Annotated in this window: 48 protein-coding genes, 1 tRNA gene and 2 pseudogenes (1 of these 51 only partly in view); 26 read left to right on the top strand and 25 right to left on the bottom strand. The window is 61.5% G+C overall.

Annotated elements, in window-relative coordinates:
* The 5 genes from RCH06_RS13070 to RCH06_RS13050 all read right to left on the bottom strand — a co-directional run.
* Positions 1-69: the 5' portion of an adenosine deaminase gene (locus tag RCH06_RS13070; protein ID WP_327081901.1), read on the bottom strand. 972 nt of this gene lie to the left of the window's left edge; 69 of the gene's 1,041 nt are visible here — the first part of the coding sequence; its start codon is at positions 67-69; its stop codon lies off the left edge, out of view.
* A 97-nt stretch (positions 70-166) separates the two neighbouring features.
* Complete coding sequence (locus RCH06_RS13065; protein ID WP_327081900.1) at positions 167-1,318, bottom strand: BMP family ABC transporter substrate-binding protein; 1,152 nt, start codon at positions 1,316-1,318, stop codon at positions 167-169.
* Between the two features lie 82 nt (positions 1,319-1,400).
* Positions 1,401-2,321: an ABC transporter permease gene (locus RCH06_RS13060; protein WP_327081899.1), complete on the bottom strand. Its 921-nt coding sequence runs from the start codon at positions 2,319-2,321 to the stop codon at positions 1,401-1,403.
* Positions 2,321-3,421 (bottom strand): ABC transporter permease, encoded by a 1,101-nt coding sequence (locus tag RCH06_RS13055; protein ID WP_327081898.1) that lies wholly within the window; start codon positions 3,419-3,421, stop codon positions 2,321-2,323. Before RCH06_RS13055 ends, RCH06_RS13060 begins: the two co-directional genes overlap by 1 nt.
* Positions 3,408-4,982: an ABC transporter ATP-binding protein gene (locus RCH06_RS13050; RefSeq protein WP_327081897.1), complete on the bottom strand. Its 1,575-nt coding sequence runs from the start codon at positions 4,980-4,982 to the stop codon at positions 3,408-3,410. The genes RCH06_RS13055 and RCH06_RS13050 overlap by 14 nt, the downstream gene beginning before the upstream one ends.
* A gap of 341 nt (positions 4,983-5,323) precedes the next feature.
* On the opposite strand from RCH06_RS13050, the gene xdhA reads away from it, so the two are divergent.
* The 4 genes from xdhA (at position 5,324) to RCH06_RS13030 (ending at position 10,715) form a co-directional block, all read left to right on the top strand.
* Positions 5,324-6,814 carry a xanthine dehydrogenase small subunit gene (gene xdhA / locus RCH06_RS13045; protein ID WP_327081896.1) on the top strand — a complete coding sequence of 497 codons (1,491 nt, stop codon included), beginning with the start codon at positions 5,324-5,326 and terminating at the stop codon, positions 6,812-6,814.
* A complete protein-coding gene (gene xdhB / locus RCH06_RS13040; protein WP_327081895.1) occupies positions 6,811-9,276 on the top strand; it encodes a xanthine dehydrogenase molybdopterin binding subunit in 2,466 nt (821 codons plus the stop codon). The genes xdhA and xdhB overlap by 4 nt, the downstream gene beginning before the upstream one ends.
* On the top strand, positions 9,252-9,887 hold the full coding sequence (locus RCH06_RS13035) for a class I SAM-dependent methyltransferase (protein WP_327081894.1): 636 nt from the start codon (positions 9,252-9,254) through the stop codon (positions 9,885-9,887). The genes xdhB and RCH06_RS13035 overlap by 25 nt, the downstream gene beginning before the upstream one ends.
* 114 nt (positions 9,888-10,001) lie before the next feature.
* Positions 10,002-10,715, top strand: a complete 714-nt coding sequence (locus RCH06_RS13030) for a glutathione S-transferase N-terminal domain-containing protein (protein WP_327081893.1) — start codon at positions 10,002-10,004, stop codon at positions 10,713-10,715.
* A gap of 50 nt (positions 10,716-10,765) precedes the next feature.
* On the opposite strand, the gene RCH06_RS13025 is transcribed toward RCH06_RS13030, so the two are convergent.
* The 5 genes and pseudogenes from RCH06_RS13025 to RCH06_RS13005 form a co-directional block, all read right to left on the bottom strand.
* Complete coding sequence (locus RCH06_RS13025; RefSeq protein ID WP_327081892.1) at positions 10,766-12,085, bottom strand: serine hydrolase domain-containing protein; 1,320 nt, start codon at positions 12,083-12,085, stop codon at positions 10,766-10,768.
* Positions 12,086-12,214: 129 nt separating this feature from the next.
* Positions 12,215-12,982 carry a 7-alpha-hydroxysteroid dehydrogenase gene (gene hdhA / locus RCH06_RS13020; RefSeq protein WP_327081891.1) on the bottom strand — a complete coding sequence of 256 codons (768 nt, stop codon included), beginning with the start codon at positions 12,980-12,982 and terminating at the stop codon, positions 12,215-12,217.
* Positions 12,983-13,061: 79 nt separating this feature from the next.
* Positions 13,062-13,639 (bottom strand): annotated as a pseudogene (locus RCH06_RS13015) (HdeD family acid-resistance protein).
* A gap of 2 nt (positions 13,640-13,641) precedes the next feature.
* On the bottom strand, positions 13,642-14,154 hold the full coding sequence (locus RCH06_RS13010; RefSeq protein WP_327081890.1) for a hypothetical protein: 513 nt from the start codon (positions 14,152-14,154) through the stop codon (positions 13,642-13,644).
* Between the two features lie 99 nt (positions 14,155-14,253).
* Entirely contained in the window at positions 14,254-15,564 is a 1,311-nt protein-coding gene (locus tag RCH06_RS13005; protein WP_327081889.1) for an NAD(P)/FAD-dependent oxidoreductase, read from the bottom strand.
* Positions 15,565-15,737: 173 nt separating this feature from the next.
* On the opposite strand from RCH06_RS13005, the gene RCH06_RS13000 reads away from it, so the two are divergent.
* The 11 genes from RCH06_RS13000 (at position 15,738) to RCH06_RS12950 (ending at position 26,357) form a co-directional block, all read left to right on the top strand.
* On the top strand, positions 15,738-16,319 hold the full coding sequence (locus RCH06_RS13000; RefSeq protein WP_327081888.1) for a TetR/AcrR family transcriptional regulator: 582 nt from the start codon (positions 15,738-15,740) through the stop codon (positions 16,317-16,319).
* The gene (locus tag RCH06_RS12995) at positions 16,316-17,965 is read left to right on the top strand and encodes an MFS transporter (protein WP_327081887.1); all 1,650 of its coding nucleotides are present in this window, start codon (positions 16,316-16,318) and stop codon (positions 17,963-17,965) included. Before RCH06_RS13000 ends, RCH06_RS12995 begins: the two co-directional genes overlap by 4 nt.
* Positions 17,966-18,029: 64 nt before the next feature.
* The gene (locus tag RCH06_RS12990) at positions 18,030-19,277 is read left to right on the top strand and encodes an HlyD family secretion protein (RefSeq protein WP_327081886.1); all 1,248 of its coding nucleotides are present in this window, start codon (positions 18,030-18,032) and stop codon (positions 19,275-19,277) included.
* Entirely contained in the window at positions 19,274-20,698 is a 1,425-nt protein-coding gene (locus RCH06_RS12985; protein ID WP_327081885.1) for an efflux transporter outer membrane subunit, read from the top strand. The genes RCH06_RS12990 and RCH06_RS12985 overlap by 4 nt, the downstream gene beginning before the upstream one ends.
* Positions 20,699-21,081: 383 nt before the next feature.
* Positions 21,082-21,480, top strand: a complete 399-nt coding sequence (locus tag RCH06_RS12980; RefSeq protein ID WP_327081884.1) for a group III truncated hemoglobin — start codon at positions 21,082-21,084, stop codon at positions 21,478-21,480.
* Positions 21,481-21,690: 210 nt separating this feature from the next.
* Positions 21,691-23,343: a cbb3-type cytochrome c oxidase subunit I gene (locus RCH06_RS12975; RefSeq protein WP_327081883.1), complete on the top strand. Its 1,653-nt coding sequence runs from the start codon at positions 21,691-21,693 to the stop codon at positions 23,341-23,343.
* Positions 23,333-23,935 (top strand): cbb3-type cytochrome c oxidase subunit II, encoded by a 603-nt coding sequence (locus RCH06_RS12970; protein ID WP_327081882.1) that lies wholly within the window; start codon positions 23,333-23,335, stop codon positions 23,933-23,935. Before RCH06_RS12975 ends, RCH06_RS12970 begins: the two co-directional genes overlap by 11 nt.
* Positions 23,936-23,957: 22 nt before the next feature.
* Complete coding sequence (locus tag RCH06_RS12965) at positions 23,958-24,566, top strand: c-type cytochrome (protein WP_327081881.1); 609 nt, start codon at positions 23,958-23,960, stop codon at positions 24,564-24,566.
* Between the two features lie 20 nt (positions 24,567-24,586).
* Complete coding sequence (locus RCH06_RS12960) at positions 24,587-25,048, top strand: RrF2 family transcriptional regulator (RefSeq protein WP_327081880.1); 462 nt, start codon at positions 24,587-24,589, stop codon at positions 25,046-25,048.
* Entirely contained in the window at positions 25,048-25,701 is a 654-nt protein-coding gene (locus RCH06_RS12955) for an SCO family protein (protein ID WP_327081879.1), read from the top strand. The genes RCH06_RS12960 and RCH06_RS12955 overlap by 1 nt, the downstream gene beginning before the upstream one ends.
* A gap of 2 nt (positions 25,702-25,703) precedes the next feature.
* Positions 25,704-26,357, top strand: a complete 654-nt coding sequence (locus tag RCH06_RS12950; protein ID WP_327081878.1) for a hypothetical protein — start codon at positions 25,704-25,706, stop codon at positions 26,355-26,357.
* Positions 26,358-26,412: 55 nt separating this feature from the next.
* Here RCH06_RS12950 and RCH06_RS12945 read toward each other — a convergent pair whose 3' ends face one another.
* Entirely contained in the window at positions 26,413-27,759 is a 1,347-nt protein-coding gene (locus RCH06_RS12945) for a glycerate kinase type-2 family protein (protein WP_327081877.1), read from the bottom strand.
* A gap of 86 nt (positions 27,760-27,845) precedes the next feature.
* Between RCH06_RS12945 and RCH06_RS12940 the strand changes: the two genes are divergently transcribed.
* Complete coding sequence (locus RCH06_RS12940; RefSeq protein ID WP_327081876.1) at positions 27,846-28,178, top strand: SMR family transporter; 333 nt, start codon at positions 27,846-27,848, stop codon at positions 28,176-28,178.
* 17 nt (positions 28,179-28,195) lie between these two features.
* Here the strand turns inward: RCH06_RS12940 and RCH06_RS12935 are convergent, their stop codons facing one another.
* Both RCH06_RS12935 and RCH06_RS12930 read right to left on the bottom strand, forming a co-directional pair.
* Positions 28,196-29,197 (bottom strand): tripartite tricarboxylate transporter substrate binding protein, encoded by a 1,002-nt coding sequence (locus RCH06_RS12935; protein ID WP_327081875.1) that lies wholly within the window; start codon positions 29,195-29,197, stop codon positions 28,196-28,198.
* Between the two features lie 28 nt (positions 29,198-29,225).
* Entirely contained in the window at positions 29,226-30,317 is a 1,092-nt protein-coding gene (locus RCH06_RS12930; protein ID WP_327081874.1) for a tartrate dehydrogenase, read from the bottom strand.
* Between the two features lie 112 nt (positions 30,318-30,429).
* Here RCH06_RS12930 and RCH06_RS12925 point away from each other — a divergent pair, with 112 nt between their 5' ends.
* Positions 30,430-31,365, top strand: coding sequence for a LysR family transcriptional regulator (locus RCH06_RS12925; RefSeq protein WP_327081873.1), 936 nt, complete (start codon positions 30,430-30,432; stop codon positions 31,363-31,365).
* A gap of 157 nt (positions 31,366-31,522) precedes the next feature.
* On the opposite strand, the gene xdhC is transcribed toward RCH06_RS12925, so the two are convergent.
* Positions 31,523-32,359: a xanthine dehydrogenase accessory protein XdhC gene (gene xdhC / locus RCH06_RS12920; RefSeq protein ID WP_327081922.1), complete on the bottom strand. Its 837-nt coding sequence runs from the start codon at positions 32,357-32,359 to the stop codon at positions 31,523-31,525.
* 149 nt (positions 32,360-32,508) lie between these two features.
* Between xdhC and RCH06_RS12915 the strand changes: the two genes are divergently transcribed.
* Positions 32,509-33,027, top strand: a complete 519-nt coding sequence (locus RCH06_RS12915) for a hypothetical protein (protein WP_327081872.1) — start codon at positions 32,509-32,511, stop codon at positions 33,025-33,027.
* 262 nt (positions 33,028-33,289) lie between these two features.
* Here RCH06_RS12915 and RCH06_RS12910 read toward each other — a convergent pair whose 3' ends face one another.
* Positions 33,290-34,303 (bottom strand): tripartite tricarboxylate transporter substrate binding protein, encoded by a 1,014-nt coding sequence (locus RCH06_RS12910; RefSeq protein WP_327081871.1) that lies wholly within the window; start codon positions 34,301-34,303, stop codon positions 33,290-33,292.
* Between the two features lie 262 nt (positions 34,304-34,565).
* Here RCH06_RS12910 and RCH06_RS12905 point away from each other — a divergent pair, with 262 nt between their 5' ends.
* Positions 34,566-36,869, top strand: a complete 2,304-nt coding sequence (locus tag RCH06_RS12905) for an NADP-dependent malic enzyme (protein WP_327081870.1) — start codon at positions 34,566-34,568, stop codon at positions 36,867-36,869.
* A 306-nt stretch (positions 36,870-37,175) separates the two neighbouring features.
* On the opposite strand, the gene RCH06_RS12900 is transcribed toward RCH06_RS12905, so the two are convergent.
* Positions 37,176-37,658: a cyanophycin metabolism-associated DUF1854 family protein gene (locus tag RCH06_RS12900; RefSeq protein WP_327081869.1), complete on the bottom strand. Its 483-nt coding sequence runs from the start codon at positions 37,656-37,658 to the stop codon at positions 37,176-37,178.
* Positions 37,659-37,672: 14 nt separating this feature from the next.
* Entirely contained in the window at positions 37,673-40,051 is a 2,379-nt protein-coding gene (locus RCH06_RS12895) for a cyanophycin metabolism-associated ABC transporter (RefSeq protein ID WP_327081868.1), read from the bottom strand.
* 284 nt (positions 40,052-40,335) lie between these two features.
* On the opposite strand from RCH06_RS12895, the gene RCH06_RS12890 reads away from it, so the two are divergent.
* The 3 genes from RCH06_RS12890 (at position 40,336) to RCH06_RS12880 (ending at position 45,926) form a co-directional block, all read left to right on the top strand.
* Positions 40,336-42,579: a cyanophycin synthetase gene (locus RCH06_RS12890; protein WP_327081867.1), complete on the top strand. Its 2,244-nt coding sequence runs from the start codon at positions 40,336-40,338 to the stop codon at positions 42,577-42,579.
* Positions 42,579-45,167: a cyanophycin synthetase gene (cphA, locus tag RCH06_RS12885; protein WP_327081866.1), complete on the top strand. Its 2,589-nt coding sequence runs from the start codon at positions 42,579-42,581 to the stop codon at positions 45,165-45,167. Before RCH06_RS12890 ends, cphA begins: the two co-directional genes overlap by 1 nt.
* 312 nt (positions 45,168-45,479) lie before the next feature.
* Positions 45,480-45,926, top strand: a complete 447-nt coding sequence (locus tag RCH06_RS12880) for a hypothetical protein (protein ID WP_327081865.1) — start codon at positions 45,480-45,482, stop codon at positions 45,924-45,926.
* Here the strand turns inward: RCH06_RS12880 and RCH06_RS12875 are convergent, their stop codons facing one another.
* The 3 genes from RCH06_RS12875 to RCH06_RS12865 form a co-directional block, all read right to left on the bottom strand.
* Complete coding sequence (locus RCH06_RS12875) at positions 45,927-48,521, bottom strand: CHASE domain-containing protein (RefSeq protein WP_327081864.1); 2,595 nt, start codon at positions 48,519-48,521, stop codon at positions 45,927-45,929.
* A gap of 393 nt (positions 48,522-48,914) precedes the next feature.
* A complete protein-coding gene (locus RCH06_RS12870; protein ID WP_327081863.1) occupies positions 48,915-50,006 on the bottom strand; it encodes an AI-2E family transporter in 1,092 nt (363 codons plus the stop codon).
* Positions 50,007-50,286: 280 nt separating this feature from the next.
* Positions 50,287-50,667: a hypothetical protein gene (locus RCH06_RS12865; protein ID WP_327081862.1), complete on the bottom strand. Its 381-nt coding sequence runs from the start codon at positions 50,665-50,667 to the stop codon at positions 50,287-50,289.
* A gap of 311 nt (positions 50,668-50,978) precedes the next feature.
* On the opposite strand from RCH06_RS12865, the gene RCH06_RS12860 reads away from it, so the two are divergent.
* Complete coding sequence (locus RCH06_RS12860) at positions 50,979-51,302, top strand: EF-hand domain-containing protein (protein WP_327081861.1); 324 nt, start codon at positions 50,979-50,981, stop codon at positions 51,300-51,302.
* A 622-nt stretch (positions 51,303-51,924) separates the two neighbouring features.
* Here the strand turns inward: RCH06_RS12860 and RCH06_RS12855 are convergent.
* The 4 genes from RCH06_RS12855 to RCH06_RS12840 all read right to left on the bottom strand — a co-directional run bounded on the left by RCH06_RS12855 (position 51,925) and on the right by RCH06_RS12840 (position 53,613).
* A complete protein-coding gene (locus RCH06_RS12855) occupies positions 51,925-52,086 on the bottom strand; it encodes a hypothetical protein (protein WP_327081860.1) in 162 nt (53 codons plus the stop codon).
* A gap of 427 nt (positions 52,087-52,513) precedes the next feature.
* The gene (gene infA / locus RCH06_RS12850) at positions 52,514-52,771 is read right to left on the bottom strand and encodes a translation initiation factor IF-1 (protein ID WP_026780839.1); all 258 of its coding nucleotides are present in this window, start codon (positions 52,769-52,771) and stop codon (positions 52,514-52,516) included.
* A 63-nt stretch (positions 52,772-52,834) separates the two neighbouring features.
* Positions 52,835-53,074: a hypothetical protein gene (locus RCH06_RS12845; protein WP_327081859.1), complete on the bottom strand. Its 240-nt coding sequence runs from the start codon at positions 53,072-53,074 to the stop codon at positions 52,835-52,837.
* A gap of 326 nt (positions 53,075-53,400) precedes the next feature.
* The gene (locus RCH06_RS12840; RefSeq protein WP_327081858.1) at positions 53,401-53,613 is read right to left on the bottom strand and encodes a hypothetical protein; all 213 of its coding nucleotides are present in this window, start codon (positions 53,611-53,613) and stop codon (positions 53,401-53,403) included.
* A gap of 238 nt (positions 53,614-53,851) precedes the next feature.
* Between RCH06_RS12840 and RCH06_RS12835 the strand changes: the two genes are divergently transcribed.
* From RCH06_RS12835 to RCH06_RS12825, 3 genes are all read left to right on the top strand, one after another.
* A tRNA-Ser gene (locus RCH06_RS12835) sits at positions 53,852-53,941 on the top strand.
* A gap of 96 nt (positions 53,942-54,037) precedes the next feature.
* The gene (locus RCH06_RS12830; protein WP_327081857.1) at positions 54,038-56,041 is read left to right on the top strand and encodes a DUF6538 domain-containing protein; all 2,004 of its coding nucleotides are present in this window, start codon (positions 54,038-54,040) and stop codon (positions 56,039-56,041) included.
* A gap of 247 nt (positions 56,042-56,288) precedes the next feature.
* Positions 56,289-56,720 (top strand): type I restriction-modification system subunit M N-terminal domain-containing protein, encoded by a 432-nt coding sequence (locus tag RCH06_RS12825; RefSeq protein WP_327081856.1) that lies wholly within the window; start codon positions 56,289-56,291, stop codon positions 56,718-56,720.
* Positions 56,721-56,726: 6 nt separating this feature from the next.
* Here RCH06_RS12825 and RCH06_RS12820 read toward each other — a convergent pair.
* Positions 56,727-57,050 (bottom strand): annotated as a pseudogene (locus RCH06_RS12820) (IS3 family transposase); the annotation flags it as partial.
* Positions 57,051-57,141: the final 91 nt, after the last annotated feature.

The following is a 57,141-nucleotide window of genomic DNA, read 5'->3' as shown; positions in this document are numbered from 1 at the left end:
TTCAGCCTTGGGCATTTGCCTGAGCAGCGCGGGCAAGCGGTCGGCGGCAACGGGTTTGACGAAGTTCATTCCAGGTTCCAGAAAAAAGAAAAGCTGCCCGAAGGCAGCTCAAAACTGTCAGTGCGGATGGCTCCAGCCCAGGGCGCGGAGCATTCGCACATTATCCTCAGTTGCCCGGAACCTTGCCTTCGACGCCCTTGACGTAGGTCTTCAGGCCGCCCAGAAATTTGTCGTCAGCTACTGTGCCGCTGGCTATCAGTTCCTTGCCGGTGTTGTCCATGATCGGGCCTTTCCAGATGGCAAAGCTGCCGTCCTTCAGGCCGGCCTTGACTTCGTCCAGGCGCTTTTTGGTCGCTTCAGGCACATCGGCGGCAATCGACACGATGTCGATGGCGCCTTCCTTCACGCCCCACCAGTCGTTGGCGTTGCCCTTCCAGCTGCCGTTCAGCGCATCGCCCACTGTCTTGGTGTAGTAAGGGCCAAGGTTGATCACGGCAGACGCCAGGTGCGCCTTGGGGCCGTAGACGGTCATGTCCGAATCCCAGCCAAAGGCGCGCTTGCCCATTTTTTCGGCGGTCTGCAGCACGGCTGACGAATCGGTGTTCTGGAACAGCACGTCGGCGCCGCCGTTGATGAGCGCGGTGGCGGCTTCGGTTTCCTTGGGCGGATTGAACCAGTCGTTGACCCACACCACGCGGGTCTTGATATTGGGGTTGACCGACTGCGCGCCCAGCGTGAAGCCGTTGATGTTGCGAATCACCTCGGGAATCGGCACCGAGCCGACCACGCCCAGTGTGCCGTTCTTGCTCATCTGACCCGCCACTATGCCGGCCAAATAAGCGCCTTCATAGGTGCGGCTGTCGTAGGTGCGCAGGTTGTCGGCGGTCTTGTAGCCGGTGGCATGCTCAAACTTGACGTCCGGAAAGTCCTTGGCGACCTTGACCATGCTTTCCATGTAGCCAAAAGTAGTGCCGAAGATCATCTTGTTGCCCTGCGCCACCAGGTCGCGAATGACGCGCTCGGCATCAGCCGACTCGGGCACTTTCTCAACAAAGGTGGTGGCCACGCGGTCGCCGTACTCTTTTTCCATCGCCTTGCGACCGTTGTCATGCGAGAACGTGTAGCCGCCGTCGCCAATCGGGCCGATGTAGACAAAGGCTACTTTCAGCGGCTCGGCCTTGGCGGGCGCAGCAGCTGCAGGGGCGGCGGCCGGGGCCGGCGCTGCTTCCTCTTTTTTGCCGCAGCCCATCAGGGCCGCTGCGGCCACGGCCGACACGGCCGCCAGCTTGAGCAGGGAGCGTTTTTTCAGGTCTGGCATGTCATCTCGCTTTCATTGGGGTTTAAAGGTTCAAAATCAGGTTCACTGGACTAAAAAGCCCCGCCATTATCAGCGCGCCGTGTCATGCACCGGGGTAAAAAGGCTTGCCGATGGATGTGGGCATGTTCACGCGTATCCACAGCGGATTGCGCGAAATCAGCACCAGCACCACGATGGTGGACAGGTAAGGCAGCATGGTCAGGAACTGGGGAGGCACATCGACCCCCAGGCTTTGCAGGTGAAACTGCAGCATGGTCACGCCGCCAAACAAATAAGCACCCAGCAGCACCCGGGCCGGTCGCCAGGTGGCAAAGGTGGTCAGCGCCAGTGCAATCCAGCCCTTGCCGGCCACCATGCCCTCGACCCACAGCGGCGTGTAGACGATGGACAGGTAGGCACCGGCCAGGCCGCACAGCGCGCCGCCGGCCATCACGGCGGCCAGCCGGATGCGCCGCACCGGGTAACCCAGCGCATGCGCCGACTCCGGGCTTTCGCCGACCGAGCGCAGCACCAGACCGGCGCGCGTGCGGTACAAAAACCAGATCAGCGCGCCCGTCAGCGCCATGGTGATGTAGACCATCGGGTGCTGGCGAAACAGCGCCGGGCCAATAAACGGCAAATCAGCCAGGTACGGAATCGGGTAGTGCATTTGTTCAGGCAGCTTTTCCTGCACATAGCCCACGCCGACAAAGGCTGAAAAGCCCGCACCAAAGATCGACAGCGCCAGCCCGGTGGCGTACTGGTTGGTGTTGAGCCAGATAACCAGAAAACCAAACAGCGCGGCCAGCACGGCACCAGCGGCCATGCCAGCGGCAAAGCCCACCCAGGTGTTGCCGGTGTGCACCACGGCGGCAAAGCCGGCAATGGCGGCGCACAGCATCATGCCCTCAGCGCCCAGGTTGACGATGCCCGATTTTTCGTTGATCAACAGGCCCAGCGCGGCAATGGCCAGCACCGTGCCGGCGCTCAAGGTGGACGCAATCAGCAGTGCAGTGGAGTCCATCAGTGCGCTCCTTTCAGGGTGGAAGTTGCCAGCGCCGCAGTGCGCGATGTGAAGGCCTTGATGCGGTAGGCAATCAAGGTGTCGCAGGCCAGCAGGTTAAACAGCAGCAGGCCCTGAAACACGCCGGTCAGCGACTTGGGCAGGCCCATGCGCGACTGCGCCAGCTCGCCGCCGATGTAGAACATGCTCATGAGCAGCGCCGAAAACACCACGCCCACCGGGTGCAACCGGCCCACAAACGCCACGATGATGGCGGCAAAGCCGTAGCCCGCCGGCACATAGGGCGTGAGCTGGCCAATCGGCCCGGCCACTTCCAGCGCGCCAGCCAGCCCGGCCGCGCCGCCTGAAATCAACAGCGCCACCCAGAGCGCGCGGCGCGAGGAAAAGCCGGCGTAACGCGCGGCTGCCGGTGCCTGGCCGCTCACCTCCTGCGCAAAACCGGCGTAGGTGCGGTACAGGTACAGCCACATCGCGCCTACGCCCAGCAGGCCCAAGACGATGCCGATGTTGACGCGCGAGCCGGCCATCAGGCGTGGAATCTGCGTCACCGCCTCGAACGTCTTGGTTTGCGGAAAGTTGTAGCCGTTGGGGTCTTTCCACGGGCCAAACACCATGTAGTTCAGCACCATGTCGGCCACGTAGACCAGCATCAGGCTGACCAGGATTTCATTGGCGTTGAAGCGGTCGCGCAGCAAGGCCGTGAGGCCAGCCCAGGCCATGCCGCCCAGCACGCCGGCTGCCAGCACCGCCGGAATGATCCACGGCCCGGTGGTCTTGTCGGCCAGCAGCGCCACGCCGCCAGCCGCGAGCGCGCCCATCACATACTGGCCCTCGGCACCAATGTTCCAGACGTTGGAGCGAAAGCACACTGCCAGCCCCAGCGCAATGATGAGCAGCGGCGTGGCCTTGACCAGCAGCTCGCCCAGCGCATAAGGCGACTTGATGGGCTCCCAGAAAAACACCTGCAGGCCCTTGACCGGGTCTTTGCCCAACGCAATAAAGAGGCCCACGCCAATCGCCACCGTGATCAGCAGCGCCAGCACCGGCGAGGCATAACTCCAGAACGACGACGGCTGGGGCCGGATTTCAAGCTTGAGCATGGCTCGCCTTTGCTGTTGGCGCTGCCGCCGATGACCACAGGCCACTCATCCAGAGGCCGACTTTTTCTACCGTCGCTTCGGCGCGCGGCAGCGAGGGCGAGAGCTGGCCCTTGGCAATCACATACAGGCGGTCGCAAATTTCAAACAGCTCGTCCAGCTCTTCGCTGACCACCAGCACGGCGCAACCGGCACCGGCCAGCTTGAGCAGCTCGCCGCGTATCTGGCTGGACGCGCCGACATCGACGCCCCAGGTCGGCTGCGAGACGATCAGCAGCTGGGGTGCCGCATCCATCTCGCGGCCCATGATGAACTTTTGCAAATTGCCGCCCGACAGCGACTTGGCCGCCGCCTGTGGCCCGCCGCACTTGACGTTGTAGCGCTCAATGATGCGCTGCGCCTGCGCCTGCAGCTTGGTGCCGCTGATCCAGCCGCCTGCACCCACCGCCTCGCGGCGCGTCAGCAGCAGGTTGCGCGCCAGTGCCAGCGTGGGCACCGCGCCGCGCCCGAGCCGCTCTTCGGGCACAAAATGCAGCCCCAGGCGGCGGCGCTGCGCCGGGCCAAGCTTGCCCACGCCCCGGCCCTTGACGCAAATCGAGCCACTGGCCGCGCGCGTGTCTTCGCCCGACAGCGCGTACAGCAACTCTTTTTGTCCGTTACCCGACACGCCGGCAATGCCGACCACCTCGCCGGCGCGCACCTGCAGCGCCAGCTGGTGCAGATCAACGCCGAACTGCTCCTGGCACGCCAGGTCAAGCTGCTTGACGTCAAGCACCACCTCTCCGGTCTTGACTTCGCGGTGCTCCAGCGCCGGCGGCTCCGCACCAATCATCAACCGGCTCAGCGAAGCATTTGATTCCTGGCGCGGATCGCATTCCCCTGTCACCCGCCCGCCGCGCAGCACCGTGCACGCCGTGCACAACGCGCGGATTTCGTGCAGCTTGTGGCTGATGTACAAAATGCTGCAGCCCTCGGCGGCCAGCTGGCGCAACGTGACGAACAGGGTTTCAACTGCCTGCGGTGTCAGCACCGAGGTCGGCTCGTCCAGGATCAGTATTTTTGGGTTCGTCAGCAGCGCCCGCACAATTTCCACGCGCTGGCGCTCGCCCACGCTTAATGTATGCACCGGCCGCAGCGGGTCCAGCGGCAGCCCGTAGGCCTGCGCCGTCTGTACGATGCGCTGCGAGACCTGCGCCAGGCTCATGTTTTTGCTCAACCCCAGCCAGACGTTTTCAGCGACGGTCAGCGTGTCAAACAGGCTGAAATGCTGGAACACCATGCTGATGCCCAGCGCCCGCGCCTCTTGCGGGTTGCGCACCACCACCGGCTGGCCGTCAATGGCCATGCTGCCAGCGTCGGGCTTGACGGAGCCGTAGATGATTTTCATCAGGGTGGACTTGCCAGCGCCGTTTTCGCCCAGCACGGCGTGAATCTGGCCGGGCAGCACGCTGAGCGCAATGTCACTGTTGGCGACCACGCCGGGGTAGCTTTTGCTGATGCCGGCCAGCTGCAGCCGGGGCGGCACGCTGGCGGCGCTTTCGGTCAAGGTTGATTGAGCTGTCATGGGTTGTCTGGGTGATCTGGGTAAGCTGGATAAGCTGGGTTAACCGGATAGGCGTAAATTTCTTGTTCTTGAGCTTTTTAGGCGCTTTGCGCAGACAGCACGGGCGCAGGCAGCTATGTTTTTCAGAGCATATCAGCCGCCGGAAATTTCTCGAGCCTGCGCGGCATTATGGTGGCTTGGCATTCATCGCCCAAGCCGGTCAGCCCGCACTGCAGCCAGCGTGATGCCATCCCGAACAGTGACGAATTTCAGCGCGCCGCATGGCCGATACCTGTCCATCCAGCCGGGTAATATGAACCCGCACAGGCAGCGCACGGCCCCTTTGATTTAACCTGATTCTCATGAACCTCACGCCCTCACCCGTTCAGCATTCTGTCAAAACCATCCGCTTTGTCCGAAGGGGCGAAGTGGTCAATCTCGGCAATGTACCACCCGATCGCACGCTGCTGGACTTGCTGCGCGAAGACCTGGGGCTGACGGGCACCAAAGAGGGTTGCGGCGAAGGCGACTGCGGCGCTTGCACCGTCGTGCTGGGCCAGGTTGAAGACGGCGCGCTGCGCTTTCGCGCCATCAACAGCTGCATCCGACTGGCGCATTCGATTGACGGCATGGCGCTGTGGACGGTGGAAGATCTGGCCGCGCCCGACGGCCGCCTGCACCCGGCGCAAGAAGCCATGCTGCAGTGCCACGCATCGCAATGCGGCTTTTGCACGCCGGGCTTTGTGATGAGCCTGTTTGGGATGTACGAAAACCATGCCCGCCAAGGCGAGCGCATCACGCGGGCGCTTGCGCAAGAAGAACTTTCGGGCAACCTGTGCCGCTGCACCGGCTACCGGCCCATTCTGGACGCCGCGCAGCACATGACGAGTCTGCCGCCCGCCTTTGTCGATACCACCGATTTGCTATCAAAACTAGAGCTGATTGCGCACGCCAGCCGTGCGCCAGAGGCCGATTTAGCTTATAAACTGCCAAAAACGCTGGCCGAATTGCTTAAACTTCGCTCTGCGCAACCGAAAGCGCAACTGGTGGCCGGCTGCACCGATGTCGGGCTGTGGGTCACCAAGCAGCACCGGCAGTTTGAGCAAATCATTGACCTGACACAGGTGGCCGAATTGCGCCAGATGGAGGATCAGGCGCAGCACCTGCTGATTGGCGCAGCCGTCACGCTGGCCGATGCGTTTGCCGCCCTGGTGCAGCGCTGGCCGCAGCTGCACAACTTTGCCAGCCGTTTTGCCGGCCTGCCGGTGCGCAACTCGGGCACGCTCGGCGGCAACGTCGCCAACGGCTCGCCGATTGGCGACTCCATGCCGCTGCTGATTGCGCTCGGTGCGTCTGTCGTGCTGATGAGCGCGCGCGGCCAACGTGCGTTGCCGCTGGAAAAGCTCTACACCGGTTACCGGCAAAACGTGATGGCGGCAGATGAGGTGCTGGCCTTCATCAAGGTGCCCCAACCTGAAGCCGGCGAAACGCTGAAGGTGTACAAAATCTCCAAGCGCTACGACGACGATATTTCCGCTGTCTGCCTGGCGATCAAGCTGCTCATCGAAGGCGGCGTCGTGCAGCAGGCGTCGATTGGCGCGGGTGGCGTGGCGGCAACACCGGCTAGAGCCGTGCAGACCGAAGCGGCGCTCACCGGCCAGCCGTGGACGCTGGACACCGTGCAGCACGCCATCGCCGTGCTGCGCGCCGAATTTACGCCGCTGTCGGACATGCGGGCCTCCAGCGCTTACCGCACCGAAGTGCTGGGCAATCTGTTGCAACGCTACTGGCTTGAAAGCCAGGGCATGCAGCAAATCAACCTGGAATCGTTCGTTCTGGAAGCAAAGGCATGAGCATGGACAAGGACATTTCCCCCAGCCGCGATGAAGTCGCCGACCCCGCCGTCATCGCGGCCAACGCGCATGCTGCCGACCAGCCCGACGCGCAACCGGCTACGGTTAGCCCGCCGCCGGTGCCGCAGGCGGCAGGCAGCTCGCGCTTTCATGAAAGCGCGCGCGCCCAGGTTCAGGGCACGGCCACGTACATCGACGACATGCCCGAGCTCAAGGGAACGCTGCACGCCGCGCCTATCTTGTCCACGGTCGCGCATGGCCAGCTGCTGGGTGTCGATACGGCGGCTGCGATGGCCCTGCCCGGCGTGCGCGGCGTGATCCTGTCGCAAGACATTCCCGGCGACCGCTTGCTGGGCAATTTTTCGCACGACGAACCGGTGTTTGCGCAGGACACCGTGCAGCACATCGGTCAGGTGATTGGCGTGGTGGTGGCCGATACGGTGATGCAGGCACGGCGCGCAGCGCGGCAGGTGCAGTGCCACATCGAGCCGCTGCCCGCCGTGCTGAATGTGCGTGACGCGCTGGCGGCGCAAAGCTATGTGTTGCCGCCCGTGTTCGTCCAGCGCGGCGATGCGGACGCCGCGCTGAAATCGGCACAGCACACGCTGCATGGCACGCTCGAAGTCGGCGGCCAGGAGCATTTCTACCTCGAAGGCCAGATTGCTTACGTGCTGCCGCAAGAGCAAAACCAGTGGTTGGTCTATTCGAGCACGCAACACCCCGGCGAAGTGCAGCACTGGGTCGCGCATGCACTGGGCACCGACCAGCATGCGGTGCGCGTTGAATGCCGGCGCATGGGCGGCGGCTTTGGCGGCAAGGAAACGCAGGCCGGTCATCTGGCGGTCTGGGCTGCCGTGGCGGCGCGCAAACTGGGCAAACCCGTCAAGCTGCGCCTAGACCGCGACGACGATTTTCTGGTCACCGGCAAGCGCCATCCGTTTGCCTACGACTACACCGTCGGCTTCGACGACACGGGCCGCATCACCGGCCTGAAGCTCACGATGGCCGTCAACTGCGGCTTCAGCGCCGACCTGTCCGGCCCGGTGGCCGACCGCGCCGTGTTTCATGTTGACAACGCCTACTTTTTGCAGGACGTGGCCATCGCGTCTTACCGCTGCAAGACCCATACCCAAAGCAACACGGCGTTTCGCGGCTTCGGCGGGCCGCAGGGAATGATCGTGACCGAAGCCATCATGGGCGACATCGCGCGCCAGCTGGGCCTGGACGCGCTGGATGTGCGCCGGCGCAACCTCTACGGCATCACGGAGCGCAATGTCACGCACTACCAGATGACGGTCGAAGACAACATCCTCGAACCCTTGCTATTAAAACTGGAGCAAACTTCGGGATACCGCTTGCGCAAGCAGGCGATTTCGGCATGGAACGCCGCCAGCCCCGTGATTCAGCGCGGCATCGCCCTCACGCCGGTCAAATTCGGCATTTCCTTCACGGCGACACTGTTCAATCAGGCCGGCGCGCTGGTGCACGTCTACACCGACGGCTCGTGCCAGGTCAACCACGGCGGCACCGAAATGGGCCAGGGTTTGAACACCAAGGTGGCGCAGATCGTGGCCGACGAACTCGGCATTGCCTTCGAGCACGTGCTAGCCACGGCCAGCGACACCAGCAAGATTCCGAACGCCTCGGCCACGGCGGCTTCAGCCGGCACCGACCTGAACGCCAGAGCCGCCCAGTACGCGGCCCGTAATGTGCGCGACAACCTGGCACAGTTTGTCGCCGGGCTGGACAACTGCGGCGCGGGCGCGGTGCGTTTCCAGGGCGGCGAAGTGACAACGCCGGCCAATCGCCGCCCGTTCACCGAAGTGGTCAAACTGGCCTATGCCAACCGCATCCAGCTCTGGAGCGACGGGTTTTACCGAACGCCCAAAATCCACTACGACAAGACCACGCTCACGGGCCGTCCGTTTTTCTACTTTGCCTATGGCGCGGCCTGCACCGAAGTAGCCATCGACACGTTGACCGGCGAGAGCCGGGTGCTGAAGGTGGACATCCTGCACGACGTGGGCAACCCCATCAACCCGGCGATTGACATCGGCCAGATCGAAGGCGGTTTCGTGCAAGGCATGGGCTGGCTGACCACCGAGCAACTGGTCTGGAACGAAAAAGGCCAGCTCAGCACCCACGCCCCCAGCACCTACAAGATTCCAACCACCGGCGACATTCCCGCGCATTTCAAAATCGACTTGTGGCTAGAGCCCAACCGCGAAGACAACATCTTCGGCAGCAAAGCCGTCGGCGAACCGCCGCTGATGCTGGCGATCAGCGTGTTCGAGGCGATGCGGGATGCGGTGGCGGCAGCGCGGCCGTGTAGGCGGGTGCAGCTGGATGCGCCCGCGACTGCGGAGAATGTGCTGCGGGCGCTTGGAAAGTTGGCAAGCGTCTCGCAGCAGCCGCCCCCAAAAAAATCTGACCCGAGATGCGCCAAACTCCCGACGCCCTGACCCAGATTGCCGCCCAAACGCTGGCGCATTATGAACAAAATGCCGAAGCGTATTGGCAGGGCACGCGCGGTCATGATGTGCGCCAGAACATTGCCGCACTGCTCAACGCCATTGAGGTTGCGCCCCCGTTTGAACTGCTCGACTTCGGCTGCGGCCCCGGACGCGACCTGAAGACATTCGTGGAACTCGGTCACCACGCAACCGGCCTGGAAGGTGCCGCGCAACCGGCCGCCATGGCGCGGGCTTACAGCGGCTGCGAGGTGCTGCAACAGAACTTCCTGGAACTCGATTTGCCTGAAGCGCGTTTCGACGGCGTCTTCGCCAACGCGGTGCTGTTCCACGTTCCCAGCGACGCTTTGCCACGCGTTCTCGGGCAATTGCATGCGAGCCTCAAACCCGGCGGCACGCTGTTCAGTTCCAACCCGAGAGGCGAAGGACAGGAAGGCTGGAACGGCGAGCGCTACGGTGCTTTTCATGACTGGCCGACCTGGCAGCGCTACATGACATCTGCCGGATTCGTCGAACTGGCGCACTACTACCGCCCGGCCGGGCTGCCCCTGGCGCAGCAGCCCTGGCTGGCCAGCGTGTGGCGCAAACCCAAATCGCCTTGATTCCCTGACACCGACCCCAGCAATCAAGCCGGGCTACATTGAAGGCCCTGTTACCTCAACCGCGACATGCAGGCAACCTGCCTTGCAGCGGCTTGTCCCTTTTAAAGGAGTTTCATGACGATCACTTCCGCCCTGTCCGACTTTCCCATCACCCAAAAATGGCCCGCCCGGCACCCTGACCGGCTGCAGCTGTATTCGCTGCCCACGCCCAATGGCGTGAAGGCGTCGATCATGCTGGAAGAAACCGGCCTGCCGTATGAAGTTCATCTGGTCAATTTCCAGACCAACGACCAGACTTCGCCTGAATTTCTGTCGCTCAATCCGAACAACAAAATCCCCGCCATCCTTGACCCGAACGGGCCGGACGGCAAGCCGCTGGCGCTGTTTGAGTCGGGCGCGATCCTGATTTATCTGGCCGAAAAGACCGGGCAATTTATGCCGCAGGGCGCCGCCGGGCGTTACGAAACCCTGCAGTGGCTGATGTTCCAGATGGGCGGGATTGGCCCGATGTTTGGGCAGCTCGGATTTTTCAACAAGTTTGCCGGCAAGGACTACGAAGACAAGCGCCCGCGCGACCGCTATGTCGCCGAATCAAAACGCCTGCTCGGCGTGCTGAACCAACGGCTCGAAAACCGCAACTGGATCATGGGCGACGCCTACACCATCGCCGACATCGCCACGTTTCCGTGGATACGCAACCTGATCGGCTTCTACGAGGCGGGTGAGCTGGTGGGGATGGAAGACTTTCCGCATGTCACGCGGGTGCTGGAGGCGTTTGTGGCGCGGCCTGCTGTGACCAGAGGGTTGGAGATACCGAAACGCCCTTGATCGCGGCGAGCGGACGTGCGGCTTGATGGCCAGCACGCCCGTTCAGCGCACTATCGGCGGCGGTCGTTCGCCATCAGGTGGTCAGCCACCGCCCGGTAGGCCGGCAGCGAGGTCGGGTCGCTGGCGGCGTTGGCGGCCACGGGGTTGGAGGCAAAACGCACAATCACCATGTCGGCTTTCGGATCAATCCAGATCGTCTGGCCATACACGCCGCGCGCGGCATACGCGCCGTGGTCATCATTGCTGATCCACCACATCGAGCCGTAGCTCCAGCCTGGCAAGAGTTTGTAGCCCGCTTTGGCAAACGTCTCGGGCTTTCCGCCTTTGCGAATGTTGGCAATGGCTGCGCGCGGCACGATTTGCTGACCGCCCGACATGCCGTTGTTCAGCATCAGTTGACCCAGCCTGGCCGTATCGCGCAGCGTGGCGTTGAAGCCGCCGCCGGCAAAAGGCGTGCCGATGGAATCGACCGTGTAGAAAGCCTCTCGCTCGGTGCCGATGCGGCTCCAGATGCGCTCGGACAGCTGCTGCGCCACCGATTTTCCGGTGGTGCGGGCAATCAGCCAACCCAGCGTGTCGGCGTTCACCGTCTTGTAGCCAAACGCTTCGCCGTGCGTGCCTTTTTTCTTGACTGTCTGCAAAAACTCGAAATAGCTGCGCGGGCCGGTGTAGCCTGCGGGTTTGGGCAGCGGGCTGCCGGCCTCGGCATAAACCCAGACCTCGGCTTTGGGGTTAGCGTAGTCTTCGGAATAGTCGAGCGCCGTGGTCATGTCCATGACCTGGCGCACGGTGGCGTCGCCAAACGCACTGTCTTTCAATTCCGGGATGAGGCTGCCGACCTGCGCTTTTTCGTCCAGCTTGCCTTCGGCGACCAGCACCTCGCCCAGCAAACCGGTCAACGACTTGGTGACCGACATGGCGCCGTGCAGCGTGTCGGGGCCGAGGCAACCCGCGTAACGCTCATACACCACGCGGCCGTGGTGCAGCACGATCACGCCGTCGGTGTAATTGACATCAAACGCGTCATTCCAGCTCATTTTCTTGTCAGAACCCAGCGGCGTAAAGCTGACTTGGTCAAGCGAGGCATTGAGCGCGGCGGGCAATTTGCTCGCGCCCTTGGTACCGTTGTTCACACCGACGCTCGGCATCAACTCGCGAAAGTTGCAGACCGTCCAGCGCAGCTTGGGAAAGACAAAATAATCCGGGTCGGTGAAGCGGATGGTCTTGCTGGCCGGCGGCGGAAAGCCCTGCATCCAGCCCATGCCTTGGGGGTTGGATGCCTGGGCGGACAGCGGTGCGGGTGCCTGGGCCATGGCAGCAGTTCCTGCAGTGAGTACGACGGCCAATGCCGGTGCGAACAGTTTTTTCATCGTTTTTTCCTTGGGTTTGGGTCGATTGCCGCCGCGTTCAGGCAGCGTCTTGCTGATTTTTGGGCTGGTGCTGCGCAGCATTCCCGGCGCTTGGCTGGCCAGGAAACGCATTGATAGCAACGTGGGGTTTCAGTCGAGTTCTTGCACACCTCCGCCCGACACCGTGAGGATCTGCCCGCTGACCCAGCTGGCGGCGGGTGAACACAAGAACAGCGCCGCATTGGCCATGTCCTGCGCCTCACCCAGACGGTGGATAGGCGTGTGCATCAGCATGGTTTTCAAAACATCGTCGTTCAGCACCGATTCAAGCGCGTCAGTGCGCGTCGCGCCGGGGGCAATGCCATTGACACGGATGCCCTTGGGGCCGAGGTCAAACGCAATATTGCGAATCAGGTGGTTGGTGGCGGCCTTTGACGCCCCATAGGCCGCCATGCGCTTGTTTTTGTTGTCGCCGGCCATGGAGGTGATGGCCAGCATCGCACCGCCGCCGGCTTTCTCCATTTCGGGCGCAGCCAGTTGCGCCAGCTGGAATAACGAGAACACGTTCAGATCAAACGCGCGCCGAAAGTCCGCCATCGGCATGTCAAAAGGTTTGGGGCCGCCGCCGCCCGCGTTGCTGACAAGGAGGGTCAGCTTGCCGAACTGTTGCACCGTCTGCGCAATCAGCTGCGCCAGATCTTCTTCACGGGTCACGTCGCAGGCTAGGGCTGCAGCCTTTCCGCCCTTGGCTGTGATGCCGTCGGCAACCGCCGTCGCGGTGGCGGCGTCACGGTCACTGACCACGACGGCCGCGCCTGCAGCGGCAAAGGTTTCGGCAATGGCGCGGCCAATGCCGGCGCCTGCACCGGTGATGACGGCCACCTGATTGTCGAGTTTGAAGTGGGCTGGGTTGTACATAGTTAGGTTCCTTTCAAGGGAGTTCATACTGGAGAAAAAAAAGGTGGCACCTTAGCGACGGTGCCCATACCGATCGGGGTCATTGGCTGAAGTGGCTGCTGCGCAGCTTGAAGGCCATAGCAATCAATATCACGCCGAAAACAATCGCAAACCAGCCGATCAGCCATACCAACGCAATGGCACCGGCCCCCGGCCACCCCACCACGGCCAGACCGAAAATGACGGACAACAGGCCCGACAGCGCGTGCAGCCCCATTCACCATGAACATGCTTGCGCAAACGAACGGCCGCAACGATCTGCAGCAAGCCGATGGCAATGGCCCAGCCGCCAATGATGAGGATCAGCGTGATCGCCGTCAAACCAGGCCAGAAAAACGTGGCAATGCCCGCCCCGATACCCAGCAGACCGACGACGATCAGCGCCCACATCGGCTTGCCGTTGTCACCCATGCGCAGTCCGGCGGCAAGTGCCAGCACGCCGTCCAGCAGCACATAGGCACCCCAAACAATGACCAGCAAGGTCAGCGTGACGCCTGGCAGCGCCAGCGCCAGCACCCCGAAAATCAGCGCTGACAATCCACGCAGCGCGATCCAGCCCCATTCTTCACGCAATCGCGCCAAAGGCTGTTGTGCAAAATCTTCAGTATTGAATTTCATCGTCAACTCCTGGTGGCTAAAAAAATACCGGCTTCATCGAACCGGATGCTCGGGCGTAAAAGGCTTGCGTGAAGGGTCATGTAATTCACCAGTCCGCCCACAATGCCTGCGATAACACCCAGGATAATTACGGCCGCTCCAAGCGAGACCTCGACGGTACCCATCAGTCTTTGCCATGTCACGGCACCCGCGACGATCAAGCCGAAGCCGAACACGCCGTGTTTGATCGTGAGCCACAGCACCCCCGGCAGAAAGCGCCGCCTCGGGGCCTTCAGGGTCAGGTACGCAACCACGGTCAGAATCATTGCAAGGCTGACGGCCAACGGAACCGCTGTGGCCAACACCGTCTGCTCGTCGTTCGTGATGCCGTCCACCGACAGCGGAATCGAGGCACGGCCCTTGAGCAAATACCACTGGATGGCGCCGTTGATGAGTCCATTGGTGACACCGCTGATAACAGCACCTCCAAGAATTTTCGAGTCCGAAATGACAAGGGGCGTATCCGTTTTTTTCATAGTTATATCTTTCGTGAAGTCATCGATGGATGACTGCTTTTGGCTTTCGGTTAGGCGGTTATGCAGACTGAGGAGTCAAAAAAATCGAGTGAAAACAGCTCAATCGAGCCGGATGCTTGGACGCACACGGCGGTTGAGCCGGTCGACCAACCAGACCAGAGCGCCTTTCCAAAAGCCATGAATGCGTGACTGGTGTCCGCGGTATAAAAAAGCGTGGCTCAGTTGTGCCAGCCGGCCCTTGATCGAGATGCCGTGAAACATGCCGAACTGGCCTAACGATCCGTAGGCGTCGTACTGCGCCAGTGACACCAGCGCGCCAAAGTCGTGGTACGCAAAAGCGGGCATCGGCTTGCCATTAAGCCAATCGGGCAGGTGATTGACCAGATGGTGGGCATGCTGGTGCGCCACCTGGGCCGTCGGCGGCAAGGCGCGCTCCATGCCAGGCAGCGTCAAGCTGGCACAGTCGCCCACGGCAAAAATCGAGGCGTCGCGGGTCGTCTGCAAAGAGGTTCCCACCACTAGCTGATTGCTGCGGTTGCTCTCCAGGCCACCCAATTCATGCAGAAATTCGGCCGCTTTCACACCGGCGGCCCACACTTTCAGCATGGCGGGCACCAGTTCTCCATTCTTGAGGCGAAATCCCCCTTCTTCGGCGGCGCTCACCTGGGCACCGGTTTTGACGACCACGCCCAATTGTTCAAGGCGCAGTCGCGCAGCGCCGGAAATGTCCTCGGGGAAAGCTGCCAGTAAACGCTCGCCGCTCTCGATCAGCGTGATCTTGATGCGCGACGACATGCCTGCTGCGCCATAGACGTCCGCTGCCTCGGCCAGTTGCACCAGCTCGGCCGCCAGTTCAACGCCGGTCGCGCCGCCGCCCACGATGCTGATCGATAGATCGGACGAGTCGGCAGCGCTTTGCAAAATGCGAATGCGCATCTCGCGGTTGAAATGGTCGGCCTGGATCCGCGAGTCAATGGTGTAGCAGCGTTCTTTGACGCCTGGCGTTCCAAAGTCGTTGGCCCGGCTGCCAACGGCCATGATCAGTACGTCATAGGGAATGCGGCGGGGTGCCAGCAGCACCCGGCCGTCCGGATGCGTTAAAGCGGCCACCTCGATTTCCTTGCGTTGGCGGTCAAGTCCGCACATGGCACCGGGCTGGTAAATAAACCCGGCCAAATGCGCTTGCGCCGCGTAAGCCACCTGTTGCTGATAGACATCGCGCGTGCCCGCTGCAATGGTGTGCAGCATGGGCTTCCAGATATGCGCAGAGTCGGCATCCAGCAAGGTAACGGCCAAGCGTTTTCCCTGACGGGCGCGATCGTTTCGTCGTCCCAAACCCGATGCGATTTCAATGCCGGCCACACCACCACCGACGACCACGATCCGGGAAACGTTGTTTGTTTGATTCATGCATGAGCTCCTGATAAAACTTCTGCGAGCGACCGCTCAGTGCGTCTTCGCCTTGCAAAGACCTGCCCGCTTGTCGCACCAAAGTGCGCAGCATCAGGCCGCTTTATTTTATACGCACACAATTGTACGATTGCAAGTGGACGATTATGTCCGTTTAATATAAAATGGCAAGCATGCAAAAAATTCAGAAACGCTCAGACGCCCAAATTCACCGCACCTTGCTGCTCGACGCAGCTGACAAGGTGTTCTCCGAGCACGGCGTTCATGCTGCGCTTGAACTGGTCACAGCACAAGCTGGCGTGAGCCGGGCTACGCTATACCGCAACTTTCCCGACCGGGATGCCTTGATGGGCGCCTTGCTGGAACGTACTTTTGAAAAGCTCGAAGCGCAAGCTGAGCAGTTGCAAGAACGGGACGATGCGCTGTTTTGCATGCTCGAGCACATGGCCAGCCTGGTGGCAGACTGCGCACCGGTGTCAGACCACTGGCGCACCGCCGACCGCGACAGCCCCGTGCTGGCAGGCGCCCAGCGGCGCTTGACGCGCCTGGTCAAGCCCTTGCTGGAACAGGCCGTTGCGTCGGGCACCTGCCGCCCCGACCTCACAGCCAAAGACGTGATCCTGGTCTCCAGCATGCTCGGCTCGGGCCTGCGTGGCCGCACCCGGGCGCAGCGCCGCAGCCTGTCCAGGCGTGCATTGCACCTGCTGCTGGAAGGCTTGCGTGCCGCCCCGGCGCGTGGGAACATAACGCCATGAATCAACCCAAAATCATCGGCCCGGTGCCCGATTGGGAAGAGCACGAAAAACCCAGCATGCCCGGCTCGCCCGCTTCGCTGGACCATTCATTTCCGATGCGCATCGCCTACGCCTGCGTTGCCGTGCTGATTGGACTGACGGGCGGCCTGGGTGCTGGCTTGCTGGCGGCCAACCTGCCGGCCATTGCCGGCCAGCTCGGGCTGACCTCGGTGGAAGCCACCTGGCTGCCAGCCATCTATGTGATGGTGAGCGTCACCGCCAACCTGCTGGTGTACAAGTTTCGCCAGCAATACGGCATCCGGCTTTTCGCGGAACTGGGCTTGGGGCTGTATGCAGCGGTCACCTTGCTGCACCTGTTTGTGGAAGGCTTCGAGATGGCCCTGGTGGTGCGCGGCGTCAGCGGTTTTGTCAGCGCGGCCACCAGCACCCTGGCAGTGCTCTACATGCTGCAGGCCTTTCCCAAAGCCAAACTGGGCGCGGGCCTGGTGGTGGGCCTGAGCATTGCGCAGTTTGCGACGCCTCTGGCCTGGGTGCTGTCACCGTCGCTGATGGACGCGGGCGACTGGCGCGCGCTGTATGTTTTTGAAGGCGGGATGGCGTTGTGTGCGCTGGCCGCCGTGGTCATCCTCAAGCTGCCGCTGGGCCTGCGCATCCAGGTGCTGGAGCGGCTGGATTTCCTGACATTTGCTCTGGTCGCGCCCGGCGTGGGCTTGCTTGCTGCGGTGTTGGCTCAAGGGCTCAATGGCTGGTGGACGGACAGCCCGTGGCTGGCCTGGGCGCTGATCGCTTCGCTGCTGCTGCTGACGGCGGCCGGTATTCTTGAATACCACCGCAAGACGCCCCTGCTGCAAGTTCGCTGGCTGCTCAACGTGTCCACGCTGCGCTTCATCATCGGTGCGCTCATGATGCGCTTTTTGCTGTCCGAGCAGACCTATGGCGCGGTGGGGCTGCTGCGCTCGCTCGGCATGGGGCCAGACCAGTTGCAGCCGCTCTACGCCGTGATGCTGATTGGCATGGTCTGCGGCATGGCGGTGAGTGCGCTGACCTTTGGCGACAAGACCGTCATTTTACAAATCCTGGTGTCGGTCGTGCTGATTGCCATTGGCGGCTGGCTGGACCACGACTCCAGCAGCCTGAGTCGGCCACACGACTTTTATCTGAGTCAGTTTTTGCTGTCTTTCGCATCCGCCATGTTCATGGGCCCGCTGCTCATGGTGGGCGTATCGCAGGCGCTCAAACACGGCGCAGACCACATGATCACCTTCATGGTGCTGTTTGCCATCACCCAGAGTCTGGGCGGCCTGCTCGGCCCGGCGCTGCTGGGCACGATGCAGGCGCAAAGAACCCAAACCTACGTGCAGTCGATCAGCGCGCATCTCAACGCCGGTGACCCGGCAGTCGTGCAGCGGCTCGGCATGCAGCAGGGCGCTCTGGCCGGCGTGCTGCCCGACAGCCGCCTGCGCGCCGCCCAGGGTGCTGCACAGCTGGGACAAATCGTGCGCCGGGAAGCCTCGGTGCGCGCCTTCAATGACGTTTTTGGCGTGATCAGCATGCTGGCGCTGGCCTTCCTGGCGTGGTCGCTTTACCGCGTGCGCCGTGCGGCAGTCGCCGCGCGTGCGGCTGCGCCTGCCCCCACCGCCTCCTGATCCTGCTGCAACCCCCTGCGCGCTACACGCACCACCGACGCCGCATCGATTTAAGAAAGCCTTTATGAACCAGAACACTTCACCACAAACGCCTGCGCCTACCGCCGCGCTCGGCCCCCAAGCGCTGGCAGATGGTGCCAATGTGCCGCAAGCGCAGCCTTCAACGCCGCCACCGCCGCCGGCCGCAGCGCCGCCTGTCCCCAAGACCGTCAAAACCTCGCCGACCGCCGTGATCGTCATGCTGTTTGTCGCCATCGCGGGCGTCTTGATGATTTTGTGGGGCTGGCACCTCGGGCCATTTGCCACCGCCGTGGTGCGCACCGACAACGCCTACGTGCGCGGTCAAATCACCGTACTGGCGCCGCAGGTCAATGGCTACGTCACCGAAGTGCTGGTGCATGACTTTGAACAGGTCAAGGCCGGACAGACGCTGGCGCGCATCGACGACCGTATCTACACCCAGAAGGTGAACGCTGCGCAGGCGCAACTCAACAGCGCGCGCGCGCAACTGGCCAACGCGGGCCAGACGCAGGCACAAAACCAGGCCAGCCTGGGTTCACGCAGCGCCAGCCTGATGGCAGCCAAGGCCGAGGCCCAGCGCGCGCAAGCCGATCTGCGGCGCGCCGACGACCTGGCCGCGAAGGGCTCGGTATCGCTGCGCGAACGCGACCAGGCACGCGCCACCGCCGAACTGGCCAGCGCCAATGTGAGCAAGGCTAGGGCCGACATCACCATCGCCGAGCAGACCATCAAGTCCACGACCGTCTCCCGCGCGGGGCTGGAAGCCCAGGTCGAGGCTGCCCAGGCGCAACTGGACCTGGCCCAGATTGACCTTGCCAATACGGTCGTGCGGGCACCCCGGGCTGGTCAGCTGAGCGAGGTCAGCGTGCGGCTGGGCCAGTACGTCACCGCCGGCTCGCAGTTGCTGTTTCTGGTGCCCGATTCGCTGTGGGTCGTCGCCAACTTCAAGGAAACGCAAACAGCGCACATGCAAGTGGGCCAGCCGGCAAAGTTCAAAGTAGACGCGCTTGACGGTGCCCAACTGTCGGGCCGCATCAGCGAAATCGCGCCCGCCACGGGCTCGGAGTTCAGCGTGCTGCGCGCGGACAACGCCACCGGCAACTTCACCAAGGTCGTGCAGCGCCTGCAAGTGCGCATCGCCATTGACCGCGACCAGCCTTTGGCCGCGCGCCTGCGGCCCGGTATGTCAGTGGTGGCGCAGGTCGATACGGCAGCGAATCAGCCTGCCGGGCAACCCGCTGCGACGGCTGCACCTGCTGCGGCATCGCCGTCCTCCGAGGTGGCACGATGAAATCCACCCTGAACCCTTACCCGAAGCACCGGGCAACCGCTGCCGTGGTGCTCGTCTGTGCGTTTGTGACAGGCTGCATGCCCGCATACCGACAGGCGCCTGCGCTGGCCAATATCACCACACCGCTCGCCTGGAGCGCGCCTGGCAATGTCGCCACCAGCACCAGCCAAGCACCAGACAATGCACCGTGGTGGCAAGCCTTTGGCGATGCCGCACTGAGCCGCCATGTCCAAGCAGCCCTTGCCTACAACACCGACCTGCTGGCCGCCGGCGCGCGGCTGGACGCAGCGCGCGCCCAGCTCGAACTGTCTCGCGCCGCGCTCGGCCCCACGCTGGGTGCCACGCTGGGCGTCCAGGCACAGCGGGCGCTGGGCGCCACGGGCGTCGCCACGACGCGCGTCGTGCAGCCGGGCTTGCAGGCATCCTGGGAGCCTGATCTGTGGGGGCGGTTGCATGCAACCGCCAGCGCCGCCGAGTTTCGGCTGCGCGCCTCGCAGGCTGACCGGGACGCCGTGGCCTTGTCGATCAGCAGCACCACTGCTCAAACCTACATCGGCTTGCTGGCGCTTGAGGCGCAACTGGCGCAAACGCGCGACACCGCCACGTCGCGCGCCGAGGCGCTGCGCATTGCGCAGGACAAGGCACGCGCAGGCTACACCTCGCAACTGCAAGCCGCGCAGGCCGAATCGGAATACCAGGGGGTGCTGCAAAGCCTGCCGCAGCTGCAAGCGGCCATTGCGCGCCAGTACAACGCGCTGCGACTGCTGACGGGCGCGCTGCCCGGCCAGCGCGACCCGGCAGACGCCGAAATTGCCCGGTTTGCGCAACTCAAACTGCCCGCAGTGCCGGTGGCACTGCCGTCCGAGCTGCTGCGACGCCGCCCTGACCTGGCCCAGGCTGAAAGCCTGCTGGCCGCTAGCGACGCCAGCTTGGAGGCGAGTCGCGCCGCCTTTTTGCCCCAGGTGTCGCTCAGCGCCACCCTGGGCGCGCTGTATATCAACGCGCTCAGCTACAACCCCGCCAGCGTCTGGAGCATTGGCGGCAGTGTGCTGGCCCCGCTATTTGACCAAGGCCGCTTGTCTGCCCAGTACGACACCGCCGCCGCCCAGCGCGACCAGGCCGCCTTTACTTACCGGGGAGCCACGCTGGCCGCCTTTGGCGAAGTGGAAAACGCCTTGGTCGGCGTCAGCCGCCTGCAGCAGCAAATGGACTACGCCACGCAGCGCCGCAACGTCCTGGCGCGCTCGCTCCAGTACGCCAAAGACCGCTACGACGCCGGCTATGCGCCTTACCTGGAGCAGCTCGATGCCCAGCGCAGCCTTTACCAGACAGAAATCGAGATCATCAACCTGCGCCAATCGCAGCTGCAGAACCAGCTCAGCCTGTACAAGGCGATGGGCGGTGGCTGGCGTTCTGAGTAGATGATCAAGCGCTGAATCTGTCACGCAAAACTATGCTTCAACCCTGCCTGGGTTGAACGCGTCTTTTTGTATCAACGTCGGCAGCGCCAAACAGCTACGCCCAACGCGCAATCCCCTGGGCTGGCAACCAAAAATACAAGTAATGAATCAATTTTTGCTACTTTATTAATAGCTGACAGCGAATACACAGCATGCACAATCGGCATTTTTCATGAAAATTTAGTCTTTTACGGTTCAAAACGCATGCACTTTCAGGAGAGTCACCTGACGCATCAAGATTTTTTAAGATGCCTATAAAATAAACCTTTGATTGCAAGATCCGCTATTTCGCTGATTCCTTGCTTGCATGCCGCTACGGCTGCCTTCACTGAAAAGGACTTTTCATGCCATCCGCCGAACTGTGCACCGAGGCTGAAATTGTTGAATTGGTCTATGGTTTTTATGACCGCGTGCGCCTGGACCCCGTGTTGGGGCCAATCTTTGAGAGCCATGTCCAAGACTGGGACGCGCACATGCCCAAGATGGTCGACTTCTGGTCATCGGCGCTGCGCGGCACGGGCCGATTTCGCGGCGCGCCCATGCCAAAGCATGCCGCCCTGCCCGGCCTGACGGTCGAGCTATTCCAGCGCTGGCTGATGCTGTTTGGCCAGACCACTGACGCGATGCCCAATGTCGCCTTGGGCGAACGCGCCAAAGACCTTGCCAAGCGCATCGCCCAGAGCCTGTGGTATGGCTACCAGATGAGCCAGGACGCCAGCCGCCTGCCCGTCGGGGCTGTATGACCGCAGTCACAAAACTGATCGGAGCCGTGCTCGCCGGCACATACGCTTCCTCCTTGAAAACCCGTGTTCCCCACGGTTTTAAAGCCCCCTTTTTCCCTTGCCACGTCAACCGGAGCGAAAACGCATGAAAGCACCTCTCCCCTCAATTTCCCGCCCACATAGCACGCGCCTGCGCGCCGCTGCGGCCTGCAGGCTGGCAGGAGACGCATGATGGACAGCGCCATACTGAGCCTGCTGGGCGCTTTTTTGCTGTCGATCATCGGGCTGTTTGTTTTCATCTGGTCTTCGCGCAAGGGCTTGCTGCTTGAGAACCCCAAGGCCGCGTCGGTCATCTTCGCGCGCGGTGAAATTGGCCGGGTGGACGACCCGGCACTGGCAAACGCCGCGCAGGATTCGATGCAGCGCGCTGCTGTCGAAAGCGGCGATCAGGTGCATGTGACCGATGCCGCCGAGTTGCAAGACCGCATCACGTCTGACCAGTCGAGTGCGTTTCCGGTCTTCATGTTCATTGCTTTTGCCTGCTTGTGGCTGCTGGTTGGCTCGGTCGCCGGGCTGACTTCTTCTATCAAGTTGCACCAGCCCGACTGGTTGACCGACCAGGCCTGGCTGACCTTTGGCCGCATCCGCACCGTCCACCTGACCGCCGTGCTCTACGGCTGGATCAGCAATGCGGCGCTGGGCATGATGCTGTGGCTGCTACCGCGTTTGCTGCGCACGCACCTGCACGGCGCCATCTGGGCAATGCTGGGCGGCGCGCTCATCAACATGGGCATTGCGGCGGCCATCGGTGCCATCTCGGCGGGCTGGACCGACGGCATGGAATACCTGGAAATTCCGTGGCAAATCGCTATCCTGATTTTTGCCGGCTTCGTGCTGGTGATTTTGCCGGTGCTGTTCACGCTGGTGAACCGCAAGGTCGAACACCTGTACGTCAGCGTCTGGTACATGGTGGCGGCGCTGCTTTGGATTTCACTGTTGTTCTTCGTTGGCAAACTCCCTGGCGTGCATACCGGCGTGCAGCAGGCCACGACCAACTGGTGGTACGGCCACAACGTGCTGGGCCTGTGGTTTACGCCGGTCAGCGTCGGGGCAATTTATTACTTTTTGCCCAAGATCATTGGCCGGCCCGTGCGCTCTTACAACCTGTCGATTCTGGGTTTCTGGACGCTGGCGTTTTTCTATGGCCAGGTAGGTGGGCATCACCTGATTGGCGGCCCGGTGCCGGGCTGGCTGACCACGCTGTCGATTGTTCAAAGCGTGATGATGGTGATTCCGGTGGTGGCCTTCAGCATCAACATGGGCGGCACGCTCAAGGGGCGCATGCACCTGGCGCGTTATTCGCCCACGCTGCGCTTCATGATGTTTGGCGGGCTGATGTACTTTGCTTCGTCCATCCAGGGCTCGCTGGAGGCGCTGCGCAGCGTCAACCAGGTCGCCCACTTCACCCATTTCACGGTGGCGCACGCCCATCTGGGCGCTTACGCTTTTGTCACGATGGTGCTGTTTGGCGCGATTTATTTCATGATGCCGCGCGTACTGAACTGGGAATGGCCTTATCCGAAACTCATCACGCTGCACTTCTGGCTGTCGTCGGTGGGCATCGCGATCTACTTCATCGGCCTGACCTATGGCGGCTGGCTGCAAGGCCTGGCCATGCTTGACGGGGCCAGGCCCTTTATGGATTCGGTCACGCTGACCATTCCTTACCTTAAATGGCGCAGCGTGGGCGGCAGCCTGATGGTGTTAGGCCATGTCGTTTTTGTCGGTCATTTCCTGGCGATGGCGCTGCGCTTTGGCCCGACACGCACCGGGGCCGCCCTTTTCTGGCAAAACAACCAACGGGAGCTGGCAAATGGACAGTGAAATCAAGCTGGTTTCGGGCGCCATGGTGGCGCTGGCAGTCGCTACCGCCGCGCTGGTGGTCATGCCTTACATGGAGGTGCGCGACATCAAGCCGCCCCCCGGACTCAAGCCCTACACCAGTGCCGAGTTGCGCGGGCGGGCAGTCTACATTGCCAACGGCTGCGTTTACTGCCACAGCCAGCAGCCGCGCGACCGCGCCTTCGGCCCCGACTTTGAGCGCGGCTGGGGGCGCGCCTCGGTGCCGGGCGACTATACCTACGACAAGCCGCACCTGCTGGGCAGCATGCGCACCGGGCCGGATCTGTTCAACATTGCCGCGCGCCAGCCCAGCAAGGACTGGCACCTGGGGCACCTCTACCAGCCACGCGCTTATACGCCCGGCTCCATCATGCCGTCGTACCCGTTCCTGTTTAATGTCAAGGACGCGAAAGAGGCCGAAAAAGAAGGCGAGCAGCCGCTGGCGCTTCCGCCCGCCTACGGCCCCAATGTGGGCCAGGTAGTGGTTCCTACGCCCGAGGCGCTGGACCTGGTGAAGTACCTGCTGTCGCTGAACCACACCTATCCGGTATTGCCGCCTGCGCCCAAACCCTGAGCCCAACCCCAAGGTGAATCCCATGTCAGACGAAACACAAGCGCCGCGCGGAGCCCAGGACCGGGAAGAAGAAGACCCCTCGGAACGCGACCGGCCCATTCCCGTGATGGTGGCCCTCATTACCCTGGCCGTGGTGATTTTCGGGGTCGTGTACATCTTGCTGTCCGAACCCTTTGGTCAACCCGAGCTGGGTGACAGGCGCACCGTGGCCGATCTCAGGGCGCCTGCCGCAGGCGCTGCGTCTGCGGCAGCCGATGGCAAACAGGTGTTTACCGTCAATTGCGTCGCCTGCCACCAGGCCACCGGCAAAGGCTTGCCCGGCGTGTTCCCGCCGCTCGACGGCTCGGAATGGGTGGCGGGCGACGAGCGCATCGTCGCCAACATCCTGCTGCACGGCGTAAGCGGTGAAATCACCGTGATGGGCAACACCTACAAGGGCGCGATGCCGGCGTTCCAGCAACTCAGCGACGCCGAACTGGCCGCCGTGGCCAGCTACGTGCGCGCCGAATGGTCGAACAAGGCAGCGCCCATCAAGGCCGAGGTCTTCGCCACCGAACGCAAAGCCAGCACCCGCACGGCGCCTTTCAACGGTGAAGCCGAACTCAAGGCCCTGACGGCCAAGGCATCCTGACTGCATAAGCCGGAGTGACCATGCGCCTGACGACCCTGACCGACTACGCCCTGCGCCTGCTGATGTACCTGGCGCAGCGCCCCGAACGCCTGTGTACGATTGCCGAAGTCGCCAGCAGCTACGGCGTGTCTGAAGCGCACATGATGAAAGTCACGCATCAACTGGGGCGGGCGGGCTGGATAGAAACCGTGCGCGGCAAGGGCGGCGGCATGCGTCTGGCGCATGCGCCGCAAGACATCAGCCTGGGGGAAGTGGTGCGCAGCATCGAGCCTGATTTTTTCATGGTCGAGTGCTTCTCGACCGGCAATGCCTGCGTGCTGACCGGCGACTGCAAACTGACCGCCGTCGTCGAAGGCGCGCTGCGCAGCTTCCTGGACCACCTGAACCGAAGTTCGCTCGCTGACATCCTGCCCGAGCCCAACGCGCGCACGACCCTGCCGGTCCTTCGCCTGATGCAACCCGTGCGGGAGCCTGTCGCCTGATGTTTCGCACCGCTGTGCTGAGCGCTTTGCTGGCTGTGGCGGCGTATGCGTCTTCAGCCTGGTTGACGCATGATTTTCAGGTGTGGACGGCTGAAGGCGCGCGACGTCTGGAAGTCGCCCTGCACCCCATCCCGGCGCCTGACGTAAAAATTGACGGCCCCAGCATCGACATCAGCATCGGCCCGCAGCCCCTGCTGCTGTCGCAATTCCTGGCCGACGGGCAATCGGTCACGCTGGTTGATTTTGTCTACACCCGCTGCCAGACCGTGTGCCTGGCGCTGGGCAGCACTTTTCAGCAAATGCAGGCCACGCTGCAAGCGGCCAGCCCCGACGATGCGGCGGCGCAGAAAGTCAAGCTGCTGTCAATCAGCTTTGACGGACAGCACGACGACCCGCCCGTGCTGAAGGCCTACGCCACACGGCTGGGCGCTGACCCGCTGCGCTGGCCTTTCGTGCGCGTACCCGACGAGCAGGAAACCCAGCGACTGCTGGCGGATTTTCAGGTCGTGGTAGTGCCCGACGGGCGCGGCGACTACGAGCACAACGCTGCGTTATTGGTCATTGATCAACATGGCCGCCTGGTGCGCATCTTTGACTACGCCGAGCAGCAACTGGCACTGGATTACGCACGTTACCTGGCCGGCGCGGGCTGACCATGACCATGCGCTCCATCCTGCGCGGCGGGCAGCGTTTGTGGCGGTCATGGAACCCACACGCCGCTGCCGCCTTGCTGTTGCTGCTGGCCCTGCCGCCTGCGCGGCATTTTCTGGAAGCCAGCATGACGCGGCACATGCTGGTGCAGTTTCCGCTTCTGGCGCTCGCTGGTTTTTTGCTGGCCCCCAAGCTACCGCTGCAATGGCGGACAGCCGTAGATCGCTGGAACGGCTACGGCATCACCGGCTTGTTCGCTACCGCCTTGATGCTGGCGATTTTGATGATTCCCCGCGTGCTGGATCTGGCGCTGGTCGATGGCCGAATCGAGTTGGCCAAGTGGCTGGCGCTGGTGCTTTGCGGCGCGGCTGTGCGCCTGTCATGGCAGCCGGCAGGTTTGCTGGTGCAGGGGTTTTTTCTGGGTAACGTGTTGCCCATGACCGCTGTCGTTGGCTATCTGTTTGAAAGTTCACCGACGCGGGTATGCAACGCCTATTTACTGGACGACCAGGCCGGGTTGGGCCGAGGCCTGGTGGGGCTCACACTCGCCACCGGCCTGCTGTGGTTTGGCCACCTCATCGTGACGCTGATGCAAAGAGAGGCCCAAGCCTTACGCACTGCGCCTGCGGATGACAGCGCCGAGTCCAGCGTGCCGTAACCGCATCAAGTCCCGCCACCCAAGTGATGTCCGGCCTGCCCGCGCACCGCCCGCGTTAAAGAATCAACAGCGCCCGGAAGTCGTTGACGTTGGTGTAGGTCGGGCCGGTCACGACCAGATCGCCCAGCCGGTCGAAGTAGCCATAGGCATCGTTGCGATCCAGAAACTGGTCCAGCTTCATGCCGGCGGCCAGCGCGCGCGCCAGCGTGTCGGGCGCGACGAACGCGCCCGCGTTGTCTTCCACGCCGTCAATGCCGTCGGTGTCGGCGGCCAGCGCATACACGCCGGGCTGGCTCTGCAATGCCAGCGCCAGTCCCATGCAAAATTCTCCGGCACGGCCGCCGCGACCTCGGGGCGTGCCGGGTGCCTGCTTGCGGATGGTGACGGTGGTTTCGCCGCCGCTCAAAATCACGCACGGTTTTTGAAACGGCTGGTTTTTCAGGGCCACAGCGCGGGCCAACGCGGCATGTACCTTGCCGACTTCGCGCGACTCGCCTTCCATTTCATCGCTCAGGATGTAGGCAGTCAGTCCGGCAGCACGCGCGGCTTCGGCAGCGGCTTCCAGACTCTGCTGAGGCGTGGCAATCAGGTCGACTTCATGGCCGTCAAATACGGCATCGCCAGGCTTGGGGGTTTCCAGCGCGCCCTGCTCCAGCCGGCGCATGATGTCGCCCGGCACGGCAATGCCGTAGCGCTGCAAAATTGCCACCGCCTCGGCGCAGCTGCTGGCGTCGGGCACGGTCGGGCCGCTGGCAATGATCGACGGGTCGTCGCCCGGCACGTCGCTGATGGTCAGCGTGACGACTCGGGCCGGCGCGCAGGCGGCCGCCAGTCGTCCACCCTTGATGCGCGACAGGTGCTTGCGCACGCAGTTCATCTCGCTGATGTTGGCCCCGCTGTTCAGCAACGCCTTGTTGATGCCCTGCTTTTCTTCCAGACTCAAGCCTTCTGCGGGCAAGGCCAGCAGCGACGAGCCGCCGCCCGAAATCAGGCACAGCACCAAATCGTTTTTATTCAAACCCTGCACCATCGCCAAAATGCGCCCGGCGGCGGCCTGCCCGGCTTCGTCAGGCACCGGATGCGACGCCTCGACGACTTCGATGCGCTGCGGTAAGCCCTCAGGGCGCGGCGGCACATGGTGGTAGCGCGTGACGACCACGCCTTCGAGCGGTGCGTCCAGCGGCCAGAGCGCCTCAACGGCCTGCGCCATCGCGCCGCCGGCCTTGCCAGCGCCAATCACAATCGTCCGTCCACCGCTCTCAGGCGTGGGCGGCTGGGGTAAAAAACGGGCGGTGTTGGCCAGCGGCAAGGCGCGCGTCACGGCGGCCTGGAACAGATGGTCGAGAAACTGACGCGGCTGCGCGCGCACATCGGAAAGTGAATGAAATGATGGTGTGGTCATGAAATGGGTGCCTCCACAGCAGATTGTGCCGTGTCAGGCCTGCCTAAAATCGGCGCTCCCTGTTCAATCCCCTGAAAGCGCAGCGCATGAATGCTTACCCTGCCTTGGGCATCGCCATCGTGGCCGAAGTCATTGCCACCACGGCGCTGAAAGCCAGCGACAGCTTCACCCAATTGTGGCCGTCGCTGCTGGCCGTGGCGGGCTACGCCATCGCCTTTTACTTCCTGACCCTCACGCTCAGAACCGTGCCGACAGGCATTGCCTACGCGATCTGGTCGGGCCTGGGCATTGTGCTGATCACGATTGCCAGTTTCCTGATTTACCGCCAGACCATTGACCTACCCGGCCTGCTGGGCATGGCGCTGATCGTTGCCGGTGTCGTGGTGCTCAACGTGTTTTCAAAATCGGCGGCGCATTGACAGCCCGCGCCAGGCGTTTATTCGATGGCCACGCGGGCGTCCTTCACCAGCTTTGAAAAGCGCTCGGTATCGTCCTTGATCTGACGCGCCATTTGCCCGGACGTGTTGCCGATCGGTTCTGCGCCAATGTCGGCCATCTTCTTGCGAAACTCAGGCGACTGGATAATTTTCACCAGCTCGGTGTTCAGCCTAACCACCACGTCAGGCGGTGTGGCGGCGGGCGCCAGAATGCCGAACCAGGTCCCCAGGTCAAAGCCCTTGAGGCCAGCCTCGTCGAGCGTCGGCACATCGGGCAGGGCCGGTGAGCGCTTGATCGTGGTCACGGCCAGCGCCCTGAGTTTGCCGGCCTTGATTTGCGGCAGCACCGGCGTGATGGTGTCGAACGACATCGTGATCTGGCCGCCCAGCAGGTCCACCGTGAGCGGCCCGCTGCCCTTGTACGGCACATGCAGCAACTGCACGCCACCCATGCCCTCAAATTGCGCGCCAATCAGGTGCTGTCCGGTGCCGTTTCCGTTGGAGCCGTAGGTCAGCTTGCCGGGCTCGGCCCTGGCCAGCGCCAACAGCTCTTTCACGTTGCTGGCCGGCACATTCGGGTTGACGACCAGCACATTGGGCACCAGCGCCACGGTGGTGACGGGCGCGAAATCCTTCTGGAAATCGTAGGGCAGCTTTTTGTACACACTGGTGGCAATGGTGTGGTGCACCGCGCCCATCAGCAAGGTGTAGCCGTCGGGTTTTGACTTGGCCACAAAGTCTGCGCCCAGCGTGGCACCCGCACCGGGCTTGCTTTCAACCACCACCGGCTGCCCCAGGCTTTTGGACAACTCCTGCCCCACGGCCCGCGCCAGCACATCCGTCGTGCCACCGGCCGGAAAAGGCACGATCAGGCTGATCGGCCGGGCGGGCCAGGTTTGCGCGAGGGCAGCGCCACCCGCCAGACTCAGCACCAGCGCAGAAGCCAGCGCCGCTGCAGGGGCCAGTAGCTGGCGTGTTTTTTTGTGGTTTTTGTTGTGCATGTCTTATCTCCTGGGGGGCGGGGTGAAATCAGGCGGCCACAGGCTGGTTTGCCGTGGCGGCAATGCGTGCACAGATGGCGGCGGTGACCTGCGCGGTGGTCGCGTTACCGCCCAAATCGCGGGTATGCAGCGACGCATCGGCCGTGACCGACTCGATAGCCTGCATGAGTTGGTGCGCAGCGGCGTTTTCGCCCAAGTGCTCCAGCAGCATCACAGCCGACCAGAAAGTGCCGACCGGATTGGCCAGCCCTTGTCCCATGATGTCGAAGGCCGAACCGTGGATCGGCTCGAACATGCTGGGGTAGCGGCGCTCGGGGTCGATGTTGCCGGTGGGCGCGATGCCCAGGCTGCCGGCCAGTGCAGCGGCCAGGTCGCTCAGGATGTCGGCGTGCAAGTTCGTGGCCACCAACGTGTCCAGCGTTGCGGGGCGATTCACCATGCGTGCCGTGCAGGCGTCGACCAGTTCCTTGTCCCAGGTCACGTCCGGAAATTCCTGACTGATCTGCACGGCGATTTCGTCCCACATCACCATCGCGTGGCGTTGGGCGTTGGATTTGGTCACGACGGTCAGCTGCTTGCGGGACCGCGACTGGGCCAGTTTGAAGGCAAAACGCATGATGCGCTCGACGCCGGCGCGGGTCATCATGGACACATCGGTCGCCGCCTCAATGGGGTGGCCCTGGTGCACACGGCCACCGACGCCGGCGTATTCGCCTTCGGAGTTTTCACGCACGATGACCCAGTCCAGCTGCGCGGGCGTGCAGCGCTTGAGCGGCCCGTCGATGCCCGGCAGGATGCGGGTCGGGCGCACGTTGGCGTACTGGTCGAAGCCTTGGCAAATCTTCAGGCGCAGACCCCACAGCGTGATGTGGTCGGGAATATGCGGGTCACCGGCCGAGCCAAACAAGATGGCGTCCATGCCGCGCAACTCGTCCAGGCCGGCCTCCGGCATCATCACGCCGTGCGCCCGGTACCAGTCGCCGCCCCAGCCGAACGAGGTGAATTCAAAAGCAAAGCGGTCTTGCGCGGCGGCCAGCGCCTGCAGCACTTCCTGGCCGGCGGGAACGACTTCCTTGCCGATACCGTCGCCGGGAATGCAGGCAATCTTGTAGGTTTTCATAGCGGGTTTCCTTGGCCTTGAGGCGAATTGGGTGGCGATGGGTGGGACTCTACCGATTGCCCGACGCCACGGCGGCCGCTAAAGTGATGGCATTGTTCACTTTGATTCAACAATGTCGACCCCTGCAACTGCCCCTTCCGAGATGGCCTTTTTCAGCCTGCTGGCGCGCTGCGGCAGTTTTTCCGCTGCCGCGCGCGAACTGGACGTGACCACGCCGGCCATCAGCAAGCGGCTGGCGCAGATGGAAGCGCGGCTCGGCGTGCAGCTGCTCAACCGCACCACCCGCCGCGCCAGCCTGACGGCCGAAGGCGAAACCTACCTCGTCCACGCGCGGCGCATTCTGGCCGATATCGAGGACATGGAACAGCTGGTGTCGAGCGCAGTCGCTGCCCCCAAGGGCCTGCTGCGCGTCAACGCCACGCTGGGCTTCGGGCGCAGCCATGTGGCGCCGCTGATCTCCAGCTTTGTCAGGCAGCACCCGGGCGTGCAGGTGCAGCTGCAACTTTCCGTGAATCCGCCGCCGCTGACCGAAGATGGCTTTGATGTGTGCATCCGCTTTGGCGAGCCGCCCGATGCGCGTGTGGTGGCACGCAAAATCGCGCCCAACCGGCGTTTGCTGTGCGCCTCGCCCGCCTACCTGGCCCAGCATGGCACGCCCCGGTCGCCGCACGATCTGGCGCAGCACAACTGCATCGGCATCCGGCAAGGCGATGAGGCCTATGGCGTCTGGCGACTGAGCACGGGCAAGCGCACGGAAACGGTCAAGGTGCGCGGCAATCTGAGCACCAGCGACGGAGAAATCGCCGTGAGCTGGGCGCTGGACGGGCACGGCATCGTGATGCGGGCTGAATGGGACATTGCCAAATACCTGCGCAGTGGCCGGCTGGTTCAGGTGCTGGAAAACTACCGCACATCGCCCGCCGATATTTATGCGGTGTACCCGCAGCGCCACCAGGTTTCGGCGCGGGTGCGCACCTTTGTGGATTTCCTGGCGGTCCATTTTGAAAAGTCGTCCATCCGTGCAGCAGGCCTGATGGCCGACGGCTGAGCGGGAATCGGCCATGCCATTGCGTGTACAAAGGCATTTTTATGCTAATAAGTGGCTGATGCGCAATACACACCGACATAACCAGCTATTAAATAAGTAGCAAAAATTTCAATCCATTCCAACGCATCTTTTCAGCCATCAGTCTGGCCATCGGTTTTCAGGGCGCATTGAGCGTCTGCAACAGCTGCGCTGCCACGGCCACGGCAATCACTTCCGGCTCCTTGCCCTGGATGCCTGAAACGCCGATGGGACAGGTGACATGCGCCAGTTCCGCATCGGTAAAATCACGCGCCTGCAAACGATGCTGAAATGTCGCCCACTTGGTCTGGCTGCCAATCAGGCCGACATAGGGCAGGTCGGCTTTCTCGCGCTGGCGCTTGAGGCAGGCGGCCAGCAAATCCAGGTCTTCGGCATGGCTGAAACTCATGATGAGCACCCGCGAATCAGGCACCAGACCGGCCACCGCTGCCTGCACCGGCTCGGACTGCTCACACACAACGCGTTCAGGCACATCAAGCGGAAAAACTCCGTCGCGGCTGTCGATCCAGGTGATGTGAAACGGCAGCGGCGCCAGCACCCGCACCAGCGCATGCCCGACATGCCCGCCGCCAAAAAGCGCCACCGGCGTCAAGCCGCTGTCCAGCCGTTTCGCCAGCGCCGGCCCGTCACGCGCGCTGACCGGCTCAAAGCGCAAATGCATCACCCCGCCGCAGCACTGGCCCAGTGCGGGGCCGAGTGCAAAACGCACTGCCGCTAGCGGTTGCGCCGCTTGCGAGGGCGCAGCCAGCAGCGCACGCGCCCTGGCAATCGCCTGGTATTCCACATGGCCGCCGCCGATGGTGCCCACCACGGCATCGTCAAAAACAGCCATCCACGCTCCAGCCTCGCGCGGCACCGAGCCCTGCGTGGAGGCGACCGCCACCCACACGGCAGGCTGACGCGCCAGTCGCGCCAAAAAATCAACGGTGGGGTGGCCAAAGCTGCTGAAAACCATAGGCTGCATGGACTCCGTCAAAGGGGTTAAAAATGGGCAAAATAAGCGATGCCGACGCCAGAGAACAGCCATCGCTGATGGCAGCATGACACACTCAAACCCCGGCCCTTGGCGCGCCCACTATCCGCGCCTTCAACGCGAGACACGCCATGCTTGACACCCCGCCACGCCGCTTCCGGCTGCTGAAAATTTTCACGACTGCGGTGGCGGCGCTGACCAGCGCCTGCAAAACCGAGCCGCCTGCGCCGCCGGCGCCCCCACCGCCGCCGGCACCTGACGCCTCGGGCATCACCGGCCCCATTCCGGCCTCGAAGGGTTCGGCGCGAAGCTCATCGGCTGCAACACCGCGCGATTACCGGCAAGACGGCGCGACGCATCTCTACGGTTTGAACGCCGAACGCATCTACAAAGGCAGAATGCCGCCGCAGCTTTACGCCGTTGGGGTGCTCAATATCGAGATCGACCGGGTTGGCCGCATCACGCGCCTGGACTGGCTGCGCGCGCCGCGCCATGCGCCGGAAGTGATCGCAGAAATTGAACGCACCGTCCGGCAAGCAGCGCCATTTCCGGCACCCAGCCGGCTTGGAAAAGTGGTTTATACCGACACCTGGCTATGGCACAAAAGCGGAAAATTTCAGCTCGATACGCTGACGGAAGGCCAGGACTAAGTGCCCCCACGCTTCTCACTTCGTGTAGTTCGCTGCCCCCCGAGGGGGCCGCTGCGCCTGCGGCCCGGCGAAGCCGGTTCCGCGGCCCCGACTGGTGCAGACGACACCCCACGCTGCCCGCTTTGTACCGTTCGCTGTCTTCAGGGGGCGTTGTGCCGGCAGTCAAGCACAGCCGTTTCTGCAGGCTTGGCTGGCGGGAATGTGTTGTCGCCACGCGTTGCGCTGCCCTTCGCTGGCCTGGCTTTACCCGCACAGGCGCAGGCTATTCGATCATCAGGTTCTGCGTCTTCACCACATTGCGCCAGGCGCGGTAATCGGCCTCGATGAAATGGCCGAGCAGCGCGGGTGAACCCGGCGCGGCTTCTACCGCATCGGTTTTGAAGCGGGCCGCCACTTCCGGCAATGCCACCAGTTTGTTGATGGCTGCATTGAGCATATTTACGATGGCTGGCGGGGTGCCGGCGGGCGCCATCAAGGCAAAGTAGTTCACCACGTCAATGCCGGGCAGGCCGGCTTCCAGCATGCTGGGCACATCGGGCAAGGCGCTGGAGCGTTTGGCGCTGGTCACGGCCAGCGGCTTGACAGTGCCTTTTTTGATGAACGGCAGCAGCGCCGGAATAGTGCCGGTGACCAGCTGGATTTGCCCGCCAATCATGTCCATGATGGCCGGTGCCACGCCCCGGTAAGGAATGTGCGTGATGAAGGTGCCGGTGCGCGCCTTCAGCAATTCAAGCACCAGATGGTTCACGCCGCCCGCCCCGGCCGAGCCGTAATTGAGCAGGCCGGGCTTTTGCCGGGCCAGCGTGACCAGCTCTTTCATGGTGCTGACAGGCAGCGCGGTGTTGGCCGCCCAGACCAGCGGGCCGCTGGCAATCATGCCAACCGGCGTGAACTGCCGCAGCGGATCGTAATGCGCACTGGGCAAAGACGCCGCGACGGTGGTGAAGGGCGACGCCGCCAGCAGCAGCGTGTAGCCATCGGGCGCGGCCTGGGCCACGTACTGCGTGCCAATTGCGCCGGAAGCGCCGGCCCGGTTGTCCACGACAAACGTCGCATTCATGACTTCACCCAACTTTTGCGCAACCAGGCGCGCCATCGCGTCCGTACCTGCGCCGGGCGCAAACGGCACGACGATCTTGACGGCCCGCTCCGGGTACGCGGCCGAGGTGGACGACGCCTGCGCCATGACGACCGGCGTCAGCAGGCTGCCGGCAACTCCGGCTGACAGTGCAAGGGCGCGGCGGCGGCTCAAGGCACCTGTTGAAATGACATTCATGATGAAGCAGGAAAGTGGCGAATGCGCGATTGTCACCTTCCTGCATGACAGCGCCATGACCCCGCAACGCCCACGGCAACGCCCGCCCCAAACGCCTCACCCACGAATCGGCCGCGCAAGCCAGACCTACCCTCAAAAACCTGTGGCGTGATGCAGATTTAGCGCAGCGCCTGGCGCCTTGCGCCATGAAACCTGCTTGATATGCAGTAACCTTTACATCCCAACACCCTCAGGTGTTCGCCAACTTTCCACAGGAGACAACATGAGCAATTCCCTTTCCCCGGCCGAACTGGCGCTGCGCGAAGCCGCACGCGACTACCACCGCCTGCCCACGCGCGGCAAGATCTCGGTCAATGCCACCAAACCCCTGTCCAACCAGCGCGATCTGTCGCTGGCCTATTCACCCGGCGTCGCCTATCCGTGTCTGGACATCCAGGCCGACCCGTCGCTGGCGCATGACTTCACCTCGCGCGGCAACCTGGTCGGCGTCATCACCAACGGCACGGCTGTGCTGGGCCTGGGCAATATCGGCCCGCTGGCGTCCAAGCCGGTGATGGAAGGCAAAGGCTGCCTGTTCAAGAAGTTCGCCGGCATCGACGTGTTCGACATTGAGCTGGCCGAGAACGACCCCGACAAGCTGGTCGAGATCATCGCCGCCATGGAGCCCACGCTGGGCGGCGTCAATTTAGAGGACATCAAAGCGCCCGAGTGCTTCTACATCGAGAAAAAGCTGCGCGAGCGCATGAACATTCCGGTGTTCCACGACGACCAGCACGGCACCGCCATCATTTCGTCGGCCGCGCTGCTCAACGGTCTGGAGCTGGTGGGCAAAGACATCGGCAGCGTGCGCATCGCCGTCTCGGGCGCGGGCGCAGCCGCCCTCGCCTGTCTGGATGTCATGGTCGGGCTGGGCGTGCGGCGTGAAAACCTTTTCGTCTGCGACTCCAAAGGCGTGATCTACGAAGGCCGCCCCGGCGGTTTTGACGAATCAAAAGCCCGCTACGCCCAAACCGGCACCGAGCGCAGCATGGCCGATGCGGTCAATGGCGCTGACGTGTTTTTGGGCTGCTCCGCGCCCGGCGTGTTGACGCAAGAGATGGTCAAGACCATGGCCAGTCAGCCCATCATCCTGGCGCTGGCCAACCCCGAGCCTGAAATCCGACCCGAGCTGGCCAAGGCAGCACGGCCCGACTGCATCATTGCCACCGGCCGCTCGGACTACCCGAACCAGGTCAACAACGTGCTGTGCTTTCCGTACATCTTCCGGGGCGCGCTCGACTGCGGCGCGACCAAGATCACCGAGGAAATGAAGCTCGCCTGCGTGCGCGAAATCGCCAACCTGGCCAAGGCCGACATCAGCGAAGAAGTCGCCCGGGCCTATGCCGGCCAGGAACTCACCTTCGGCCCCGATTACCTGATTCCGACGCCGTTTGATTCGCGCCTGATTTTGCGCATTGCGCCGGCCGTCGCCAAAGCCGCCGAAGCGTCGGGCGTGGCCACGCGCCCGATTCAGGACATGGAAGCCTACCGCCAGAGCCTGACCCGGTTTGTCTATTCCACCGGCATGCTGATGCGCCCGGTGTTTGGCGCTGCGCGTGCGGCGGCCTCCAAGCGCGTCGCCTTTGCCGAAGGCGAGGACGAGCGCGTGCTGCGCGCCGCGCAACTGGCGCTGGACGAAGGCATTGCCACACCGATTTTGGTGGGTCGCCCCGCCGTGATCGAGGCGCGCATCCTCAAGGCCGGCCTGCGCATGCGCCTGGGCCATGACGTCGAATGCGTCAACCCCGAAGACGACTCGCGCTTTCGCCAGTACTGGGAAACCTACCACCAGCTGCTGGGCCGCGACGGCGTCAGCCCCGAGGCCGCCAAGGCCGCCGTGCGCCGCTCGACCACCACGATTGCCGCGCTGATGGTCAATCTCGGCGACGCCGACACCATGCTGTGCGGCCTGCATGGCCGTTTTGACGTGCATCTGGACCATGTGCGCGACGTGATCGGCCTGAAAAACGGCGCCTCCGGCTTTGCCACCCTCAATGCGGTCATGCTGGCCACGCGCACGCTGTTTATTGCCGACACCTTCGTCAACGAAGACCCGACGGCTGAACAACTGGCCAACATCGCCCTGATGGCGACCGAGGAAGTGCGCCGTTTCGGCCTGCCGCCCAAAGTGGCGTTTTTGTCGCACTCCAACTACGGCTCGTCCAAGCGCGCCTCGGCCCGCAAGATGCGCCAGGCGCGCGACCTGTTTGTCAAACTCGCGCCCGACGTGGAATGCGACGGCGAGTTGCACGGCGATGCTGCGCTGTCGCAAGACATTCGCCAGAGTGCGCTGATGGAATCGGAGTCCACCCTCACGGGCGAAGCCAACATCCTGATCTGCCCGAACCTGGACGCCGCGAACATTTTGTTCAACGTGCTCAAGGTCACCGGCGGCGCAGGCATCACGGTCGGCCCGATCCTGCTCGGTGCTGGCGGCACCGCGCACATCATGACGCCCTCGGCGACCGTGCGCCGCATCATGAACATGACGGCCCTGGCCGTGGCCAACGTCAGCGCCGTGCATTAAGCCTGAGTGAATAAGAACCGACGGCGCGCGCTGTCGGTTCACGCCTGAATCAATAGCGCCCTGCGCCCGGCTACCCGGGGCCAGGGCGCTTTTTCATGCCTGCTTCAAGCCAAAAGCAACAACCCATCGCCGTGCATGACAGGGCCACTTTGTCTCAGCGTTCAGCCCCGTCATCGCAAGGCCGCATGCCGTGGCGATGCAGCGCAGCCATGAATTGCCACGGCTTGCACTCTACATGACGCGGCAAATTACTATTAATTCAATAGCTGCCAGCGCACGTCCAGCATGCACAAGCCCCTGTTTTCATCATAAAAACCGCTCCAGCAGCCGACGCGAAGGCCGGTCTAGCGCCAGCATGTCGGCAATGGCGTACTGCACGCCGTCGCCGCTCGCAATTAACAGCGCGCTGCCTTTGAGGCGGCGGATGTCTTCCTCGCCCTTGAGCACAAAAGTCGTCGGGCCCCGGTCGGTTTCCACCGTCCACACGCTGGGTGTGCCGAATGACGAGACGCTTTTAAGCTGCCGGATTTCGGGAATGAAGTCGCGCAGCGCCAATTCTTCCTGCAGCAGCGCACGCGTCTGGTCCGGCAGATCGGCCAGTCGGTCAATCCAGACCAGTTCGCGTCCCTCGGTACTAACCAGCGAAATGCATTCATCGGGCGCGGCCAGCGGAAAGGCACGCACCGGCACCGCGCCCACATGCGCCTGGCCGTGGGCATCCACGAAATGCAGCTGGCCTGACGCTTCGCGCTTGAGCTGGAACTGGGGCGTAAGGGTGAAATTAGTCATGAAAAATCCTTGACTCAGGTCGTGCTGGTGGCAGTCCGCTGGGCGGTATGCTCAAGCTGCGCGGTGGCAATGGCCACACTGCTGCTACGGCGGCTTTCGGCGGCGCTGCTGTCTTCGCCCTTGTCATCGACCTGGCGCGACTGCGCTTCATACAGCCGCCAGTAATGGCCTTGTTGGGCCATCAACTCGTCGTGCGGGCCGACTTCGACCACCACGCCCCGATCCATCACCACCAGCCGGTCGGCCTTGCGCAGTGTCGACAAGCGGTGCGCAATCGCAATCGTCGTGCGGCCTTGCACCAGGTTGTCGAGTGCCTTCTGAATTTCCTTTTCTGTCTCGGTATCGACCGATGAGGTGGCCTCGTCCAGAATCAAAATGCGCGGGTCGATGAGCAGCGCGCGCGCAATCGAAATGCGCTGGCGCTCGCCACCCGACAGGCCCTGGCCGCGCTCGCCGACCAGCGAGTCATAGGCCTGCGGCAGCCGCAAAATGAACTCATGCGCATGGGCAGCGCGCGCGGCGGCAACAATCTCAGCGCGGCTGGCGCCGGGCTTGCCGTAGGCGATGTTCTCGGCAATCGTGCCAAAAAACAAAAACGGCTCCTGCAGTACCAGTCCGATATGCCGCCGGTAGTCGGCCACGGCAAAGCGCCGGACATCAGTGCCATCGACCTGGATGCTGCCGTCGGTCACGTCATAAAAGCGGCAGAGCAAATTCACCAGCGTGCTTTTGCCAGAGCCGCTATGGCCGACCAGGCCGATCATCTCGCCGGGCTGGATGTCCAAGTCAAGCCCGCGAATCACCGAGCGGTTGCCGTAGCGAAAACCCAGGCCTTTCATCTCGATGCGGCCCTGCAGTTTTTCAATCTTCACGGGCTGCGCCGGCTCCGGTACGTTCGACACGTGGTCGAGGATGTCGAAAATCCGCTTGGCACCCGCAGCGGCCTTTTGCGTGACTGAGACGATGCGGCTCATTGAATCCAGCCGGCCGTAAAAGCGGCCGATGTAGGCGATAAAGGCGGTCAGCACGCCGACCGTGATTTGCTGCTTCGACATCAGCCAGATGCCAAAGGCCCAAACCACCAGCAGGCCCATTTCAGTCAACAACGACACCGTGGGCGTGAACAGCGACCAGACCTTGTTCAGCCGGTCATTGGCGGCCAGGTTGAGCTGGTTGACGACGCGAAAGCGCTCGGCTTCGCGCTTTTCCTGCGCAAACGCCTTGACGACGCGAATGCCGGGAATGGTGTCGGCCAGCACGTTGGTCACGTCCGACCAGACCCGGTCGATTTTTTCAAAGCCGGTGCGCAGCTTGTCGCGCACCACATGGATCATCCAGCCGATGAAGGGCAGCGGCACCAGGGTCGCCAGCGCCAGCCACGGATTGATCGAAAACAAAATGGCAGCTGTCATGCCGATCATCAGCACGTCGGTAGCAAAGTCCAGCGCGTGCAGCGACAAAAACACGCAGATGCGGTCAGTCTCGGAGCCAATGCGCGACATCAAATCACCCGTGCGCTTGGCACCAAAATAGTCCAGCGACAAGTCAAGCAAATGGTCAAACGTGGCGGTGCGCAGGTCAGCCCCGATGCGCTCGGACACCAGCGCCAGCAGATAGGTGCGCGCCCAGTTCAGCGCCCAGCCCAGCAGCGCGGCGGCCAGCAATGCGCCCAGAATCCAGCCGACCTTGCCGGGCTCAATCTGCTGGCCGTTCTGGAACGGAATCAGGATGTCGTCCATCAGCGGAATCGTCAGGTATGGCGGCACCAAGGTGGCGGCGGTCGATGCCAGCGTCAGCAAAAACCCTGACAGCAATTGCCAGCGGTAAGGCCGGGCAAAACGCCACAGTCGCAGCAGCACCCAGGTCGAGGGCGGCGTGTGGACTTCGCGGGCGCAGGCCGGGCAGACATCGGTGTCGGGCGGCAGCGGTGCATCGCATTCGGGGCACAACGGGGTTTCGTCCAGCACACGGTCTGCAGCGCCGGCCAGGCCAAGCGCCTGCTGCTGCGCAAACAGCCGCACCAGCCGCAGCGCCTGCACGTTGGCCGCCAGCGTAAATCGCCAGCTGGCCAGCCGGTGCAGCGCATCACCGCGCGCACCCTGCAGCTCCAGCGTTCCCACGCCGGCATGGTCAAAATGGCGCAGCGACAAAGCTTGCCTGGGCAGGCCGGCAGCGCTGTGCAGAGGCCAGCTGGACCAAACCTGGTCAGCATCGCGGGCCAGCAAACGCTGGTCGGTCAGCACCAGAAGGCCGGGAGCAAAACGAAGTTGTTGATTCAGGTCAACGGGCAGCGCGCACAAAACGTTCTCTTGGGCTGCCAGTTGTGAACGCAACCCTGCCAGTGCCGGGTCGTCAGAGCTGGAGTCGTCGTCCACAGAATGGTTATGTTGCATGTCGTTTTAAAATTTATTCCGGTATAAGACACCACTGGCTGCAACGGCAGGCTTGGGGCCTGAAAGGTTTTAGTATCGTGCGGGATGCATCCAGTCCACCATTTTTCATCAAAGCCGCCCGGCTTGAGTGCTTGATCACCGAATCCTGTTTTCTAATTTCAGCCCTCTGACAACCCATTTAAGTCGCCAGCTCCTTTAATCACCCACCTGACCGGCATTTCGCCGGCCCGGAACCAAAACGTTGCACCGGCCCGGCCGGTTGACCCCAACAAACTTTGTCTGCCATGAGCAAACTGGACGATATCAAACTGCTGCGCATCAATTACCTGCGCGGCCCCAACATCTGGACTTACCGCTCGGTGCTGGAAGTCTGGCTGGACTTAGGCCGTCTCGAAGACTTTCCCAGCAACTTGCTGCCCGGCTTTAATGACCGGCTGCTGGCCCTGCTGCCGGCGCTGCTGGAACACCACTGCGGCGTGGGCGAGCGCGGCGGGTTTCTGCAACGCCTGAACGAAGGCACCTGGACCGGCCACGTGCTGGAGCATGTGGTGATCGAGCTGCTCAACCTGTCCGACATGCCGACCGGCTTTGGCCAGACCCGCAGCACGTCGAAGCACGGCGTGTACCGCATGGTGTTTCGCGCGCGCGATGAACAGGTCGCCCGCACCGCACTGGCCGAAGGCCACAGGCTGCTGATGGCCGCCATCAACGACCAGCCCTATGGCGCGGCCGATGTGCAGGCAGCGGTGCAAGCCATACGTGCGCAGATTGACGACTGTTACCTAGGGCCCAGCACAGCGGCCATCGTGGCGGCCGCCACCGAACGCGGCATTCCGCACATCCGGCTCAACGACGGCAACCTGGTGCAGCTCGGTTATGGCGCCAGCCAGCGCCGCATCTGGACGGCCGAAACCGACCTGACCAGCGCGATTGGCGAAAGCATTGCGCACGACAAAGACCTGACCAAAAGCCTGCTCGCCAGCTGCGGCGTGCCGGTGCCTGAAGGACAAATCGTGGCCAGCGCCGAAGAAGCCTGGGACGCCGCGCAAGACATCGGCCTGCCGGTAGTCGTCAAGCCCACCGACGCCAATCATGGCCGCGGCGTGTCGCTGGACCTGAACACGCGCGAAGAAATCGAAGCCGCTTTCAAGGTGGCCGAGCCCGAAGGCAGCGAAGTGATGGTTGAACGCTATGTGCGCGGCCATGAGCACCGCCTGCTGGTGGTGGGCGGCCGGGTGGTGGCTGCTGCGCGCGGAGAAGTCGCGCAAATCACCGGCGACGGCCAGCGCACGGTGAACCAGCTGATTGATGCGCAACTCAACATCGACCCCCGGCGCGGCCTGGGCGAAGACTTTCCGCTCAGCCAGATCGACACCGCCACTGACGGCGCCATCGTGCTTGACCTGCAACGCCAGGGCTTGACGCCCGACGCCATTCCCGCAGCGGGCCGCGTGGTGCTGGTTCAGCGCAACGGCAACGTGTCCATCGACTGCACCGACGAGATTCATCCCGAGGTGGACTACATCGTCTCGCTGGCCGCGCGTGTCGTGGGTCTGGACATTGCCGGCATTGACGTGGTGGCGCAGGACATTTCGCGCCCGCTGCACAGCCAGGGCGGTGCAATTGTCGAAGTCAACGCCGGCCCCGGCCTGCTGATGCACCTGAAGCCGGCGCAAGGCGCGCCGCGCCCGGTGGGACGCGCCATCTGCGACCATCTGTTTCCGCATCCTGGCGAAACACCCGATCTCGGCCAGCACCGCAACCACGGCCATGACGGCCGCATTCCCATCGTTGGCATTGCCGGCTCTGAAGGCACTGCGCCCATTGCACGCCTGGTGGCATGGCTGCTTCATTTGTCGGGCCACTACACCGGCCTGGCCTGCCATGAAGGCTTGTATCTGGACCAGCGCCGCGTTGAAACAACCGATTCCACCCACTGGGAAGCCGGCCAGCGCCTGCTGATCAACCGGGCCGTGGAAGCCGCCGTGTTTGAAAACGGCGCCGAGACGATTCTGCGCACGGGCCTGGCCTATGACCGCTGCCAGGTGGGCGTGGTGACCGACCTGGGCGGCGCGTCGGCATTGGCCGAATTTGATATCTTCAAAGACGAACAGATGCTCAAGGTCATGCGCTCGCAGGTCGATGTCGTGCTGCCCGATGGCGTCGCCGTGCTCAATGCGCTGCACGCCGGCGTGGCCGACATGAAGCCGCTGTGTGACGGCGAAGTGATTTTTTACAGCACCGACCCCGATGCGCAGGCGCTTGCCGCGCACCGCAGCGACAACGGCCGGGCCGTCTTCTTGCGCCAAAACCAGGTGGTGCTGGCCACCGGCACGACAGAATCGTATTTACCCGGCCTGGGCAAGCTGGCCAGCTGGTGCCAGCGCCATGCCACTGGCAGCATGACCGAAAGCGCGCTGCTGGCCGCCATCGGCACGGCCTGGGCACTCGACATTCCGCTTAACCTGATTGGTGCAGGCATCGAAGCCTTTGAATCCAACCACACACCTGCCGGGAGGGCAGACTGATGGAAGTTTCCCGCATCCGGGCCCTGCGCGGCCCCAATCTCTGGAGCCGCCGCACGGCCCTTGAAGCCATCGTGGCCTGCACCCCCGCCGAATATTCGGTGGAAAACCTGCCGGGTTTCGAGCAGCGCCTGCGCGCGCTGTTTCCCGACCTCGGCGTGCTGCGCGAAACCGGCCATGCCGGCACCGTCTCGCTGGCGCATGTGCTGCAAGCTGCGGCGCTGGAACTGCAGGCCGCCGCCGGCTGCCCCGTCACCTTCAGCCGTACGTCTGCAACGCTGGACGCCGGCACTTACCAGGTCGTCGTCGAATACAGCGAAGAAGCCGTGGGCCGGCTGGCGTTTGAGCTGGCACAAGCGCTGTTGCAGGCCGCCTTGCAGGACGCTGCGTTTGACCTGCAAGCCGCCATTGGCCGCTTGCGTGACCTGGATGAAGACGAGCGCATGGGGCCGAGCACCGGCGCGATTGTCGAAGCCGCCGTAGCGCGCGACATTCCCTTTCGCCGCCTGACCAAGGGCAGCATGGTGCAGTTTGGCTGGGGCTCGCGCCAGCGCCGCATCCAGGCCGCCGAAATCGATTCCACCAGCGCCGTGGCTGAATCCATCGCGCAAGACAAAGACCTGACAAAAAAACTGTTGCGTGCGGCCGGCGTGCCGGTTCCGCATGGCCGGCCAGCCAGCGACCCGGACGACGCGTGGGCAGCAGCGCTGGAAATCGGTCTGCCGGTCGTGCTCAAGCCGCAAGACGGCAACCAGGGCAAGGGCGTGACGGTCAATATCACGACGCGCGCGCACCTCGATATCGCCTTTCGCGCCGCCGCCGAACATGGCGAGGTGCTGGTCGAGCGCTTTTTGCCGGGTTGCGACTTCCGGCTGCTGGTAGTGGGCGACAAGCTGGTGGCCGCCGCCCGCCGCGAGCCGCCGCAGGTGGTGGGCGACGGTGTGCATACCGTGCGCGAACTGGTCGACATCGTCAACCAGGATCCCCGGCGCGGCGAAGGCCATGCTACATCCCTCACCAAGATCCGGTTTGATGACATCGCCGTCGCCCGGCTCGATACGCAGGGCTTGAGCCCCGAATCGGTTCCGCCCAAGGGCCAGCGCGTCATTTTGCGCAACAACGCCAACCTGAGCACTGGCGGCACCGCCACCGATGTGACCGATGAAGTGCATCCGGCGGTGGCGGCGCGGGCCGTGGCGGCCGCGCAGATGATCGGCCTGCATATTTGCGGCGTCGATGTGGTGTGCGAAAGCATGCTGCAGCCGCTGGAGGCGCAAAACGGCGGCGTGGTCGAGGTCAATGCCGCGCCCGGCCTGCGCATGCACATTTCGCCGTCCTATGGCAAGGGCCGCGCGGTGGGCGTTGCCATGATCGACGAGCTGTTTCCGGCCGGCGACAACGGCCGCATCCCGGTGATCGCCGTGACCGGCACCAACGGCAAAACCACCACCACGCGCCTGATTGCCCACCTGCTGGCCGCGCACGGCCTGCGCACCGGCATGACCAACACCGACGGCGTCTACATCGACGGCCGCCAAACCGACAGCGGCGACTGCAGCGGCCCCAAAAGCGCGCGCAACGTGCTGATGCACCCCGATGTGGACGCCGCCGTGTTTGAAGTGGCGCGTGGCGGGGTGCTGCGCGAAGGCCTGGGTTTTGACCGCTGCGAGGTCGCCGTGGTGACCAACATCGGCAGCGGCGACCACCTCGGGCTGAACTACATCACCACGGTCGAAGACCTGGCGGTGTTGAAGCGCGTGATTGTGCAGAACGTCGCGCCCACGGGTTACGCCGTGCTTAATGCGGCCGATCCTATCGTTACCCAAATGGCCCACGCCTGCCCCGGCAAGATCATCTTTTTTGCCGCTGACCGGCACCATCCGCGCATGGCCACTCACAGGGCGCAGGGCAAGCGCACGGTGTATATCGACGGGCAAACGCTGGTGGCCGCAGAAGGCTCGCGCATTGAGCGTATTGCGCTGCAGGGCATTCCCGTCACACGCGGTGGCACCATTGGCTTTCAGGTTGAAAACGTCATGGCCGCCGTCGCAGCGGCCTGGGCCGTCAACCTCAGCTGGGAAACCATCAAAAGCGGTCTGGCCAGTTTTGTGACCGACACCCACAATGCGCCCGGCCGTTTCAATGTCATGGACTACGCCGGCGCCACCGTGATCGCCGACTACGGCCACAACCCCGACGCCATGCAAGCGCTGGTGGCCGCCGTGAAGAGCATGCCGGGCCAGCGCCGCAGCGTGGTCATCAGCGGCGCAGGCGACCGTCGCGACAGCGACATCACCGACCAGACAGTGATTTTGGGCGCGGCGTTCGACGAGGTGATCCTGTACCAGGACGCCGCCCAGCGCGGCCGGGCCGATGGCGAAGTCATGGCGCTGCTGCGCGAAGGGCTGAAAGGCGCGAGTCGCACGACGCAGATTGAGGAAATACGCGGCGAGTTTGTGGCGATTGACACCGCGCTGGCACGCCTGCAGCCCGGCGATTTGTGTCTGATCCTGGTCGATCAGGTGCAAGAAGCGCTCGACCATCTGGCCCTGCGCATCAAGCAAGCCAAAGAAGCCCAGACAGTGGCCTGAAGACTTTTGTCGTTAATCAAGCTGGAGGGACAACGGTGAAAGCACCGAAAGCCCATCAACCTTGACGCCAGCCCGAATTTCAAGCCAAACAAGCCTATTGCGCAAGCACAGCGTTTGCAATCAGCTATTAATTCAATAGCAAAATGCAATTTGTTCAGCACTTTCCCCTGGCGGCCTGGTCGGCGTCGTTTGCCAGAACCGTCCTACAAATGAACCCGCTATTGCAGGCCTCACGCGACGCCCATTTCCTGTCAGGCTCAAACCCTTGGCAGCCCCACACTGCATTCATCAATTTTTATCAGGAGTTCCATCATGTTCACATCCACTCGGCCTCGTTTGTCGAGCACTTTGCGCCCTTCACGGGTTAACCGCATGGGCAAAGGAGTGGTCTATCTCGGACTTGCCGCAATGATGGCGCTGACCTCAGCAAGCGCGCAAGTCGCCGCGCTGGACGCCACCGGGCTGGACGCTTCGGGCAACGCAAAGAGCGAGATGGCAGCCTGCAAAAGCGGCAAAACGCAGCAAGACCGCGCTGCCTGCCTCAAAGAGGTCCACAATGCCAACGCAGAAAAGCGTGCCGGCAAACTGGGCAATGGCGCTGACTACATGGCCAACGCCATGAAGCGCTGCGAAGTATTCAAGGGCAATGACGACCAGGCGGCCTGCCGCGCCCGTATTGAAAGCCAGGCCCAGATCGACGGCAGTGTTGCCGGCGGCGGCGTGCTGCGCGAAAGTGAAACGGTGGTTCCCGCTAAATAATCAATGCGCACAAGGCAGGGTAAAGAAAAAAGTAGCGCCCTGCCCTACAGCGCCTTCTGCCCAGATGCGGCCACCGTGGCGTGAAATGATCCGGTGTGACGTGGCAAGGCCTATTCCGGTTCCGGAAAATTCCGCAGGCGAATGCAGACGCTGAAAAGTACCGAACAATTTGTCGACATAAGCCATGTCAAAACCGGCGCCGTTGTCACGGATGAAAAAAGTCGTTAGTTGCGGGTTGTCGTCAGGGATTTTGCCAAACCAGATTTCCGGTGCCTCGGCGTTGGCGGTAAATTTCCACGCGTTTCCGATCAGGTTGTCGATGACCTGGCGTAACAGTACGGTGTCGCCAACAGCGACCAGCCCCGGCTCCACATTGACTCTCACGACTCGTTCGGCATCCCGCTCCTGACAAAGCTCCACGACCCGCCCTGCTATGGCACTCAGGTTGACGGTGTCAGCCTTCAGGCTGGCACGGGCAATATGCGCCAGCGCCAGCAGGCCATCGGTCAGTTCACCCATCTGCCTGACCCCGGCCCGGATGCGGCTCAGGTAATGCCCCACGTTCTGTCCGGTGTCGGCAGAAACAGCCTTTTCCAGCAAGCGGCTGAATCCGTCGATTGAGCTCAGCGGCGACCGCAAATCATGCGCCACCGAATAAGAGAAAGCTTCAAGCTCCTGGTTGGCCGCTTCAAGCTGCGCCGTCCTGCGATGCACCTTGTGTTCGAGTTCCCTGTTGAGTTCGCTGATCTCTGCTTCAGCGCGCTTTCGCTGGGTCACGTCGTGCAGAAAAATATTGGTACATGTCTGGCCGCGCTGGTTCAGGTAACTGGTCAGGGAAAGTTCACATTCAAAATGCGACCCGTCGCCCCGCAGCATGGTGATCTCGGCCCGGGCCTGGCCCGACATCAGGGCCTGCGCCAGGAAAATGTGGCAGCGTGAATCCTGGGGGTCGACCAGCCCGTCACGCCCGCGCTGCCGGATCTCGTCCTGGCTCAGGCCAAAAAGGCGGCAAGCGGCCGGGTTGGCGTACTCGATGGAGCCGTCGGGCATGCCCTGCAAAATGCCGTGAAGACTGCTTTCAAACAGATGCCGAAAATTTTCTTCACTGGCGCGCAATGCGCTTTGCACAGCCTGGCGGTCTGAAATATCCATATAGGTTCCGGACATCAGTTCCGGTTTTCCATCAGGCGTAAAAACCGAGACTTTTCCGCGCGCCAGCACCCACAACCAGTGCCCATCGCGGTGGCGTATACGATTTTCACATTCAAAAAACGCGGTTTTTCCCAAAAAATGCTGCTTCAAAAGTGACATCACATGCGGCACTTCTTCGGGCGGTATGCGTTCACGCCAAGTATCCATATTTTGCGGCCCCAGCTCCTCCAGCGTATAGCCCAATATGGCGGCCCATTGCGCGTCAAGCTGAAGCGCGCCGGTCTGCACATGCCAGACCCAGGTGCCCATATTGGTGCCTTCAACAATATCGACCAAGCGCTCACGCTCCTGTGCCAGGTCTGCGGTCATTCTTTGCGCCAGCGCCAGCGCGCGCGCGCGCCCGCTGCCCAACAGCCAGATGCTGAACGCCATCAGGCTGCTCAGCAAAACGCCGGCTAATGCCAACAGTACCGGCACCCAACTGCCAGCCTGCGCTTCAAATGCCGGCGTCGTCGCCATGCGCAGCGTCAGCGGCCGCCCGCCAACGACCACGACGCGCGTGGTCTGGAACATCGGCGCGGCGTCAGCCGGCCCCGCAGCGCCCTTGAGGTCAAACAATAAATTGCCGGGCGTTGCAGCAGACGCATCCAGGCCGTCATAGAGCGCTAGACGGGTCTGGCCCTTGGCCGATGCGACCAGATTCACCAGGATTTCTTCAAGCACCACAGGCGCCGCCAATACACCCACCAGCGCGGCCTGGCGCTGCGGCACCGTCGCAACCGGCGCCCCCTGGCGATAGACTGGCAAAAGAAACAGAACGGCAGGTCGTTGATGAACATCAGTGACCAGCTGGATAGGGCCACTCAGCGTTGGCTCGCCGGTCATGATGGCGCGTTCAACCGCCTGCTTTCGGACCGGGTCATTGGCAAGATTGAACCCCAATGCGGCCCGGTTCGGCTCGGCAGGTTCAATGAACTTGGTGATGTACAGGACGTCGCCATGGCCTTGTGTTTTCACCGAGAAGTCCGGGCTCTCATCGCGGCGTTGCGCCGCGACAAAAGCATCCACATCGCCACTTTTCACCCGCTCGATAAAGCCAAAGCCCCGGATTCCCGGGTAGTCGAGGTCGACCTTGCTGGACTCGACAAAGGCACGAAACTCGGCGCGTTCGACGGAGATGCTTGCCGCATAAACGCCGGCGGCCCCCTTCAGGCCGGAAAAAGGCCGATTGAGATCGTGCTCCACATCTGCTTCGATACGTTCGACCTGCTGGTCAAAGCGGGCCTGCGCCCTGGCCGAAAGGTCATCTTTTTGCCAGAAAAAACCGGCTGCACTGCCGCTCAGTCCGATCACCAGCACCACCGCCGTGGCCAGCTGCGTCAGGCGCGCATTGCCATCAAAATTGCTTTTAGGGACGGACAGGTAATGGGAAATGGGGCTCATCAAGACTAACGCGTTAAACCACTTGGTGATCGCCGGGTTGGAACAGACCAATAGTATGCCCCAGCAAGCCGACTACCTTTCCTCTTGCGCCCCGGTCAATCGCCCAGTTTTTGGGCCATTGGCGCATCGATATGTTATTGCTCCGGCCCATTGAAGTCATAAGTTTTGCGGCTTTGGTCCCAAGCAAAATAGTCAATTTTTGTTCAAACTTCAGAGGGCCGGATCAATAGGCCGCCCGGCGTGTCCAGTTTGATGCGGGCGAGCTACACAAAAAGTAGCCTGAATTTCTGAAACAAAGGTAATCAGATTCGCAACCCATCGGCATCATCCAGGTTGGCGTTTATTTGTGACGCAAGCGGCAAATTCAATGCATTAATGCCCATATCCGCACGCTCAAGGCGCTGGCGGCAGGTCAAGCGGTGCCTGCCGGGCTTTGGCAAAAATGTCCCATGCGGCCATGAACATGGCGGCCACCACAGGGCCAATCACAAAGCCATTCAGGCCAAAAAGCGACATGCCGCCAATCGTGGACACCAGCACCACATAATCGGGCATCTTGGTGTCCTTGCCGACCAGCACCGGGCGCAGGATGTTGTCGACCAGGCCAATCACCAGCACGCCGAAAGCAATCAAAAAAACACCCTGCCAGACCGCGCCGGTCGCCAAAAAATAAATCGCCACCGGAATCCATACCAGCGCCGCCCCGACTGCGGGCAACAGCGACAGGAAAGCCATCAGCGTGCCCCACAGCACAGGCGCGTGGATACCCAGAAACCAGAAGATGAGGCCGCCCAGCGCGCCCTGCAGCATCGCCACCACAATATTACCCTTGACCGTCGCACGAATGACCGTGGTGAACTTGGACAGGATGTTGCGCTTGATGTCTTCTTCCAGCGGAATCGCCTCGCGGATGCGCCGGGACAACGCCGCGCCATCGCGAAGAAAGAAAAACATCAGGTAGAGCATGATGAAAAAGCTGGCAAAAAAATCAAAGGCGTTTTGCCCGATGCTCAGTGCCTGCGTAGCAATAAACTGGCTGCCCTTGGTCAGGCTCTCGGCAATACGCGCCTGAATCAGACCCAGGTTGTTCAGCCCCGAACGGTCCAGCAGGCCGGTAATCCACTGCGGCAATGCATCATAAATTTGCTGAAAATAGCGGCTGAAGCTCAGGTCACCCGACTGGACACGCTGGTAGACACTGCTGGCTTCCTGCGCCAGCAAGGCACTGATGAATCCCACCGGCAAAATCACCAGAACCAGAATCACCGATACCGTGAGCATGGCGGCCAGTGTGCGCTTTTTCGGCATCTTTCTGATGATGCGCAAAAAAATCGGGGTAAACATGAGCGCAAAAATGGCCCCCCAAAATACCGCGCCGTAATAAGGCCAGAGTATCCATAGAAAAGCCACTGACACGAACAGGAGCAACAGCAGGAAAGTCCTGTCTTCAAGGGCAGAAGACTGGGCCATTTTTGAGAGTTTCATGAACGTGGGCGAGTTAAATGACGGACTGAAAACGTCATGGTAACGGCATGGCTGCACGCTACAGAACGTGAAGTTGCTTCAGGCGGCTTAATGATCTGGAAAATGCGCAGCGTCGGCCAATGTTGTGCTGAGGCGGCGGGCGCTGGCCGCACTTTTCCTGCATTCATACGACAGAGCCCGCCATCTTTTTAGCTGCTGATCAACGTTTGCGGCGGGTGACTCAGCATTTCGACAGCATCTGTTACACGGCAAACCGTGGCGGGTATCGCATTAGTGCTCTTCAGGCTTTGCCACCCGCAGCGTCACCTTCGCCGCCCTCATCCAGGGTCGGGTCATCACTGTCATCCACAAGCTCTTCCACGTCGCTCAGTGCCTGACGGTTGTCAGCTGGCGTAGCATTTTCCTCACCCGCATCAGCGCCTGTCAGCTGTTGAATATGGTCGGGCAGGATATCGGCATCGGTTTGGTCAAGGTTCGGCTCTACCGAGGCGCGTTCACCCGTGCCGGACGAATCGGTATCGCTGGCGAGTTCGTCTTCGCTGTAAGCGCCGATGGCATCGCTGCCACTGTCTGAATTGTCACTGGGGCCGAGTGCATGAATGTCTTTTCCGCTGACTTCTTCAGGCGATAAAGAACCCCCGAGAATGCTGCTGGTTGCCATGTTTGCTCCTTGTGCTCTAAAAATGCTGTTCAACAGTGAATTTTCACCAGACATCAAACCGCCACTTGTCGGACAGACCAGAGCTGTGTTGTCAGCCGCTACCGTGTGCGGTGTCAGGGCAAAGAAATGTGTCTGGCCGGGCTGGCAGCGTAAAGCGGTGCAACACCCTGCAAGTGCGCTGGAGTCAGGCGGCGAAATAGCGTCCAATCACAGGGATGTTTGACTCTCCTCTTTTCAAATCCATGAATTTTCACCAGGCAAAACAACTTCCTTCGCAGGGCAACGCGCTTTTTTCGATGCAGACATGGGCTATGTTTTTCAGTCTCAGTGCTGCCTGTGCCCTGTTCGTCATGGGCAGTGCCCATGCGCAAAGCTCGCAAGTGCCGGCTCCTGAGCCCGCTGCGCCGGCAGCTTCGGCGTTCCAGACGCCTGCACCGGCACCTCGTTACACGGCGAGTAATCTGGAACGGGCCTTCAACTTCATGGACGCTAACCATGATGGCCAAATTAGCCGCGAAGAAGCCGCCGGATTTCGCGGTGTGGCCCGGCATTTTGACCAAGCCGATACGAATCACGATGGGTTTCTGTCGCGCGAGGAATTCGGCACGGCCATGAACTACGTCAAGCATCAATGATGCTTGACCGCATGCCGCAGCCTTCAATGAGTCGCCTCAAGTCAAGAGCTAGCGCCGATTGAGCGACTGCTCATACGCAATGTGGCGCATGTACCGTCTGTGCCGCGACTATCAAAGGTGCATTACCCGAATAGCCTGGATTCTGGAACAAACGCAGCACCCGTAAAAATGCCCCTGAGAAACCCGCAAGCGCGAGTTTCTCAGGGGCATTTTGGCTGCATCCAGTGACGCAGACCGGTTTCAAAATACGCCGAACAGCATCAATAACAAGATGACAGTGATCGGAACACCAAGGAGCCAGGCAATGAGTGGCATTTGTCTTTCCTTCAAAAAAAGCGTTATAGGTTGGAAACAACTTCACTTTAAAAGATTACAAACCCGAAGTTTGCCAGCCCACAGGCCTGAACGAGGTAAGAAATTGCTGACGCAGTGTATAGTTTTTGTAGCCAGTGCTGGAAGGACAGTGCAGGTTTCTGGTCTGGCAGGAGATTAATCAATGAATCGGACGTTTGTGCAATATCGGCCTGCACAATGCGCTATAAAAACAATAGTGACGTATAAAATCCTCAATGCACCAAGCTTTTCACGTACCTTTGAATGATCTGGCGCAGGGGTATCCGGTTTATTCGTTGGGGTTATTGCCCTTGATGCCATGCTTTTCCTTGATGGCCAATTGAAGCATTTCAAGCTGGTCGACAAGATGATCAATCCTGGGAAAATCCTTGACTGACTCAGTCATCAGGCGCTCCATTTCTTCACGCATCTGGTCATATTCCTTTTCCATATCGGAATTCATGAGAACGGGGTCTACGTAAGTGCTGCTTTCAGCAGGCATTGGGTTTGAGGGCAAAGCGTTTCTCCAGATTTAAAAATGCGGGCGTGGCTGATATTTGAATTTTCAAATACCAAGCTGTCTATTCAAACGTTTTGATGCGTTCAGCCGTGTAGGACAAGACCTGTTTCATTCCACAAAGTAGCTATCTAGCGCTGCAGCGCTTTGACGCTGATGCAGTGCGCCGCCTGCGCGTGAATACGTGGGAACAAGGCATGACAAAAAGCCCAGGAATCGCAAGGATTGCTGGGCAGAAATAAAGAGCGTATGGCTGTTGGGCCGCTCGCTCAAGTTTTCGAGTGTTTTGGCAGTTGGATAAAGTGAATTTCACCCAAGATGCAGCATCAAGCGCAGCCGGAACAACCCACCGCGCCTGAATTTAGCGGTTCTGGCGCGGCGCAGGGCCCGGTCCGCGACCTGCAATGTGACGGAAGGTGATACGGCCCTTGCTCAGGTCGTAGGGCGACAGTTCCAGCGACACCTGGTCGCCGGCCAGAATGCGGATATGGTTCTTACGCATCTTGCCCGAGGTATAGGCCACGAGCTTGTGGCCGTTGTCCAGCGTCACGCGAAAGCGTGAGTCAGGCAGGACTTCATCAACCAGTCCATGCATCTCGATAAGTTCTTCTTTTGCCATCTAAAACTCCTGATATTTCGAAAAATTGTTTTGTAACGCCAGCCCATGCGGGCTGACCATGTTTTATGCGCAGGCCGGTGATGAGCGCTCGTGAATCCAGCCCAGTGCGTGTTCGGTAGCGTAATGTACGGCAGCGGCGGCGCTGTCGAAAAGTCCGGTAAAACGCAGCACCCTGTCGTGGGTGCCGCTGCCGCGACCGGAGCGGATGGAAACTGAAGCCGCGTAGCGGCCTTCGCCTTGTTGCTTGGCAAGCGGCGAGACGAGGTATTTACCAACCTCTAATTGTGTGTCGTTCATGTTCATAAAAGTCTTTACCGGATATTTTTTCCGGCTTCTTTGGGAAAGGGTAACCAGCTTGCGGGCAAGCCAACGTGTATTCGGTATCTAGCCGCCAGCCCATTGAAAAGTCGGGCGGGGTTGAGCCATAAGTGGGCACCGTTGGTGGAAGTGCTCGCCAGGAAATGAAACAGTGCTGTGGGCATCAAAGCTGAAAAACCTTGAAAGCAGTGCCAGATCGCCGGGAATTGGGGCTCTGGGAAGCGCCGCATTTGAGAAAGAAGCCGGATGTAATAAAGACTTCGATGAAAAACGCTGATGCGTTACCGAACCCACCATTATAACCGCGCAGCTTAAAAATTACGTTTCTTCATTGCGCATGCAAACTGAGGATGCAGCTGGCGGATGCGGTTCATGGGCGGGCCGCCCGCATCCAGCAGTGCGTCGACCTTGCCCAAAGACTGAGCCGGGTGAAAAAACATTTGCAGTGGTCGCAACGCCACCAAGGGCTTCAAGCGCAATTCCGCTGGGGCCTCAGTCGTCTGGGTGACTTCACCGCCCGTCATCCACGGCTGGTCGTGCGGTCTTAACACGCTCTGATAGACGGATATGACTTCTCCTGGTAGCTCATTGAAGCGAGTTTCAAGGCGCTCTACAAAGTAGCCATGTATGGCATCACACGGCTTGAAGTCAGCCAGTGATCTGTGGTGAGCCGCGCTAGGCTGTTTGCGTCAGGCGCTGAAATTTTCCTTTTCAGCGCAGCGCCTTCAAGACCCCGTCACAACAGGTTAAACTAGCCGGCTTGGAAGCGTGGCAGAGCGGTTGAATGCAGCAGTCTTGAAAACTGCCGAGGATGCGAGTCCTCCGTGAGTTCGAATCTCACCGCTTCCGCCAATTCAACGCAAGTCCTTGATTTATAAGGATTTTTTTACCGGGTCGATCTGAGTTCGAAGTTGTTAGTACAACAACGTCCAACTACTGCATCGAACCATGCATCTTCCACACCAGCCAAGCTCAACAAAAAGCAGCTCAGTTGATGGTGATGATTACCCATCATCGACACTCACAGACGATCGTCCCAGCCCATTTGGGGAGGTTGACCCTGCTCACTCCATCCCAGCTCCGACGAACCAAGTCGGCATAAGGCCATGGCAACCACGCCAGCACTCCAGACATCTATTCAAGAGTGCCAATGGAACTTGGTATTTCCGCCTGACTGTCCCGGCAGCGATTCGAGCCCAATATCCTGAATTACCCAAGGAGTTGAAGCGCTCAACTGAAACGGCCAATAAGCGCGTTGCCGAGTCCCGCGCTCGCGAAATGTGCATAGAATTCTCCATCAGGTACACAACTGGGGCTTCTATGCCAACACCTGATTTGATTTCTAACGAGTCCTTTGCCATCGTCTACAACAATGGCAATTTGGGGCTCAAGGATTTCCATGGCGCATCACCGGCAACACTGTCACTCATGACCAAGTGCTTTCAGTTGATGACGCAACAAATTTGCGCGCAGACTGCAAAACAGGTCGATGGGCCCAACCCACCTGGCGCATCAATTTTGGACTTGGCTCCACGGGAACAAAGCAACAGCATTCTGATACCCGCAGTTGTCAAAAACCATCACATTGTGGAAACGGGGGAAGCGGGGACAAACGTCATTTGGCTCAGTGATGCCATCGATGACTGGCGCAAAAACGGCAGCGGTCGATTTAGTCAAGTAACTTGGGGTTCGGTTTACAGCCCCAGTTTTCGTGTTTTCCGGGAAATCGTAAGCAACCAGCGCCGGGATAGAGAAACGGATGAGGGGGTCAAGGTGTTTGGCATCCTTGACATACCACTGCACCAACTGACGCGGCAACACATTCAAATGCTTCGTCAAGATTTGCAAGAACTGCCGCCCAACCAAGGAAAACGCACCAATGATACGGAGGCGATGGAGCGCATCGCTGAAGGACGCAAGCAGAAGTCCAAGCCACCCTCACGTGGAAGCGTGGCTAAGAAGCTTGGCCACATTGGCGGTTTTATGGAGTATTGCAAACGCAAAGCTTGGATAACTATCGAGCTGCTCGACGAATACAAGCTTGCTGTTGAAGGCGCCTGGAAAGATGCGAGTCAGGAGTCAGACAAAAAAACCCCTGGCTATGTGGCCTTGAACACTGTCGAACTCAAGAAGCTATACGAACAGCCCGCCTTTTTAGCCGGTGCCGTTGCAGCAGCGTGGCGTTATTGGGTACCCCTGATTTGCCTTCATCAAGGGTGTCGCGTTTCAGAAGCCTCCCAGCTTTTCACGGATGACATCACCTTGAGAGATGATGTTCCGTGCATTTCGTTTATCAATGATGAGACTTCTGATGAAGAGGAAAACGACAACCTGGATGCGGTTGAATCTGACAAGACCAGCAGCAAGAAAAAGCGAAAAACTTACAAAACTGTTGAGGAATTTCGCCGCCTCAAGACGAAGTCTTCGCGCCGCGTCGTCCCGATTCATCCCAAATTGATCGAGCTGGGTTTTCTGAATTTTGTCAAAGACTTTGACTCAATTTCATCCCGCTCACAGCATCTTTTCAGCGACCTGCGCTGGGAAGAAAAAAGCATGTTTGGGCGCTACCCCTCTCAGCACATCATCGCTTTGCTTAAAGAGTGCAGCGTTTGGGTCAAGCGAAAAAAAGTGGGGCACTCGCTTCGTTCCAATTTCAAACAGGAAATTGAAAAAACGGGACTTTCAGAAAACCTGCAACAACGACTTCTCGGGCACAGCCCCAACACGATGAAAGACAAGCACTACAACGAAACTGACGACGGACCTGCCTACCCCGCCGCTCAAGTTCTCCCGTTTCTTGCCGCGGTGGATTTCCAATTGAAGCTGCCTTCATGGGCTGATGTGGAAGCGCTGGTGCTTGCAAATGCACGGGCGAAGGGCTTGGCTCGGATGAGAAGGCGAAAAGCTCACCTTCCGTTGCTCAACGTGGGTGATCAGCACGCGGTGACTTGAGCGCTTCGCAACCAGCGCTGCACAAGTAAACTGTCTGGTGCCGATGAGTTACCGTGAGGTTGGGTGTAAATCGGGATTTCTTTACACAAATTGGTGAGGCGCTGAAGCTTTCTCGCAAAAACGACCGAGCTGTTGAACCCTGCTAAGCAGAATATGACGCGAGCGAAGCATTCACAAACTAAAAACGCTCAGGGCATAAAAAATTTTGCCTCTGGGGAGTCTGTTCACCAACAACAACTTCTTTGCAATGACCGCCAACGCCCTTCAAAACTTAGCCCAGATCGAAGCCAGCCTCTGGGAAGCCGCCGACCAGCTCCGCGCCAATTCCAACCTTAACAGCAGCGAATATTGCCTGCCTGTTCTGGGCGTCATCTTTTTGCGCCACGCCAGCAACCGCTACCAGGCCGCCCTCACGGCCATACAGGCAGACCAGGCCAGTGGCAAGATGGCAAAACGCCCGCTGGACCGGGCCGACTTCATCAAGCGCCGTGCCCTCATGCTGCCCGAGGCTGACGTAAAGCACGCGGGGCTGTACATCACCGATTTCAAACAAACGTATAGCGATGCGGGCCTTGAGCAAAGCAAGCTCTGGCCCGCTGGCACACTTTGCATAACCATTGCAGCCAACATTGCGGACACTGCAATCGGTGGCTGTCAAGGAAGTTGTCGCCTGAAGTGAAGTGAGTCAGGCTATTTTTTGCGTGTTTTGAGGCTCCTTGATGTGTGGGGTTTCTGGGTTGAGGATACCGGTATCGACATGCGCCCACTGGCGAGGCTGCCCTGACCAGCGCTGGGGATTTTCCTGGCGGGCCTGTTCATAGACGAGCGAGCGCTTTTCAAGCAAGGCCCGGTCCAAGCCGGCATGGCGCTGCGCTGGTGTCACAAAGCCGATGGTGCTGTGGCGATGTTCATGGTTATACCAATGGGCCAAGTCAGTGACCCAGCGCCTTGCGGCCAGCAAATCTTCAAACGGCTTGACCGGCAGTTCGGGGCGGTACTTCAGGGTGCGTATTCCGGCGATCGTGACCGACGATTCCGGTCGATCGTGACCGGTCGCGCAGCGTGAAGTGTTGCGCGCTCAAATTGTAGGGGCAGCGGTC

The organism is Polaromonas sp. CG_9.5, assembly GCF_035984465.1.
Classification (GTDB): Bacteria; Pseudomonadota; Gammaproteobacteria; order Burkholderiales; family Burkholderiaceae_C; genus Polaromonas.
The sequence above is the reverse complement of the archived record's forward strand: the minus strand, read 5'-3'. Positions and strand labels throughout refer to the sequence as shown.

What these genes read in the sequence shown, in the direction of transcription:
- RCH06_RS12980 (WP_327081884.1), top strand. Translation starts at nt 21,082, where the DNA reads ATGCCATCCGCCGAACTGTGCACCGAGGCTGAAATTGTTGAATTGGTC.
- RCH06_RS12840 (WP_327081858.1), bottom strand. Translation starts at nt 53,613, where the DNA reads ATGACGGGCGGTGAAGTCACCCAGACGACTGAGGCCCCAGCGGAATTG.
- RCH06_RS12990 (WP_327081886.1), top strand. Translation starts at nt 18,030, where the DNA reads ATGAACCAGAACACTTCACCACAAACGCCTGCGCCTACCGCCGCGCTC.
- RCH06_RS13055 (WP_327081898.1), bottom strand. Translation starts at nt 3,421, where the DNA reads ATGCTCAAGCTTGAAATCCGGCCCCAGCCGTCGTCGTTCTGGAGTTAT.
- RCH06_RS12975 (WP_327081883.1), top strand. Translation starts at nt 21,691, where the DNA reads ATGGACAGCGCCATACTGAGCCTGCTGGGCGCTTTTTTGCTGTCGATC.
- RCH06_RS12960 (WP_327081880.1), top strand. Translation starts at nt 24,587, where the DNA reads ATGCGCCTGACGACCCTGACCGACTACGCCCTGCGCCTGCTGATGTAC.
- RCH06_RS12955 (WP_327081879.1), top strand. Translation starts at nt 25,048, where the DNA reads ATGTTTCGCACCGCTGTGCTGAGCGCTTTGCTGGCTGTGGCGGCGTAT.
- RCH06_RS13030 (WP_327081893.1), top strand. Translation starts at nt 10,002, where the DNA reads ATGACGATCACTTCCGCCCTGTCCGACTTTCCCATCACCCAAAAATGG.
- RCH06_RS12995 (WP_327081887.1), top strand. Translation starts at nt 16,316, where the DNA reads ATGAATCAACCCAAAATCATCGGCCCGGTGCCCGATTGGGAAGAGCAC.
- RCH06_RS13005 (WP_327081889.1), bottom strand. Translation starts at nt 15,564, where the DNA reads ATGAATCAAACAAACAACGTTTCCCGGATCGTGGTCGTCGGTGGTGGT.
- RCH06_RS12945 (WP_327081877.1), bottom strand. Translation starts at nt 27,759, where the DNA reads ATGACCACACCATCATTTCATTCACTTTCCGATGTGCGCGCGCAGCCG.
- RCH06_RS13035 (WP_327081894.1), top strand. Translation starts at nt 9,252, where the DNA reads ATGCGCCAAACTCCCGACGCCCTGACCCAGATTGCCGCCCAAACGCTG.
- RCH06_RS12900 (WP_327081869.1), bottom strand. Translation starts at nt 37,658, where the DNA reads ATGACTAATTTCACCCTTACGCCCCAGTTCCAGCTCAAGCGCGAAGCG.
- RCH06_RS12880 (WP_327081865.1), top strand. Translation starts at nt 45,480, where the DNA reads ATGTTCACATCCACTCGGCCTCGTTTGTCGAGCACTTTGCGCCCTTCA.
- RCH06_RS13025 (WP_327081892.1), bottom strand. Translation starts at nt 12,085, where the DNA reads ATGAAAAAACTGTTCGCACCGGCATTGGCCGTCGTACTCACTGCAGGA.
- RCH06_RS12940 (WP_327081876.1), top strand. Translation starts at nt 27,846, where the DNA reads ATGAATGCTTACCCTGCCTTGGGCATCGCCATCGTGGCCGAAGTCATT.
- RCH06_RS12905 (WP_327081870.1), top strand. Translation starts at nt 34,566, where the DNA reads ATGAGCAATTCCCTTTCCCCGGCCGAACTGGCGCTGCGCGAAGCCGCA.
- xdhA (WP_327081896.1), top strand. Translation starts at nt 5,324, where the DNA reads ATGAACCTCACGCCCTCACCCGTTCAGCATTCTGTCAAAACCATCCGC.
- RCH06_RS13060 (WP_327081899.1), bottom strand. Translation starts at nt 2,321, where the DNA reads ATGGACTCCACTGCACTGCTGATTGCGTCCACCTTGAGCGCCGGCACG.
- hdhA (WP_327081891.1), bottom strand. Translation starts at nt 12,982, where the DNA reads ATGTACAACCCAGCCCACTTCAAACTCGACAATCAGGTGGCCGTCATC.
- RCH06_RS12985 (WP_327081885.1), top strand. Translation starts at nt 19,274, where the DNA reads ATGAAATCCACCCTGAACCCTTACCCGAAGCACCGGGCAACCGCTGCC.
- RCH06_RS12915 (WP_327081872.1), top strand. Translation starts at nt 32,509, where the DNA reads ATGCTTGACACCCCGCCACGCCGCTTCCGGCTGCTGAAAATTTTCACG.
- RCH06_RS13065 (WP_327081900.1), bottom strand. Translation starts at nt 1,318, where the DNA reads ATGCCAGACCTGAAAAAACGCTCCCTGCTCAAGCTGGCGGCCGTGTCG.
- RCH06_RS12845 (WP_327081859.1), bottom strand. Translation starts at nt 53,074, where the DNA reads ATGAACATGAACGACACACAATTAGAGGTTGGTAAATACCTCGTCTCG.
- RCH06_RS12895 (WP_327081868.1), bottom strand. Translation starts at nt 40,051, where the DNA reads ATGCAACATAACCATTCTGTGGACGACGACTCCAGCTCTGACGACCCG.
- RCH06_RS13050 (WP_327081897.1), bottom strand. Translation starts at nt 4,982, where the DNA reads ATGACAGCTCAATCAACCTTGACCGAAAGCGCCGCCAGCGTGCCGCCC.
- RCH06_RS12860 (WP_327081861.1), top strand. Translation starts at nt 50,979, where the DNA reads ATGTTTTTCAGTCTCAGTGCTGCCTGTGCCCTGTTCGTCATGGGCAGT.
- RCH06_RS12925 (WP_327081873.1), top strand. Translation starts at nt 30,430, where the DNA reads ATGTCGACCCCTGCAACTGCCCCTTCCGAGATGGCCTTTTTCAGCCTG.
- RCH06_RS12935 (WP_327081875.1), bottom strand. Translation starts at nt 29,197, where the DNA reads ATGCACAACAAAAACCACAAAAAAACACGCCAGCTACTGGCCCCTGCA.
- RCH06_RS12950 (WP_327081878.1), top strand. Translation starts at nt 25,704, where the DNA reads ATGACCATGCGCTCCATCCTGCGCGGCGGGCAGCGTTTGTGGCGGTCA.
- RCH06_RS13010 (WP_327081890.1), bottom strand. Translation starts at nt 14,154, where the DNA reads ATGAAAAAAACGGATACGCCCCTTGTCATTTCGGACTCGAAAATTCTT.
- RCH06_RS12970 (WP_327081882.1), top strand. Translation starts at nt 23,333, where the DNA reads ATGGACAGTGAAATCAAGCTGGTTTCGGGCGCCATGGTGGCGCTGGCA.
- infA (WP_026780839.1), bottom strand. Translation starts at nt 52,771, where the DNA reads ATGGCAAAAGAAGAACTTATCGAGATGCATGGACTGGTTGATGAAGTC.
- RCH06_RS12830 (WP_327081857.1), top strand. Translation starts at nt 54,038, where the DNA reads ATGCATCTTCCACACCAGCCAAGCTCAACAAAAAGCAGCTCAGTTGAT.
- RCH06_RS12875 (WP_327081864.1), bottom strand. Translation starts at nt 48,521, where the DNA reads ATGAGCCCCATTTCCCATTACCTGTCCGTCCCTAAAAGCAATTTTGAT.
- RCH06_RS13000 (WP_327081888.1), top strand. Translation starts at nt 15,738, where the DNA reads ATGCAAAAAATTCAGAAACGCTCAGACGCCCAAATTCACCGCACCTTG.
- RCH06_RS12865 (WP_327081862.1), bottom strand. Translation starts at nt 50,667, where the DNA reads ATGGCAACCAGCAGCATTCTCGGGGGTTCTTTATCGCCTGAAGAAGTC.
- xdhB (WP_327081895.1), top strand. Translation starts at nt 6,811, where the DNA reads ATGAGCATGGACAAGGACATTTCCCCCAGCCGCGATGAAGTCGCCGAC.
- RCH06_RS12870 (WP_327081863.1), bottom strand. Translation starts at nt 50,006, where the DNA reads ATGAAACTCTCAAAAATGGCCCAGTCTTCTGCCCTTGAAGACAGGACT.
- RCH06_RS12930 (WP_327081874.1), bottom strand. Translation starts at nt 30,317, where the DNA reads ATGAAAACCTACAAGATTGCCTGCATTCCCGGCGACGGTATCGGCAAG.
- RCH06_RS12825 (WP_327081856.1), top strand. Translation starts at nt 56,289, where the DNA reads ATGACCGCCAACGCCCTTCAAAACTTAGCCCAGATCGAAGCCAGCCTC.
- RCH06_RS12855 (WP_327081860.1), bottom strand. Translation starts at nt 52,086, where the DNA reads ATGGAAAAGGAATATGACCAGATGCGTGAAGAAATGGAGCGCCTGATG.
- cphA (WP_327081866.1), top strand. Translation starts at nt 42,579, where the DNA reads ATGGAAGTTTCCCGCATCCGGGCCCTGCGCGGCCCCAATCTCTGGAGC.
- xdhC (WP_327081922.1), bottom strand. Translation starts at nt 32,359, where the DNA reads ATGGTTTTCAGCAGCTTTGGCCACCCCACCGTTGATTTTTTGGCGCGA.
- RCH06_RS12910 (WP_327081871.1), bottom strand. Translation starts at nt 34,303, where the DNA reads ATGAATGTCATTTCAACAGGTGCCTTGAGCCGCCGCCGCGCCCTTGCA.
- RCH06_RS12965 (WP_327081881.1), top strand. Translation starts at nt 23,958, where the DNA reads ATGTCAGACGAAACACAAGCGCCGCGCGGAGCCCAGGACCGGGAAGAA.
- RCH06_RS12890 (WP_327081867.1), top strand. Translation starts at nt 40,336, where the DNA reads ATGAGCAAACTGGACGATATCAAACTGCTGCGCATCAATTACCTGCGC.